General features: G+C 42.9%; 58 protein-coding genes, 7 tRNA genes and 5 pseudogenes. 56 read left to right on the forward strand and 14 right to left on the reverse strand.

Translation table 11 applies throughout. The annotated features are described in order from the left end of the window. The 3 genes and pseudogenes from gsiB to SB724_RS17305 all read left to right on the forward strand — a co-directional run. A pseudogene (gene gsiB, locus SB724_RS17295) lies at positions 1-201 on the forward strand (glucose starvation-inducible protein GsiB); the annotation flags it as partial. Positions 202-341: 140 nt separating this feature from the next. After that, positions 342-683, forward strand: coding sequence for a cupin domain-containing protein (locus tag SB724_RS17300; RefSeq protein WP_014304387.1), 342 nt, complete (start codon positions 342-344; stop codon positions 681-683). Further along, positions 677-1,036: a YdbC family protein gene (locus SB724_RS17305; protein ID WP_410572106.1), complete on the forward strand. Its 360-nt coding sequence runs from the start codon at positions 677-679 to the stop codon at positions 1,034-1,036. The genes SB724_RS17300 and SB724_RS17305 overlap by 7 nt, the downstream gene beginning before the upstream one ends. A gap of 36 nt (positions 1,037-1,072) precedes the next feature. Here SB724_RS17305 and SB724_RS17310 read toward each other — a convergent pair whose 3' ends face one another. Then, positions 1,073-1,894, reverse strand: a complete 822-nt coding sequence (locus SB724_RS17310; RefSeq protein ID WP_014416954.1) for a manganese catalase — start codon at positions 1,892-1,894, stop codon at positions 1,073-1,075. A gap of 84 nt (positions 1,895-1,978) precedes the next feature. Then, the gene (locus tag SB724_RS17315; RefSeq protein WP_007609559.1) at positions 1,979-3,031 is read right to left on the reverse strand and encodes a TRAP transporter substrate-binding protein; all 1,053 of its coding nucleotides are present in this window, start codon (positions 3,029-3,031) and stop codon (positions 1,979-1,981) included. An 80-nt stretch (positions 3,032-3,111) separates the two neighbouring features. On the opposite strand from SB724_RS17315, the gene dctS reads away from it, so the two are divergent. The 8 genes from dctS (at position 3,112) to SB724_RS17355 (ending at position 11,458) form a co-directional block, all read left to right on the forward strand. After that, a complete protein-coding gene (gene dctS / locus SB724_RS17320; RefSeq protein WP_410572108.1) occupies positions 3,112-4,734 on the forward strand; it encodes a two-component system sensor histidine kinase DctS in 1,623 nt (540 codons plus the stop codon). Then, complete coding sequence (dctR, locus tag SB724_RS17325) at positions 4,709-5,380, forward strand: two-component system response regulator DctR (RefSeq protein WP_003156219.1); 672 nt, start codon at positions 4,709-4,711, stop codon at positions 5,378-5,380. Before dctS ends, dctR begins: the two co-directional genes overlap by 26 nt. A gap of 108 nt (positions 5,381-5,488) precedes the next feature. Beyond that, complete coding sequence (dctP, locus tag SB724_RS17330) at positions 5,489-6,745, forward strand: C4-dicarboxylate transporter DctP (protein ID WP_032872974.1); 1,257 nt, start codon at positions 5,489-5,491, stop codon at positions 6,743-6,745. Between the two features lie 185 nt (positions 6,746-6,930). After that, positions 6,931-7,980 carry an AI-2E family transporter gene (locus SB724_RS17335; protein ID WP_007410215.1) on the forward strand — a complete coding sequence of 350 codons (1,050 nt, stop codon included), beginning with the start codon at positions 6,931-6,933 and terminating at the stop codon, positions 7,978-7,980. Between the two features lie 101 nt (positions 7,981-8,081). Then, positions 8,082-9,008 (forward strand): ABC transporter ATP-binding protein, encoded by a 927-nt coding sequence (locus SB724_RS17340; RefSeq protein WP_410572110.1) that lies wholly within the window; start codon positions 8,082-8,084, stop codon positions 9,006-9,008. Then, on the forward strand, positions 9,001-9,768 hold the full coding sequence (locus SB724_RS17345; protein ID WP_410572112.1) for an ABC transporter permease: 768 nt from the start codon (positions 9,001-9,003) through the stop codon (positions 9,766-9,768). The genes SB724_RS17340 and SB724_RS17345 overlap by 8 nt, the downstream gene beginning before the upstream one ends. Before the next feature lie 94 nt (positions 9,769-9,862). Then, positions 9,863-10,198 carry a hypothetical protein gene (locus tag SB724_RS17350; RefSeq protein WP_032872980.1) on the forward strand — a complete coding sequence of 112 codons (336 nt, stop codon included), beginning with the start codon at positions 9,863-9,865 and terminating at the stop codon, positions 10,196-10,198. 114 nt (positions 10,199-10,312) lie between these two features. After that, the gene (locus tag SB724_RS17355) at positions 10,313-11,458 is read left to right on the forward strand and encodes an acyl-CoA dehydrogenase family protein (protein WP_410572115.1); all 1,146 of its coding nucleotides are present in this window, start codon (positions 10,313-10,315) and stop codon (positions 11,456-11,458) included. A 26-nt stretch (positions 11,459-11,484) separates the two neighbouring features. Here the strand turns inward: SB724_RS17355 and fbpB are convergent, their stop codons facing one another. Then, positions 11,485-11,631, reverse strand: coding sequence for a Fur-regulated basic protein FbpB (gene fbpB / locus SB724_RS17360; RefSeq protein WP_003156206.1), 147 nt, complete (start codon positions 11,629-11,631; stop codon positions 11,485-11,487). Continuing rightward, a complete protein-coding gene (locus tag SB724_RS17365; protein ID WP_265973388.1) occupies positions 11,618-11,797 on the reverse strand; it encodes a Fur-regulated basic protein FbpA in 180 nt (59 codons plus the stop codon). Before SB724_RS17365 ends, fbpB begins: the two co-directional genes overlap by 14 nt. A 213-nt stretch (positions 11,798-12,010) precedes the next feature. On the opposite strand from SB724_RS17365, the gene SB724_RS17370 reads away from it, so the two are divergent. After that, a complete protein-coding gene (locus tag SB724_RS17370) occupies positions 12,011-12,904 on the forward strand; it encodes a cation diffusion facilitator family transporter (RefSeq protein WP_410572117.1) in 894 nt (297 codons plus the stop codon). Here the strand turns inward: SB724_RS17370 and SB724_RS17375 are convergent. After that, positions 12,901-13,218 carry a thioredoxin family protein gene (locus SB724_RS17375; protein ID WP_003156200.1) on the reverse strand — a complete coding sequence of 106 codons (318 nt, stop codon included), beginning with the start codon at positions 13,216-13,218 and terminating at the stop codon, positions 12,901-12,903. The two genes, SB724_RS17370 and SB724_RS17375, sit on opposite strands and share 4 nt — an antisense overlap. 153 nt (positions 13,219-13,371) lie before the next feature. Between SB724_RS17375 and SB724_RS17380 the strand changes: the two genes are divergently transcribed. The 5 genes from SB724_RS17380 (at position 13,372) to SB724_RS17400 (ending at position 19,772) form a co-directional block, all read left to right on the forward strand. After that, positions 13,372-14,457 (forward strand): D-alanine--D-alanine ligase, encoded by a 1,086-nt coding sequence (locus SB724_RS17380; RefSeq protein ID WP_003156199.1) that lies wholly within the window; start codon positions 13,372-13,374, stop codon positions 14,455-14,457. A gap of 77 nt (positions 14,458-14,534) precedes the next feature. Continuing rightward, a complete protein-coding gene (locus tag SB724_RS17385; RefSeq protein WP_410572120.1) occupies positions 14,535-15,905 on the forward strand; it encodes a UDP-N-acetylmuramoyl-tripeptide--D-alanyl-D-alanine ligase in 1,371 nt (456 codons plus the stop codon). 330 nt (positions 15,906-16,235) lie between these two features. Further along, positions 16,236-17,720 (forward strand): degradosome RNA helicase CshA, encoded by a 1,485-nt coding sequence (cshA, locus tag SB724_RS17390; protein ID WP_410564713.1) that lies wholly within the window; start codon positions 16,236-16,238, stop codon positions 17,718-17,720. Between the two features lie 116 nt (positions 17,721-17,836). Next, positions 17,837-18,316 carry a PH domain-containing protein gene (locus SB724_RS17395; protein WP_007410226.1) on the forward strand — a complete coding sequence of 160 codons (480 nt, stop codon included), beginning with the start codon at positions 17,837-17,839 and terminating at the stop codon, positions 18,314-18,316. Then, positions 18,306-19,772: a PH domain-containing protein gene (locus SB724_RS17400; protein ID WP_410572122.1), complete on the forward strand. Its 1,467-nt coding sequence runs from the start codon at positions 18,306-18,308 to the stop codon at positions 19,770-19,772. Before SB724_RS17395 ends, SB724_RS17400 begins: the two co-directional genes overlap by 11 nt. Here SB724_RS17400 and SB724_RS17405 read toward each other — a convergent pair. Beyond that, positions 19,769-20,368 carry a rhomboid family intramembrane serine protease gene (locus tag SB724_RS17405; RefSeq protein WP_003156193.1) on the reverse strand — a complete coding sequence of 200 codons (600 nt, stop codon included), beginning with the start codon at positions 20,366-20,368 and terminating at the stop codon, positions 19,769-19,771. The two genes, SB724_RS17400 and SB724_RS17405, sit on opposite strands and share 4 nt — an antisense overlap. A gap of 92 nt (positions 20,369-20,460) precedes the next feature. Here SB724_RS17405 and acpS point away from each other — a divergent pair, with 92 nt between their 5' ends. The 14 genes from acpS to SB724_RS17475 all read left to right on the forward strand — a co-directional run bounded on the left by acpS (position 20,461) and on the right by SB724_RS17475 (position 31,233). Beyond that, positions 20,461-20,826 (forward strand): holo-ACP synthase, encoded by a 366-nt coding sequence (acpS, locus tag SB724_RS17410; protein ID WP_410572125.1) that lies wholly within the window; start codon positions 20,461-20,463, stop codon positions 20,824-20,826. A 164-nt stretch (positions 20,827-20,990) separates the two neighbouring features. Next, complete coding sequence (locus tag SB724_RS17415; RefSeq protein WP_007410230.1) at positions 20,991-21,998, forward strand: LolA family protein; 1,008 nt, start codon at positions 20,991-20,993, stop codon at positions 21,996-21,998. Positions 21,999-22,114: 116 nt separating this feature from the next. Continuing rightward, positions 22,115-23,284: an alanine racemase gene (gene alr, locus SB724_RS17420; protein ID WP_045206846.1), complete on the forward strand. Its 1,170-nt coding sequence runs from the start codon at positions 22,115-22,117 to the stop codon at positions 23,282-23,284. 119 nt (positions 23,285-23,403) lie between these two features. After that, positions 23,404-23,685, forward strand: a complete 282-nt coding sequence (gene endB, locus SB724_RS17425; RefSeq protein ID WP_003156188.1) for a type II toxin-antitoxin system antitoxin EndoAI — start codon at positions 23,404-23,406, stop codon at positions 23,683-23,685. A 5-nt stretch (positions 23,686-23,690) separates the two neighbouring features. Further along, entirely contained in the window at positions 23,691-24,041 is a 351-nt protein-coding gene (ndoA, locus tag SB724_RS17430) for a type II toxin-antitoxin system endoribonuclease NdoA (protein WP_003156187.1), read from the forward strand. Positions 24,042-24,158: 117 nt separating this feature from the next. Next, on the forward strand, positions 24,159-24,980 hold the full coding sequence (locus SB724_RS17435) for an STAS domain-containing protein (protein ID WP_003156182.1): 822 nt from the start codon (positions 24,159-24,161) through the stop codon (positions 24,978-24,980). A 4-nt stretch (positions 24,981-24,984) separates the two neighbouring features. After that, the gene (rsbS, locus tag SB724_RS17440; protein ID WP_007609584.1) at positions 24,985-25,350 is read left to right on the forward strand and encodes an RsbT antagonist protein RsbS; all 366 of its coding nucleotides are present in this window, start codon (positions 24,985-24,987) and stop codon (positions 25,348-25,350) included. 2 nt (positions 25,351-25,352) lie between these two features. Further along, positions 25,353-25,754 (forward strand): anti-sigma regulatory factor, encoded by a 402-nt coding sequence (locus tag SB724_RS17445; protein ID WP_003156178.1) that lies wholly within the window; start codon positions 25,353-25,355, stop codon positions 25,752-25,754. An 11-nt stretch (positions 25,755-25,765) separates the two neighbouring features. Next, positions 25,766-26,773 (forward strand): PP2C family protein-serine/threonine phosphatase, encoded by a 1,008-nt coding sequence (locus SB724_RS17450; protein WP_007609589.1) that lies wholly within the window; start codon positions 25,766-25,768, stop codon positions 26,771-26,773. A 63-nt stretch (positions 26,774-26,836) separates the two neighbouring features. After that, positions 26,837-27,166 (forward strand): anti-sigma factor antagonist RsbV, encoded by a 330-nt coding sequence (rsbV, locus tag SB724_RS17455; RefSeq protein WP_003156176.1) that lies wholly within the window; start codon positions 26,837-26,839, stop codon positions 27,164-27,166. Next, positions 27,163-27,645: an anti-sigma B factor RsbW gene (rsbW, locus tag SB724_RS17460; protein WP_007609591.1), complete on the forward strand. Its 483-nt coding sequence runs from the start codon at positions 27,163-27,165 to the stop codon at positions 27,643-27,645. Before rsbV ends, rsbW begins: the two co-directional genes overlap by 4 nt. Beyond that, positions 27,611-28,399: an RNA polymerase sigma factor SigB gene (gene sigB / locus SB724_RS17465; RefSeq protein ID WP_003156171.1), complete on the forward strand. Its 789-nt coding sequence runs from the start codon at positions 27,611-27,613 to the stop codon at positions 28,397-28,399. Before rsbW ends, sigB begins: the two co-directional genes overlap by 35 nt. Further along, the gene (gene rsbX, locus SB724_RS17470) at positions 28,399-29,001 is read left to right on the forward strand and encodes a phosphoserine phosphatase RsbX (protein ID WP_095061574.1); all 603 of its coding nucleotides are present in this window, start codon (positions 28,399-28,401) and stop codon (positions 28,999-29,001) included. Before sigB ends, rsbX begins: the two co-directional genes overlap by 1 nt. Before the next feature lie 72 nt (positions 29,002-29,073). Further along, positions 29,074-31,233 (forward strand): Tex family protein, encoded by a 2,160-nt coding sequence (locus SB724_RS17475; RefSeq protein WP_410572128.1) that lies wholly within the window; start codon positions 29,074-29,076, stop codon positions 31,231-31,233. A 9-nt stretch (positions 31,234-31,242) separates the two neighbouring features. Here SB724_RS17475 and cmpA read toward each other — a convergent pair whose 3' ends face one another. Continuing rightward, positions 31,243-31,356 carry a cortex morphogenetic protein CmpA gene (gene cmpA, locus SB724_RS17480; protein WP_003156164.1) on the reverse strand — a complete coding sequence of 38 codons (114 nt, stop codon included), beginning with the start codon at positions 31,354-31,356 and terminating at the stop codon, positions 31,243-31,245. 99 nt (positions 31,357-31,455) lie between these two features. On the opposite strand from cmpA, the gene SB724_RS17485 reads away from it, so the two are divergent. The 8 genes from SB724_RS17485 to SB724_RS17520 all read left to right on the forward strand — a co-directional run bounded on the left by SB724_RS17485 (position 31,456) and on the right by SB724_RS17520 (position 32,740). Next, positions 31,456-31,905 (forward strand): SprT family protein, encoded by a 450-nt coding sequence (locus SB724_RS17485; protein WP_202735240.1) that lies wholly within the window; start codon positions 31,456-31,458, stop codon positions 31,903-31,905. A 135-nt stretch (positions 31,906-32,040) separates the two neighbouring features. Continuing rightward, positions 32,041-32,115, forward strand: a tRNA-Asn gene (locus SB724_RS17490). Positions 32,116-32,118: 3 nt separating this feature from the next. Further along, positions 32,119-32,209: transfer RNA gene (locus tag SB724_RS17495), tRNA-Ser, on the forward strand. Positions 32,210-32,228: 19 nt separating this feature from the next. Beyond that, positions 32,229-32,303, forward strand: a tRNA-Glu gene (locus SB724_RS17500). An 11-nt stretch (positions 32,304-32,314) separates the two neighbouring features. Next, a tRNA-Gln gene (locus SB724_RS17505) sits at positions 32,315-32,389 on the forward strand. Between the two features lie 33 nt (positions 32,390-32,422). Then, positions 32,423-32,498 (forward strand) — tRNA-Lys (locus tag SB724_RS17510). 8 nt (positions 32,499-32,506) lie between these two features. Next, a tRNA-Leu gene (locus SB724_RS17515) sits at positions 32,507-32,588 on the forward strand. Positions 32,589-32,656: 68 nt separating this feature from the next. Next, positions 32,657-32,740 (forward strand) — tRNA-Leu (locus SB724_RS17520). Between the two features lie 85 nt (positions 32,741-32,825). Here SB724_RS17520 and SB724_RS17525 read toward each other — a convergent pair. Further along, positions 32,826-33,713, reverse strand: a pseudogene (locus SB724_RS17525) (tyrosine-type recombinase/integrase); the annotation flags it as partial. On the opposite strand from SB724_RS17525, the pseudogene SB724_RS17530 reads away from it, so the two are divergent. Then, positions 33,705-34,340, forward strand: a pseudogene (locus tag SB724_RS17530) (tetratricopeptide repeat protein); the annotation flags it as partial. The pseudogenes SB724_RS17525 and SB724_RS17530 overlap by 9 nt on opposite strands. Before the next feature lie 325 nt (positions 34,341-34,665). Here SB724_RS17530 and SB724_RS17535 read toward each other — a convergent pair. Both SB724_RS17535 and SB724_RS17540 read right to left on the reverse strand, forming a co-directional pair. Next, a complete protein-coding gene (locus tag SB724_RS17535) occupies positions 34,666-35,430 on the reverse strand; it encodes a sulfite exporter TauE/SafE family protein (protein ID WP_410572131.1) in 765 nt (254 codons plus the stop codon). 440 nt (positions 35,431-35,870) lie between these two features. Further along, positions 35,871-36,518 carry an SDR family oxidoreductase gene (locus SB724_RS17540; protein WP_410572133.1) on the reverse strand — a complete coding sequence of 216 codons (648 nt, stop codon included), beginning with the start codon at positions 36,516-36,518 and terminating at the stop codon, positions 35,871-35,873. 211 nt (positions 36,519-36,729) lie between these two features. On the opposite strand from SB724_RS17540, the gene SB724_RS17545 reads away from it, so the two are divergent. The 4 genes from SB724_RS17545 (at position 36,730) to SB724_RS17560 (ending at position 39,529) form a co-directional block, all read left to right on the forward strand. Then, positions 36,730-37,149 (forward strand): MarR family winged helix-turn-helix transcriptional regulator, encoded by a 420-nt coding sequence (locus tag SB724_RS17545; RefSeq protein ID WP_101670025.1) that lies wholly within the window; start codon positions 36,730-36,732, stop codon positions 37,147-37,149. A gap of 151 nt (positions 37,150-37,300) precedes the next feature. Beyond that, positions 37,301-38,329, forward strand: a complete 1,029-nt coding sequence (locus tag SB724_RS17550; protein WP_410572135.1) for an NADH:flavin oxidoreductase/NADH oxidase — start codon at positions 37,301-37,303, stop codon at positions 38,327-38,329. Positions 38,330-38,364: 35 nt separating this feature from the next. Next, complete coding sequence (locus SB724_RS17555; RefSeq protein WP_101670027.1) at positions 38,365-38,736, forward strand: nuclear transport factor 2 family protein; 372 nt, start codon at positions 38,365-38,367, stop codon at positions 38,734-38,736. Positions 38,737-38,785: 49 nt separating this feature from the next. Next, entirely contained in the window at positions 38,786-39,529 is a 744-nt protein-coding gene (locus SB724_RS17560; RefSeq protein ID WP_410572138.1) for an SDR family oxidoreductase, read from the forward strand. 739 nt (positions 39,530-40,268) lie between these two features. Here SB724_RS17560 and SB724_RS17565 read toward each other — a convergent pair. Beyond that, positions 40,269-41,279 (reverse strand): ketoacyl-ACP synthase III, encoded by a 1,011-nt coding sequence (locus SB724_RS17565; RefSeq protein WP_410572140.1) that lies wholly within the window; start codon positions 41,277-41,279, stop codon positions 40,269-40,271. Positions 41,280-41,793: 514 nt separating this feature from the next. On the opposite strand from SB724_RS17565, the gene SB724_RS17570 reads away from it, so the two are divergent. From SB724_RS17570 to SB724_RS17600, 7 genes and pseudogenes are all read left to right on the forward strand, one after another. Then, a complete protein-coding gene (locus SB724_RS17570; protein WP_410572142.1) occupies positions 41,794-46,893 on the forward strand; it encodes an isopeptide-forming domain-containing fimbrial protein in 5,100 nt (1,699 codons plus the stop codon). A gap of 6 nt (positions 46,894-46,899) precedes the next feature. Beyond that, positions 46,900-47,472, forward strand: coding sequence for a class D sortase (locus SB724_RS17575; RefSeq protein WP_410572144.1), 573 nt, complete (start codon positions 46,900-46,902; stop codon positions 47,470-47,472). Positions 47,473-48,323: 851 nt separating this feature from the next. Next, positions 48,324-48,690 (forward strand): annotated as a pseudogene (locus SB724_RS17580) (BCCT family transporter); the annotation flags it as partial. 38 nt (positions 48,691-48,728) lie between these two features. Continuing rightward, positions 48,729-50,132: an MFS transporter gene (locus SB724_RS17585; protein ID WP_020955367.1), complete on the forward strand. Its 1,404-nt coding sequence runs from the start codon at positions 48,729-48,731 to the stop codon at positions 50,130-50,132. Positions 50,133-50,469: 337 nt separating this feature from the next. Further along, on the forward strand, positions 50,470-50,784 hold the full coding sequence (locus SB724_RS17590) for a MarR family winged helix-turn-helix transcriptional regulator (protein WP_072588824.1): 315 nt from the start codon (positions 50,470-50,472) through the stop codon (positions 50,782-50,784). A 72-nt stretch (positions 50,785-50,856) separates the two neighbouring features. Continuing rightward, positions 50,857-51,289: pseudogene (locus SB724_RS17595) on the forward strand (cystatin-like fold lipoprotein); the annotation flags it as partial. A 125-nt stretch (positions 51,290-51,414) separates the two neighbouring features. Then, positions 51,415-51,840 carry a MaoC family dehydratase gene (locus tag SB724_RS17600; RefSeq protein ID WP_007609622.1) on the forward strand — a complete coding sequence of 142 codons (426 nt, stop codon included), beginning with the start codon at positions 51,415-51,417 and terminating at the stop codon, positions 51,838-51,840. Positions 51,841-52,102: 262 nt separating this feature from the next. Here SB724_RS17600 and SB724_RS17605 read toward each other — a convergent pair whose 3' ends face one another. The 3 genes from SB724_RS17605 to SB724_RS17615 form a co-directional block, all read right to left on the reverse strand. After that, entirely contained in the window at positions 52,103-52,444 is a 342-nt protein-coding gene (locus SB724_RS17605) for an MmcQ/YjbR family DNA-binding protein (protein ID WP_012116882.1), read from the reverse strand. A gap of 54 nt (positions 52,445-52,498) precedes the next feature. Then, entirely contained in the window at positions 52,499-52,693 is a 195-nt protein-coding gene (locus tag SB724_RS17610; RefSeq protein ID WP_045555027.1) for an AAA family ATPase, read from the reverse strand. A 116-nt stretch (positions 52,694-52,809) separates the two neighbouring features. After that, positions 52,810-53,253 (reverse strand): Rrf2 family transcriptional regulator, encoded by a 444-nt coding sequence (locus SB724_RS17615; protein WP_410572146.1) that lies wholly within the window; start codon positions 53,251-53,253, stop codon positions 52,810-52,812. A 197-nt stretch (positions 53,254-53,450) separates the two neighbouring features. On the opposite strand from SB724_RS17615, the gene SB724_RS17620 reads away from it, so the two are divergent. From SB724_RS17620 to SB724_RS17640, 5 genes are all read left to right on the forward strand, one after another. Beyond that, positions 53,451-54,089: an NAD(P)-dependent oxidoreductase gene (locus SB724_RS17620; protein WP_249685186.1), complete on the forward strand. Its 639-nt coding sequence runs from the start codon at positions 53,451-53,453 to the stop codon at positions 54,087-54,089. Between the two features lie 62 nt (positions 54,090-54,151). After that, positions 54,152-54,412, forward strand: coding sequence for a hypothetical protein (locus tag SB724_RS17625; protein ID WP_410572149.1), 261 nt, complete (start codon positions 54,152-54,154; stop codon positions 54,410-54,412). Positions 54,413-54,946: 534 nt separating this feature from the next. Continuing rightward, positions 54,947-55,522: a TetR/AcrR family transcriptional regulator gene (locus SB724_RS17630; RefSeq protein ID WP_101670033.1), complete on the forward strand. Its 576-nt coding sequence runs from the start codon at positions 54,947-54,949 to the stop codon at positions 55,520-55,522. 58 nt (positions 55,523-55,580) lie between these two features. Then, positions 55,581-56,330, forward strand: coding sequence for an SDR family NAD(P)-dependent oxidoreductase (locus SB724_RS17635; RefSeq protein WP_410572151.1), 750 nt, complete (start codon positions 55,581-55,583; stop codon positions 56,328-56,330). 261 nt (positions 56,331-56,591) lie between these two features. Beyond that, positions 56,592-57,605, forward strand: coding sequence for an NADP-dependent oxidoreductase (locus SB724_RS17640; RefSeq protein WP_410564743.1), 1,014 nt, complete (start codon positions 56,592-56,594; stop codon positions 57,603-57,605). Positions 57,606-57,671: the final 66 nt, after the last annotated feature.

Raw genomic sequence — 57,671 nt, forward strand, 5'->3', positions numbered from 1 at the left:
AAAGGCGGAGAAGCCACAAGCAAAAATCACGACAAAGAATTCTATCAGGAAATCGGTGAAAAAGGCGGAGAAGCCACAAGCAAAAATCACGACAAAGAATTCTATCAGGAAATCGGTGAAAAAGGCGGAGAAGCCACTAGTAAAAATCATGACAAAGATTTTTATAAGGAAATCGGCCAAAAAGGCGGAAACAGACGAAGCAGCTAATAAAAGCATAAAAGGCAGACAATCTGCAGATCAAAAGCGATCCGGCGCATCAGCTGGATCGCTTTTTATTTTGGGAAAATCTTGATCTGAGCCGCCTTTGCGATACAATAAAATGAAAAAGGGGTTTTTCACTCGTGTCTGACATGCTGAATTTGCTCGCTATCGCCAATAAAGTCAAAGAAAAACACGATAATTTTTCAATCGCGGAGATCAATGACCACTGTGTGCGCCTCGCAGTGTTTACGGGAGAATATGACTGGCACCATCACCCTGACTCAGATGAATGGTTCATCGTTCTGGAAGGTGAGCTGCTGATCGATTTTAAGGACAAAGAAACCGCAGTGCTCAAAGCAAATGACAGCCTGCTCATCCCGAAAGGCACGATTCACCGCACCCGCTCTTACGTCAGAACCGTGAATCTTTGTGTTGAGCATACGCATGCGAAAACAGTCATCACAGAGGAACGGTCATGCTGATCAAAAAGATCGTATGTGAAACAGACGCTGTAAACGCTGAAGCATTTGCGCAAGCACAGTCAAGGTGGGGAGCATTATCATGTGTAAATGGATTCGTCAAACAGGCCGGCGGCTGGCGGAAAAACGCAGACGGCCTGTTCATCGCAGAGATCATCAGCGTTTGGGAGAACAGACAGGCCTATGATGATTTTATGGAGAACGAACATGACCGCATATACGAAGAAATCGAGCAGAAGGCTGCGATTCTTTCAATAGAAGTGATGCTGTACGAAGAGGATGAACCTTTCATTCATGAGCTGTTACATCACCCGGACATCCGGTACGAACCGGACTGGACGGTTCTGAAGGCATAATGAAAGCCCAAAACAGTTTGTTTTGGGCTTGTGTCTTTACTCGCGGCCGGGAAGCGTGTTGTGGACATACGGCGGGACGGGATCCAGCTTAGCTATTTCGCCGTGCGCCTTTGGTTCCTTTTCGTATTCGAATGGTTCTCCGTCCGGCGCTGTTTCCTTCAGCCAATTTTGTTCAGCGCTTTCTGCTCCATCTGAGAAATGAATAAGCTTATGGGAGAATGACTGTTTTTCCAGCGCCTTCGGGAATGTGGAAGGAACGATCGGACCTTCCTGTTCTTCTAATTCTTTAATGGCCGCAAGCCATTGGTTTTGATGCATGGTATCGCGGGCCAATAAAAAGCTGAGCATATCTTTCACGCCTTTATCATCGGTCATTTCATACAGGCGTGCGACTTGAAGCCTTCCTTGTGATTCGGCGTTCAGATTGGCGCGGAAGTCTGCCAGAAGGTTTCCGCTTGCGACGATATAGCCTGCGCTCCACGGAACGCCCGTGCTGCTCTCCGGCATTGCGCCGAGTCCTGAGACAATTGCATGATGCGGATTCATCCCGCCTAAAATGGACCCGATGACCGGATCATCAGCCGCTTTTTCCTGCTCTGCCAGCGGGGCGTCTTCTAACAGTCTCGCAATCATCGTCGCGATCATTTCGACATGGCCGATTTCTTCCGTCGCGGTATCCATCAGAAGATCCTTATATTTTTCATTGCCCCGTGTATTCCATCCTTGGAACAAATATTGCATGGCGACGGATATCTCCCCGTATTGTCCCCCTAAAATTTCCTGCATCTTTTTTGCGAACAGCGGGTCAGGACGATCCGGTTTAGCCGGATGCTGCAGTTTTTTCGTATGTGTAAACATGTCTCCATCTCCTTTTTTTGCTCTGTCCCTATTTACTTCCCCGGCGGGAAAAGGGATGAAACGGAGATGGGCGTATTGGTCCTGCTAAGGCTCGCGGCGCAAGGATAACAAATCCTGCACAAGCCCGCGGCCGATCACCTGTTCATATTGTCCGTAAATCGGGTCGAGGCGTTTCATCCATGTGTTCTTTTCCGCTTTGCTCAGCACATGAATATGAATGGATGAATTCTTCTTTATCTCTTCAAGCTGGTCTTTATTCATTTTCTCGGCGGAGGCTTCGTTCCATTCCGTCGTTTCTCTCATCGCCTCCGTTAAGATGGCTCTCGTTTTTTCTGTCTGCGAATTCCAGAAATGCTCGTCGGTCATCACGGCATAACCGAGGTACCCGTGATTGCTGATTGTCAAATAATCTTGAACATTATAAAATTTTTTAGAATAGATATTTGAAATCGTATTTTCTTCTCCGTCTACAAGATTGCTTTCCAAGAGCTGAAACGTGGAATTAAAGGAATCCTGCCGCGGGTGCGCGCCGAGCAGACGGTATTGGTCTTCGATCACGCTGCTCGGCATGATCCTGAGCGCCTGTCCTTTCAAATCGTCCGGAGTGAAGATCGGTCCTTTATTTGACGTAAGCTGCTTAAATCCGTTCGTCCAGTACGCCAGTCCTTTCAAATGATGCTTTTCTAATGAAGTGAACAGGCGTGTGCCGATTTTGCCGTTGAGGCCTTCTTGCACGGCTTTATAGTTTGTAAACGCGTACGGCAGATCCAAAACACCCCATTCGGGAGACAGTGATCCGAGCTTTGAGGTGGAGGGAGCGATGAATTGCACGTCCCCGTTTTGGAGGGCGTTTATTTCTTCATTATCTGAATAGAGGCTCCCGTTTGGAAACACCTCTACTTTAATGGTGCCGCCGGACTTTTGATAGACAAGGTCGGCAAACTTATTCGCCGCCCGCCCTTTAGGCGTGTTTTCAGCAACGACATGGCTGAATTTGAAAACGATTTGATCTTTCAGGCCTTCCTGTTCGTCATCATAATACGGTTCTTCCGTTGAGAAATGATCATGAAAGCCGATGAATAAAGCGGTTCCGATACCGAGTACCATCAGGCTGAGACAAGTCAGCAAGCTTTTCATCGAAAACCCCCTCCGCCATTTTCTATAACAAGCATAATCGGGCGGGCCGTTTTCGTAAAGAGACGGAAAGGAAGAGGCCAATGACGAAAAAAAAGCTCACCATCCGCTGGAAAATCACCATACTTTCGTATATCGTCGTGCTTTTTACCTTTTTGATCGTCGGCATCGTGCTGATCGGCAATATTCAGCATACAGAGGAGCGCGAGCTGAAAAAACGGCTGATGAATACCGCGCGGACGGTATCTGAGATGACCGATGTCAAACGCGCCCTCGAGCAGAAAAAACAAAGGGATGACGTGCGCCATGCGGTCGAAGAAATAAGGATCATCAATGAAGCGGACTACATCGTCGTCATGGATATGGATCATATCCGCTATTCGCATCCCGTCAGCACAATGATCGGAAAGCGTTCAAGGGGTGAGGACGAAGCCGCGGCGTTCGCCGAGCACATTTATTTTTCCGAAGCAAAGGGAGAGATCGGCACCGCCGTCCGCGCTTTTTATCCCATCAAAGACCGGGATTTGAATCAGATCGGCGTCGTTCTGGCCGGTAAAACGCTGCCCGGATTCGGTGAAATTCTTCTTCAGCTGAAACATGAAATACTGTTTATCGTTCTGCTGGCGCTCGGGTTCGGACTGGCCGGCTCCTTTTTACTGGCCCGCCACATCAAAAAACAAATGTTTTGGCTGGAGCCCCATGAGATCGTGAGAATGTATGAGGAACGGACCGCTACGTTTCATTCAATGAATGAGGGCGTCATCGCGATCGATAACCAGCATCACATCACCATTTTTAATGAAAAAGCGAAGCAGATATTCAATGTCAGACAAGAGACCGATGGCAGGCTGATCTGGGACGTGTTAAAAGATTCGCGCCTCCCTGAGATCGTCGAGCGGAACCGAGCCGTATATAATGAAGAAATCCAAGTCAGCGGAAAGGTGATCATGAGCAGCAGAATTCCGATCGTCATGAAAAAGAAGGTCATCGGAGCCGTCGCCATTTTTCAGGACAGGACGGAAGCGGCGAAAATGGCGGAAGAACTGACCGGCGTGAAAAATTTTGTCGATGCGCTCAGAGTTCAAAATCATGAACATATGAACAAGCTTCACACCATCGCGGGACTGATTCAGCTCGGAAAATCAGAAAAAGCGCTCCAGCTTGCTTTTAAGGAATCATCAGAACAAGAAAGCGTCACCGATTTTCTTCATCAGGCCATTCAGAATGACGCTGCGGCGGGGCTGTTGTTAAGCAAAATCAAAAGAGGAAAAGAGCTTGGCATCTCTGTGAAAATTGATGAAAACAGCAGTTTCTCGGCATTTCCGGAGCATGTCGACCAGCATGACATCGTCGTCCTGCTCGGCAATTTAATTGAAAATGCGTTCGGCGCATTCGAAACAGCGGACACGGAGGACAAACATATTGACATCAGTATCGAGCAAAATGATGAGGTGCTTGCTATATTAATAGAAGACAACGGAAGCGGGATTTCCGATCAGCACATCCCGCGCCTTTATGACAAAGGGTTTACCGTCAATAAAACGGGAGGAACGGGATACGGCTTGTACCTCGTCAAACAAATCGTCGACAAAGGGATGGGCGTTATTGAAGTCGACACACGGCAGGGACAGGGAACGGCATTTTCTATTTTATTTCCGATGAAGGGGGAGGAATCATTCGATGGACATCAAGGTGCTGCTTATTGAAGATGATCCGATGGTGCAGGAGGTGAATAAAGAATTTATCACCGGTGTTTCAGGGTTCAGCGTCATCGCCACGGCCGCCGACGGAGACGAGGGAATCAGGCTTATAAAAGATCTGCGGCCCGGGCTCGTGGTATTAGACGTATACATGCCGAAAAAAGACGGAATTAAAACGCTCCAGGAAATCAGAAAACAAAAGCTCGAAGTGGACGTCATCATCGTCTCGGCCGCAAAAGACAAAGAAACAATCCAGCTTATGCTGCAGAACGGTGCGGCCGACTATATTTTGAAGCCGTTTAAGCTGGAGCGGATGAGACAGGCGCTCGAAAACTATAAACAATATAAACGGAAAATTGAAGAGCATGACACCATGTCGCAGGAGCAGCTTGACATGCTGCTTAAAATTCCGCAAAATCCGTCCAGGGATCTGCCGAAGGGGTTAAATCATTTTACGATGAATGAAATTTTGACCTATATGAAACAGCAGACGGAGCCGCTTTCAGCTGAAGAAGCCGCCAAAGCGCTCGGGATCGCCAGGGTGACAGCGCGGCGTTATCTTGATTTTCTTGAGAAAGACGGCCAGATTAAGCTCGACATTCAATACGGGGGAGTGGGCCGGCCGGTTAACCGCTACAAATTTGTCCGCTAGCCGAGACCAAAAAGACCAAAATGTCCGTTATGATCATAAGCTTCCCCTCTTTGTATGAAAACGCTATCATTCTCGTATAGACGCAGCGAGAGGCAAGGGGGAGTAGGGATGAAAATTTTCAAAAATCTTACGGTGCAGGTCATCACGGCGGTGATCATCGGCGTCATTGTCGGACTCGTATGGCCTGAGGCCGGGAAGCAGATGAAGCCGCTCGGCGATACATTTATCAATGCGGTAAAAATGATTATCGCACCGATCATATTCCTGACGATCGTGCTCGGCATCGCCAAGATGGGAGACATGAAAAAAGTCGGCAAAGTCGGGGGAAAAGCATTTATTTATTTTGAAGTCGTGACCACCATCGCCCTTATTATCGGACTTCTGGTCGTCAATATCATGAAACCCGGTGAGGGCCTTGATTACAGCAAGCTTGAAAAAGGGGATGTCTCTCAGTACACCCAAAACGGGGGACAGGGGATTGACTGGATTGAGTTTATCACTCACATCGTTCCGTCAAATATGGTTGACGCTTTCGCAAAAGGCGACATTCTTCAGGTCTTATTCTTTTCTGTTTTATTCGGTGTCGGCCTGGCGGCGCTCGGTGAAAGAGGCAAAAGCATTATTGATTTCTTTGATAAACTGTCGCACGTTTTTTTCAAAATCATCGGCTACATCATGCGCGCGGCGCCGATCGGCGCATTCGGGGCCATGGCCTATACGATCGGGCACTTCGGCCTTGATTCCATCAAGCCGCTGGCGAGTCTGATGCTGTCTGTATACGTTACGATGTTCCTGTTTGTATTTGTCGCTTTGAATATCATTTGCAAACTATTCGGTTTCAGCTTGTGGAACTATCTCCGTTTTATTAAAGATGAACTGCTCATTGTTCTCGGCACAAGCTCTTCTGAGTCCGTCCTTCCGCGGATGATGGATAAAATGGAGCGTTACGGCTGTTCCAAATCGGTTGTCGGCCTTGTCATTCCGACGGGATATTCTTTTAACCTTGACGGCACCTCGATTTATCTTTCAATGGCGACGGTTTTTCTGGCGCAGGTGTTCGGCGTTGACCTTACCATCGGCCAGCAGGTTACGATCATTCTCGTGCTGATGCTGACATCAAAAGGCGCGGCGGGCGTAACCGGAAGCGGATTTATCGTACTCGCCTCCACTTTATCGGCGCTTCAGGTTATCCCGCTGGAGGGACTGGCGCTGCTCCTCGGCGTCGACCGCTTTATGAGTGAAGGAAGGGCGATCGTCAACCTGATCGGAAACGGAATCGCCACCATCATCGTAGCCAAGAGCGAAAATGAGTTTGACGAAACGAAAAGCACACAGGCCGTAAAAGAAATGAAAACGGCGGTATAAAAGGAAAGGAACGGCATGCATCGGGCATGCCGTTCTTTTTTTCGGCCTCCATGAGTAAAAAAGATAAATTTGTTTAAATTTATTAGGAGGTGGACAAAGACCTTAGCGTCATTTTGTTATATAATTTACAATTAGAGAGTGAAAGATGAAATCTAAGGGCTTTTTGTCCTAGCAGGAGTGTATAAATGGCGGCTATTTTTAAATTTTTTCAGCATCCGGGTGTCAGACGTTTTTCCGTTTTTCTTGTTTTGACTGGGGTGTTAGTTGTATTCCGAAGTATGATTAATTTGATTTTGCTTACGTTTATTTTTACTTTTCTGATGGATCGGCTGGAGACTGTCATCCGGCACGTGTTGAACCATTTTTTCCGGATCAGCCAGAGGGTGGTCATCACCGTTTTATATATTGCGCTGGCTGTCGGGGCGACTGTCGGAGGCTTTGTCTTTTACCCGATTGTTGCCAAGCAGATTGAACAGCTGATTAAGCAGATCAAGCACATCGCGTATCATCCCGATGTCATTCCGTTTTATGATGAGATATCGAGCGTGTTCGGCGATATCAATATCGGTTCCTATGTAAAAGAAGGTTTTAATGTACTGTATACATACTTGGCCGATATCAGCACTTTCGGTTTGCAGGTCGTGATGTCACTGATTCTCAGCATGTTTTTCCTGTTCGAGAAAAAGCGGCTCACGGAGTTTATGAAAAAATTTCAGCACAGCAAGCTGTCTGTTTTTTACTACGAACTTGCTTATTTCGGCAGCAAGTTTGCGAGAACATTCGGCAAAGTGCTTGAAGCCCAATTTATTATCGCGCTGGTGAACTGTATCCTCACCTTGATCGCATTGGCGATTCTGCATTTTCCGCAGCTGTTCGGCCTGTCAATCATGGTCTTTTTCCTCGGGCTCATTCCCGTGGCGGGTGTGGTGATTTCGCTCATTCCGCTCAGCATCATCGCGTATACGACGGGCGGCGCAGCGTATGTCATCTACATCGTGCTGGTCATTTTCGTCATCCATGCGATTGAGACGTACTTCCTTAATCCGAAACTGATGTCAGCGAAAACGGAACTGCCGATCTTTTTTACCTTTACAGTTCTGATTTTCTCGGAACATTTCTTCGGTATCTGGGGCTTGATTATCGGAATTCCGATTTTTGTGTTCCTGCTTGATATTCTGGATGTCGTCAATAATGAAGAGAAGGAAAAAAACGGACCGGTCCCGGATAAGACATAACGTCGGCTCCGGCTCTTCACGAATATATGACTAATGTTATAATGCAGACAGTGCCTATGTACGGGCACTGTTTATTTTTTGTGAAAAAGGAGGAAGGCTGTATGACTGAGCCGATTTTACATATTGAAGGCCTTGACAAAACAATAGGCAAAAAGCACATTTTAAAAAACATCAGCATGGATGTCAGGCAGGGCGAGATCATCGGTTTGCTCGGTCCGAACGGGTCGGGAAAAACCACACTTATCCGAATCATCGTCGGTCTTTTAAAGAAAAACAGCGGCACGATTACAATTAACGGCTTTCAGCACGATGCTGATTTCGAAAAAGCGCTTGAATCCGTCGGAGCGATCGTGGAAAATCCTGAATTCTACCCGTACCTGACGGGGTGGGAAAATCTGAAGCACTTTGCCAACATGCACAAAAACATCAAAGAGGACAGGCTTCAGGAAGTCATCGAGCGTGTCGGGCTCACCAACGCCGTTCATGACAAAGTTAAAACGTATTCCCTTGGTATGCGTCAGCGTCTCGGGATTGCGCAGGCCATTCTTCACCGTCCGAATCTGCTCATTTTAGATGAACCGACAAACGGGCTTGATCCCGGCGGAATGAAGGATTTCCGCGATCACTTAAAGGAACTCGCGGAGCTTGAAGGGACGAGCATCCTTTTTGCGACGCATTTATTGCGTGAAGTGGAGGACCTTTGCGACCGTGTCATCATCATTCAAAAAGGTGAGATCAAAACAGAGGTTGTTCTGCGCGGCGCTGAGGAAAAAGAAGAAAAAGCCGTCCTCGACATTCAGCCGGCTGACGAAGCATTCGAATGGCTGTCCCAACAGCAATTTGCTCCGGAGAAAAACGGCGGGGGCATTACCGTCACCGTAGCGAAGAAGGACATCCCGGCATTAAACCATGCGCTCGTCGGACAAGACTTTCTCGTGTATTCCATCATGCCGTATGCGGAATCGCTGGAGGATGAATTCATGAAAGTGACGACGGCGCTTCAAGAGGAGGGGGAGACGAATGTTTAAATTGACAGCGAATGAGCATATGAAGCTCTTTAACCGAAAAGTCTCATTAGTGGCGCTGATTCTGATGGCCGTTCTCCAATTTATTATGGCGCTTGTCATTAAACGGCTTGTCATCAGTTCCGGAACGGATGAGAATTTTATCGGCTATATGGCGTACGCGCCCGGGCTGAATATTCTGCTTGAGGCGTTAACAATCGTGATCGCGGCAACGATCATTTCCGCTGAATTTGATAAGAAAACGATCAAATTTCTGTTAATCCGCCCGGTAAAGCGGGAGCGGATTTTTGTATCTAAACTCATTACCGTATTTTTGGTCAGCTTGTACCTGTATGCGGCGTACTATATTCTGTCTCTGCTGTTCGGCATGGCTTTCTTCGGCGTGGCGGTGACATCTGAATCAGGGACGCTTCTTATGAACACCCTGAAAGTAATCGGCACGAACTGGGTCGAGGCGTTTGCGATGGCATGTTTTGGCTTGTTGTGTTCTTCTGTATTCCGAAACAGCGCAACGGCCGTCATTTTGTCATTTATCGTGCTGTACGGCGCAAAATCACTCGTGACGATTATGTCGCTCTTCCAAAACAAATGGGGAAGTTTTCTGCTGTTCGCAAATACTGACTTGACGCAATATATGAGCGGGGCGAAACCGCTGTTTGCGGGAATGACGCCGTTATTTTCCGCAGGCATTATCATTATCCATATCGTATTCTTCTTAGCCGTCGCTTGGTGGAGCTTTTGCAAACGCGATGTTCGGGTATAAAGTAAAGGAATGACATTTTTGTGAAAAAGATCACGATAAATCAATAATTTATGCTATTTTGATTTATAATAAAGGTAATGACGGAGGTGCTCACTTGAGAAATTTTATTACCGCATTACCGATTGTGTTATTGCTTGGTTTTTCCTTTGTGTCATTCATGTTCCAATTCGAACATCTTGTTTATTTCAGACTTGCGCTGGGATTGTTTTCTACAGTGGGGCTGTTTCTCTTATATAAATTGAAGACGGGATTCCGTTATTTCATCATCTACCTGTATGCAAGCTGGATCGTGCTTGCGGCGGTTACCGCGTTTGAAGAGCCGATTTTTTCAAGCTTTTTCTTTGGCGGGCTTGTGATGACGATGGGTTATCTCACATATATGCTGATTTATCTCGGGCTCAAGCAGGACCGCGGCCCGGAAGCAGTCTGAACGCGCTATTCCATGGAATAGCGTGTTTTTTTATACAGCCTCACAGTTGCGAAACGAGACTTGAATCTCTATAATACTTATTAACTTTATCGGAATTATAATGGGGGGATTCCAGTGTCTTTATGGATACAGAATGAACGGCAGAGGGAATGGATGGAAAAAATCGGCCTGCTTGCAGACGAATTTCAAACAACAGCCGCGCTTGATGATGAGGCGGGCCGTTTTCCCGTGGAGAAAATTCAAAGACTGCGCGACGCAGGATATACGGCATTAACGGTACCTGAGGCATTCGGCGGTGCAGGCATTTCCGTTTATGATATGGTGCTGTTTCAGGAACGGCTGGCGCGGGGAGACGCGGCCGTTGCTCTCGGAATCGGCTGGCATTTATCCGTCATGGGTGAGCTCGGAGAAGGAAACAGCTGGGATGAAGATGTCTTTTCATTTATCACAGAAGAGGTGAAAAAGGGAGCTGTCCTGAACAGGGCAGCGACGGAACGGCAGACCGGCAGTCCGACGAGGGGAGGAAGACCCGGCACCTCCGCTGTCAAAAAAGACGGAAAATGGGTGCTGAACGGCCGAAAAACCTTTACAACCCTTTCGTTGACGTTAGATTATATGCTTGTGACGGCATGGATTGAAGAAAAACAAACGACCGGTGTTTTTCTCATTCATAAAGATCAGGCAGGCGTCTCGGTCGAAGAAACATGGGATATGATTGCCATGAAGGCGACCGGAAGCCATGATCTCCTTTTAGATCATGTCACGCTCAGTGACGAGCGGCTTGTGGAGCTTATCAGCGGGCCGAGGGCGGCGAAAGTGAATGGCTGGCTGCTTCACATTCCCGCTGCTTATCTGGGTATCGCTCAAGCGGCAAGGGACTATGCCGTCCGGTTTGCATCCGAATATTCGCCGAACAGCCTGAACGGACCGATTAAAGACGTGCCGGCCGTTCAGCAGCGTGTCGGGGAAATGGAGCTTGAATTGTTAAAAGCGAGACAGTTTCTCTTCACGGCGACGCAAATGTATGATGACCCGAAACGCCGCCCTTTCATCAAAAGCGAGCTCGGCGCCGCAAAACATATTGTGACAAATGCCGTCCTTTCTGTTGTTGATAAAGCAATGAGAATCACCGGCGCAAAAAGCCTAGAGCGAAACAATCCGCTCCAGCGGTATTATCGGGATGCCCGGGCCGGCCTTCACAATCCGCCGATGGACGATGCGGTCATCGGCAAATTAGCGGCGGAAGCCTTTGAGCAATAAAAAAAAGAGCCTGAAAAAGGCTCTTTTTATGTATGGCTGTTGTGCCGGAGCAGTTTTTGATGCTTGCGGTCAATTCTGTCATAGATCACATTCATCAGCTTTTGATTATTCATAATGGCCGCCTTGTTTTCTTTTATCAGCTGTTCGTATGTTTTTATTTTACGTTTCGCCATGAACCCGCACCTTCCTAACATATTTGTATTCGCTTTCTAATTCTCCGAGCGATAATTCATATAAATGCCGTTCCGACTTTTTGTATATTCCGTTATTGATCAGCAAATGGATCAGATGTTTTTTTCGTCCTTCAACTGATGATCTGAGCTGAGGAGAAGACCTCATGATTACCCTCCTAATCAAATGATATTGAGAATCATTATCAGTTAATGAAAGTATACAATGGGCATATTCATATGTAAAGGAAAAATACCGCCAATTTTTCGACAAAAAGTTTCCCGGGGAATAATGCTGTCGAATATTGCATTTGCTCAGATCAAAGCTGCTATTTTTCCGCTTTTCCATCCATACTATGAATGAGAATGGAGGAGTCCTTACATGAATGATCAAACGGCAAACTTAAAACGGGGTGAGAAAGGCGCGATTCTTAATATCGCCGCGTACCTCATCCTTGCCGCCGTCAAACTGGTGATCGGTCTTATTTATCATTCCGAAGCGCTCCGAGCGGACGGTTTAAATAATGCCACGGATATTGTCGCATCACTGGCTGTGCTGATCGGGCTCCGGATTTCCCAGCGCCCCGCGGACAGTGATCATGCTTACGGACATTATCGGGCTGAAACAATTTCTTCATTAATTGCGTCTTTTATTATGATGGCGGTCGGTATTGAAGTGCTGATCGGAGGAGCAAAGGCGATTGTCAGCGGAACGGAGGCCGAGCCGAGCTTCATTGCGGCATGGACGGCGCTCGGAAGCGCGATTGTAATGTACGGCATGTATGTATATAACAGCCGTCTTGCGAATCGGGTTAAAAGTTCTGCGCTTCATGCGGCGGCGAAAGACAGCCGTTCTGACGCCTATGTCAGTATTGGGGCGTTTATAGGCGTTTTAACGGCCCGGCTTCATCTGCTGTGGATTGATCCGGTCATTGCTTTTCTGATCGGAATCATCATCTGTAAGACGGCATGGGACATCTTCAAAGATGCTTCCCACTCATTGACGGACGGGTTTGATCTGAAAGATTTGGAGCCGTATAAACACACGGTGAAAGAAATAAAAGAGGTCAGCAGGCTGAAGGATGTGAAAGCAAGGTATTTGGGGAGCACGGTTCATGTGGAAATGGTCATTACGGTAGATCCGGGACTGTCTGTGAAAGAAGGCCATGAAGCAGCCGATGCAGTCGAGTATGCAATAAAACATGAACATGATGTGACTCATGTCCATGTTCATGTAGAGCCTGAAGTCATAAACAAAGATCGTGAAACGAATTAAATATGCTGTGATAAAAACTCTGTGACTTCTTCGGGCGTTTTTGCGTTTGCGCTGTGAAGATGCGCTTTCTTTTCACCGTTTTTAAAGATCAGAAGGCTCGGTATGCCCATTACCTGATATTTGTCGGCAAGCTCAGGGAGCTCGTCTCTGTTCAGCTCATACCAATCATTTTGATTATATTCTTCCAAAATATCGCCGATGAACATATTCATGCGCGTGCAGTCAGGGCACCAGTCAGCGAAAAATTTCACGATGATTTCCTTGTCGGATTGAATAAGTTCATTAAATTGTTCTGTTGTACTGATTTTTTTCATATGACACATCTCCTTTTCCATGCCATTTTAATATAAAATAAAAAGGAATTACATACAAATGCTTTCATATTCAGAATGCCCAAAAATAATTAGATCATTTTCTGAGGAAAGTGATAAGATAGTAAAGATGAATTGTTGTGGGGGGAATATCCATTGAAAACAAGTCTAGGATTGGTGTACGGCGGAAAGTCAGCCGAACACAATGTATCGCTGCAGACAGCATTAGCTGTAACAAAAGCGCTTAATACTGAGAAGTTTGATATACATCCGATTTACATCACTGAAAAAGGAGAATGGCAAAGAGGCCCGCTGCTGACTGAGCCGGTTTCCAACGTGAAAATGCTTCAGCTGGAACAAAACGGTGAAAGTTTCGCTCTATCAGCATTGAACCGGGAAATGTTTCCTGAAGCGTCGCCTGACGAAAAGGCGCCGATCGATGTCGTATTTCCGCTTCTGCACGGACCGAACGGTGAAGACGGCACCATTCAGGGTCTGCTGGAATTGCTGAACGTTCCTTATGTCGGCAACGGGGTGCTTGCATCATCAGCCGGCATGGATAAAGTCATCATGAAGCATTTGTTCGCTCAAGCGGGGCTTCCGCAGGCGAAGTACGCCGCTTTCTTAAAAAAGGACTGGAAACAGACGCCGGACAGCTGCTTACAGCAGGTTGAAGAGGAGCTGGGATATCCGTGCTTCGTCAAACCGGCGAACCTCGGATCAAGCGTCGGAATCAGCAAATGCCGAAATCGCGAAGAGCTTGAAAAAGCCTTCGAACTGGCTTTTGAGTATGATCGGAAAATTGTGGTGGAAGAAGGAATCGCCGGAAGAGAAATCGAAATCGGCGTACTCGGAAATGACGAACCGAAATGCTCCGCCGTCGGTGAAATCGCGCCGAAAACCGACTTTTACGATTACAAGGCGAAATATGAAGACGGCGACACGGATTTAATGATTCCCGCGCAAGTGACGGATGAACAATATGCGGAAATCAGCGAGATGGCGATTAAAGCCTTCAAAGCGATTGACGGATCAGGCCTTGTCCGCGCCGATTTCTTCCTGACCAATGACGGTCAAGTGCTCATTAACGAAGTGAACACAATGCCGGGCTTTACGCCATTCAGCATGTTCCCGCTGCTTTGGAAAGAAGCAGGCGTAGATTACAGTGATCTGATCGAACAGCTGGTTGAGCTGGCAAAAGAACGCCATGCCGAAAAACAGCTGATTAAACATACATTTTAATGAAGACGGACACTGCCTAAAAGGGGCAGTGTCTTTTCCCGTAACAGACAACATTTTCAGAAAGCGAGGTGCCACCTTTGATAAAGCGAACTGTAAAGCGAATCGCAGACATGGTCAAAGGCACACTGACAAATCCCGTATTTGAACAAACAATGATTGAGGGCGCCGCAACCGATACGCGGACTTTGGAAAAAAATCAGCTGTTCATTCCTTTAAAAGGCGAGCATTTTAACGGCCACACCTTTGTGCCGCAAGCATTCGAAAAAGGCGTTTCCGCGGTGTTGTGGGACCGCTCTGAACCGAATCCGCCGGAAGAGCGTGCTGTCATCCTGGTCGATGACACGCTGGAGGCGCTGCAAACATTGGCAAAAGCTTATTTGGAAGAGCTCGGCACACGGGTTATCGGGGTGACCGGGAGCAACGGAAAAACGACAACGAAAGACATGCTGCACGCCGTTCTCGGCACGCAGTACCGCGTTCACAAAACCGCCGGCAATTTCAACAATCATATCGGCCTGCCGCTGACTGTGCTTGCCATGCCTGAAGATACAGAAATCGCCGTTTTAGAAATGGGAATGAGCGCGAGGGGCGAAATTGATTTTCTGAGCCGTCTTGCTGAACCGGAAGCTGCCGTCATTACCAATATCGGCGAATCCCACATGCAGGATTTAGGCTCAAGAGAAGGAATTGCGGAGGCGAAACTTGAAATTATAAACGGACTTCGGGAAGACGGCGTTCTGTTTTATTTCGGGGATGAGCCGCTGCTCCGCCAAAAGGCGTACACTTGCCGGACAACGACATACGGCGCAGGCGCGGACAATGATCTCTGCCTGAAAGAAATAAAACAGGCGGAAGAAGGCACGTACTTTAATATCGACGGGATCGACCGTTCTTTCTTTATTCCCGTTCTCGGCAGACATAATGTGATGAATGCCATGGCCGCATACGCCGCCGGCACCTATTTCGGCATTACGCCGGAAAATGCCGCTCTGGGACTGAGCCGCCTGAAGGTGACAGGGATGAGATTGGAACTGGTCAAAACGGACAACGGCATCTCGATCGTAAACGACGCATATAATGCGAGCCCGACGTCAATGAAAGCGGCGGTCGAATTAATTGAAACGATGAAAGGCTATCGGAAGAAAATGCTCGTGCTCGGTGATATGCTTGAACTTGGTGATGAAGAAAAAGCATTCCACGAAGAATGCGGAGCTGCGGTCAATCCGGCGGAAATCGACCATGTATTTACTTACGGCACACTCGGCGCATTCATCGCTGACGGAGCGCGCCGGCATTTTGAAGAAGGGCGCGTCAGCCATTATCTTGACAAAAAAGAACTGCTTCACGCCATACAGGAAATGGCCGCTTCCGGCGATCTCCTTCTGTTTAAAGCATCGAGAGGTATGAAGCTCGAAGAAATCGTTAAAGATTTATTAGAGAAGAACTGAAAAAATACTGATCAGCATCATAAAAATATACAAAAATGAAGAAACTAATTCAGGGTGAAATAATTCTGTCTGTATGAAAAAGAAAGACCGCCGGCTGGGAAATCCCGTCCGGCGCGGGGTCCGGCCTCGTTCGCGGGAAGAATCCGGTCAGGCCGCTTCCGGCCGCCTGACCATCTCGCCTTATTGAAAAACACATAGTGTAATGGTAAGATTAAACGTAAAGTAATTCGGGCTTTGTATACGTATGATCCTGTCCTTTGGATGAAAGGGCGGTTTTTAGTGGTAAATCACGACATTACTGAAACAGCAATCAGAAGGAGTTTGAATAATTTGACTATAACGTTTCAAGATTTCCAATTAAGTTCTGATCTCATGAAATCAATCAATCGTATGGGATTTGAAGAAGCAACACCGATCCAGGCACAAACGATTCCGCTCGGACTTTTAAATAAAGATGTCATCGGACAAGCGCAAACAGGTACAGGTAAAACAGCTGCGTTCGGTATACCCCTTGTTGAAAAAATGAACCCCGAGTCTCCTAATATTCAAGCAATCGTAATCGCGCCAACCCGTGAATTAGCCATTCAAGTATCTGAAGAGTTATATAAAATCGGACAAGATAAGCGTGCGAAAGTACTGCCTATTTACGGCGGCCAGGATATCGGACGTCAGATCCGCGCATTGAAGAAAAACCCGCATATCATCGTAGGTACGCCGGGGCGTCTTCTTGACCATATCAACCGCCGCACGATCCGTTTAAACAACGTGAACACGGTTGTCATGGATGAGGCTGATGAAATGCTGAACATGGGATTCATTGATGACATTGAATCCATTCTCTCAAACGTGCCGAGCGACCACCAAACGCTCTTATTCTCAGCAACAATGCCTGCGCCGATCAAACGGATCGCAGAGCGTTTCATGACTGAGCCGGAACACGTAAAAGTAAAAGCGAAAGAAATGACTGTGTCCAACATTCAGCAGTTCTACTTGGAAGTGCAGGAGCGCAAAAAATTCGATACGCTGACTCGTCTTCTTGACATTCAGTCTCCGGAACTTGCGATCGTATTCGGACGTACGAAACGCCGTGTCGATGAGCTTGCTGAAGCCCTGAACCTTCGCGGATATGCGGCCGAAGGAATTCACGGCGACTTAACGCAGGCGAAACGTATGGTTGCGCTTCGTAAATTTAAAGAAGGTGCGATCGAAGTGCTTGTAGCGACTGACGTTGCCGCCCGCGGACTTGATATCTCAGGCGTTACCCACGTTTATAACTTTGACGTGCCTCAAGATCCTGAAAGCTACGTTCACCGTATCGGAAGAACGGGCCGTGCAGGAAAAACGGGTATGGCGATGACGTTTATCACACCGCGTGAGAAAAACATGCTTCGCGCGATCGAACAAACGACAAAACGCAAAATGGACCGCATGAAAGAGCCGACGCTTGACGAAGCATTAGAAGGTCAGCAGCAGATGACGGTTGACCGTCTGCGCACGGCGATCAGCGAAAACAACCTGAACTTCTACATGACGGCAGCTGCGGAATTGTTAGAAGATCATGATGCAGTGACAGTTGTGGCTGCAGCCATTAAAATGGCGACAAAAGAGCCGGACAGCACGCCTGTACGCCTCACTGATGAAGCGCCGATGGTCAGCAAACGCTATAAAAACCAGCGTACTTCTAAGCGCAGAGACGGCCAAGGCGGCGGCTACCGCGGCGGCAAAGGGAAAACCAACAACCGTTCTTCCTACGATAAAAAACGCTCAAGCGACCGCCGTTCTTCAGGTGACAGACGCCAGAAAAAATCATACTAAAACACAGGAAGCGGACCCTTTTACGGGGTCCGCTTTTTTTTGATATGCCGGAAAGTGAATCTTTTTTGCAAATCAGCCGTATTTGTATGTATGATAAAAAATGGGAGGTAGGTATGTTGAGAGCACAGCCAAAAAATCGAATCAGTCCAAGCGGCTTAAAAGTCTGGCGTCTTCAGGAAATCATCCTGTCCGCCTTCTGTCTTCTGGCCGTTATAGCAGCAGCTGTTTTAAGCCATTTCTTCCATTGGCCGTATTGGATCACCGGAGTCCTCGGCATCATTTGGATCTTCGGTTCAGTGATATCCGTCTATGCCATACCGAAAATCAGGCACAGGATCTGGCGCTATGAAGTCCATGAAAATGAAATTGATATTCAATCCGGCATTTTTATTGTCAAACGGGTCATTGTGCCGATGGTGAGGGTGCAGCACGTAGATACTTCACAAGGCCCGCTCCTCAGAAGGTACCGTCTGGCCTCAGTCAAAATCTCCACGGCGGCAACCGTTCATTCCATTCCGGCGCTTGATATGGAGGAAGCTGACCGGCTGAGGGATTCCATTTCCCGTCTGGCAAGGGTGACGGAAGATGATGTCTGAGCCGAAACGTCTGCACCCGGCGGCCGTGATTTTGAACTTATTCCATATTATTATCGAAACCATTAAAAACATTATTCTGCCATTTTTTCTCGTCTATATTGTTAATTCCAACCACTTCATCCGCTTTTACGGAGGCATTGCGCTCGCCGTCCTGCTTATCTGGCTGATTACGGCAAGTGTGATCGAGTGGAGAAAATTTACATACCGGATTGAGGACGGAGAATTCAGAATTGAAGAAGGCTTGTTTTTTACGAAAAAGAGATACATCTCCATTGACCGGATTCAATCAATGAATACGAGTGCCGGCATCATTCAGCAGCTTTTTAAGCTTGTTAAGCTTCAAATCGAAACGGCCGGCGACGGGAAAAACGCCGAGGCCGTCTTATCCGCCATTACTGTGGAAGAGGCGGAACGGATCAGAGCGGCTGTTTTTCAGCAAAAAGCGGAGCAAGAAGAACGAGGGGAGACCGAAGCAGAGCAGGAGCCGATGCGCAGGGAAGATGTGCAATCCGTTTACCGCCTGTCTGTGGGTGAGCTGCTTATGGCCGCCTCAACATCCGGGGGAATCGGTGTCATCATCTCAGCGGTATTCGCCCTCTTTTCTCAGATTGATGAAGTACTTCCGATGGACTGGCTCTATGACAGGTTTTCTTTTCTCAAGCATGCGAGCATCGGTATATACGCCGTGATCATTTTCATAGGATTGTTCATCGCCTGGCTGTTAAGCATCGCCGGTATGATGATCAAGCATGCCAACTTTAAGATAGAAAAAAAAGAACACGAATTGGTCATTACCAGAGGAATTATTGAAAAACATCAAGTGACGATCCCGCTCCGTAAAATCCAAGCCATTAAAATGAAAGAAAATGTGATCAGGCAATTATTCGGATACGCGACGGTTGCGATTGTCAGCGCCGGCAGTGCGGGGAATGAGAAAGAAGGAGCACAGACGATTCTGTTTCCGATCATCCGCAAATCAAAGCTCGGAGTGATGCTGAACGGTTTCACACCGGATTACGTGCTGGAAGAAAACCGGAATCATTTGCCGAAAAGGGCGCTGCGCCGGTATTTATTCCGATCCATAATCTTCTCGGTTTTCGTGATCATCCCGCTTTGTATTCTGTTTAAACCGTGGGGATATGCATCGCTCCTTGTGCTTCCCGTCGAAATAGTGCTTGGATATGCCTCGTTTAGGACAGCGTCATGGTGCATCAACGGCGGCAGGCTTCAGATCACCACGAGGCTTATCGGGAAGACGACCACGATTATGCTGAGAAGAAGAATGCAGATGTTTGAAGTCAGCCGCTCCTTTCTGCAAAAAAGAAGGCGGCTCGCATCTGTGGCTACCGCAGTGAAATCAGCTCACCACATGGAGCATGTCATGCTGAAGGATGTCAGCGAGGAAGATGCCGAACGCATCGGGCGCTGGTATTCATATGAAAAAGCGGACGGTTAATACCGCCGCTTTTTTTGCTGCACGCATAAAAAGGAAAGCAAAAATCCGCCTGCCAGTCCGAACAAATGCGCCATAATGTTAATATTAGAGTTGATAAACGTCGACAGCACCGCGATGATAAGCAGGGTCATAATCATTTTCGACTGATCCCGGCCGATCAGCTCCTTGCGGAAAACAGTCAAAAACACATACACGCCGAAAAGTCCGAAGATCGCGCCGGATGCGCCGACATGCACATAATCAAGCGGTTCGGCAAGATACGTGCCGATATTGCCGATGATGCCCGATGCGATGTACACAATCAGAAAACGGACTTTTCCGAGCATCTGCTCAAGCGGGGGCGCGAATAAAAAGAGAGACATGGAGTTAAACAAAAGGTGAGTGAAATTCGCGTGTAAAAACATCGGTGTCACCAGCCGCCACCATTCTCCCGAGGAAACGCCGTAATTATAGCCGGTCACAGCATCTGACCACATCATGACGGAATGAAGCGGCATACTGAAAAACAGCCACAAGAACGCCTGCAGCGCCAAGATACAGCTGACGGCCGGATAACGTCTGATAAAAGTCTGGAAATTTTCCGTTCGTATAAACATCGCAAGCCCCTTTGCATCTGATTTGTTACATATATAGTAACACGTTTATGACATAAACCGTTTTTTAGTACGGACTTTTAGGAGGAATTCACATGATTTTCGGAATCGGAATCGACATCGTTGAACTGCACAGAATTGAAAACATGCTCAGCCGGCAGGCGAGGTTTCCGCAAAGAATATTGACGGAGGCTGAATACGCCCGTTTTACATTGCTGTCGGGCAAAAGGAAAATTGAATTTCTCGCGGGAAGATTTGCGGCAAAAGAAGCTTTTTCGAAAGCATACGGCACAGGTATCGGCAAAGAGCTCAGCTTTCAGGATATTGAAACCGGTAACGACACGGCGGGAAAGCCTGTGCTGGCCTGCGCCAAGCTTGACGGCGCGGCGGTTCACGTCTCCATTACCCATACAAAAGAATACGCCGCGGCACAGGTCGTGATTGAAAGGTTGTCACGCTAGTCTGCATATTAGCCGGAACCCCTTCATATATTTGATAGTGCATTAAGGGAGACAAGTTGTTTGAGGCTTTTATGGTACGCGTCCGTCCGTTCAGGGCGTACCGTTAAAGTCAAACAAGCGATTTCTTCCCTTTACATCAATTGAGAAGAAGGGGTTGAAAAAAGGTGAGAAAAAGCTTTGTTTTGCTTTTAACGGGACTGCTTGCCGTCCTTATTCTTTCGGCCTGCGGCCAAAAATCACAGGAAGATATCGTGAACGGTTTAGATAAGAAGGCGAAAGAATACACCTCGTACAAAGCGAAAGCCAAAATGACCATCGAAACGGGGAGTGATCCGCAAGTATACAATGTGGAAATCTGGCATAAAAAACCTTCCCTGTACCGGGTCTATTTGGAAAATCCGAAAAAAGACCAAAACCAAGTCATCTTACGGAACGCCAACGGAGTCTTTGTCCTCACGCCGTCTCTAAATAAGAGCTTCCGTTTCCAAAGCGACTGGCCGAATAACAGCAGCCAAGTATATTTGTTTGAGTCACTTGTAAAGGACGTGCAGCATGACAAAGACGCCGTCTATTCCGCCAAAGATAAAAAGTACACGTTTGAAACAAAAACAAACTATCAGCACAACAAAATGCTGCCGACTCAGGAAATCACTTTCAACAAAAAGGACATGAGCCCATCGCTCGTCAAAGTCATGGATACAGACCGGAAAGTGATGGTAAAAGTCGAATTCAAAAGCTTTGAATTCAACAAGCCGTTTGATAAAGACTCTTTTGACGAGAAGAAAAATATGACGCTTTCCCAGATGGACGTCGCCACAAGCGCCAAGCCGTCTGATTCATTTGCGGTCAAAACACCGCTTCAAGTGCCGGCCGGCGTCAAAAAGCTTGAAGAGAAAGATATTTCAACGGCGGACGGCAAACGGATCGTCATGACTTACGGCGGAGAAAAATCATTCACCCTTATTCAAGAAAAAGCCCATATCGCAAAAGCCGCCTCTGCCGTCACGCTGAAAGGCGAACCGGTTAATCTCGGCTTCACGGTGGCCGCATTATCTGATACGTCTTTAACGTGGACATATGACGGAGTGGATTATCTTCTGTCATCACAGGATCTGACAAAAGATGAAATGGTGGCCGCCGCCAAAAGCATGCAGGGACAGTCGTCAAAATAACGTCAAAAAAGAGGCCGCCGCTGTCGGTCTCTTTTTTGATTCCATTTCACTTTGCAGAATAATTTTAGTATGATAATAACAATATGAATTGAAAATAATGCTAGGAAGTGTATCGAATGAACACAGCATCCTTTTACAGAGAAACGTGGGCGGAAATCAACCTGTCCGCGATTAAAGAAAATGTCACGCATATGAAAAAACACATCGGGCAAAACGTCCATCTCATGGCGGTTGTAAAGGCGAACGCTTACGGCCACGGAGATTTGGAAGTTGGGAAAGCCGCGCTTGAAGCGGGTGCCTCTTGTCTTGCCGTAGCCATACTGGATGAAGCGATTTCATTGAGAAAACGGGGCATTACAGCGCCGATTCTCGTTCTTGGCGCCGTGCCGCCCGAATATGTACAAGCAGCTGCCGAGTATGACGTAACACTCACGGGGTATTCTGTTGAATGGCTTCAGGAAGCTGCGCGCCACCTCGGAAGTGAAACAGTGCCGTTTCATCTGAAAGTCGACACCGGCATGAACAGACTCGGAGTCAAAACGGAGGAAGAAATCCAAAGCGTGTTAAAAATCCTCAGCCAAAATCCCGGTTTAGTCTGTAAAGGCGTATTCACCCACTTTGCTACCGCGGATGAGAAAAACAGAGATTATTTCCTCTTCCAGTTTGACCGCTTTAAAAAATTGATCGCTCCGCTCCCTTTAAAAGAATTGATGGTGCACTGCGCGAACAGCGCTGCCGGACTTCGTCTTAAAAAAGGCTTCTTTAACGCGGTTCGTTTCGGCATCAGTATGTACGGGCTTCGTCCTTCTGCTGACATCCAAAGCGAAATTCCGTTTCATTTAAAACCGGCTTTTGCGCTGCACTCTGTTTTATCCCATGTGAAAAAGATCCGCAAAGGGGAAAGCGTCAGCTACGGCGCAACATATACGGCAGAGAAGGATCAATGGATCGGAACGGTCCCCATCGGCTATGCGGACGGGTGGCTCCGCAAGCTGAGCGGCACGTCTGTGCTGATCGGAGGCAAACGGATGAACATCGCGGGAAGAATCTGCATGGATCAATTGATGGTCGAATTAGATCAATCTTATCCGCCGGGCACCAAAGTCACCCTGATCGGCGGCCAGAAGGAAGAAACGATCACGATGGATGAAATCGCAGGGCGGCTTGGGACGATTAATTACGAGGTCCCTTGTACCATTAGTTCCCGCGTTCCCCGTATGTTTTTGGAAAATGAGAGTATAATGGAAGTAAGAAATCCTTTACTGCAAGATAATACAAACAAGTAGCCGTCATCCGGAAAAAGAGAATTTATAAAACAGCTTTGCTTGACGTTTGAATAATGGTATCATTATGTCTGGATGGATGTATTGGTCGTATCCGTAAGTTTGGTGGAGGTGTATGTTTTTTGTCTGAATCCAGCGCAAGAACCGAAATGAAAATCAGCTTGCCTGAAAACTTAGTAGCTGAATTGGATGGTGTAGCGATGCGGGAGAAACGAAGCAGAAACGAACTGATATCACAAGCAGTGAGAGCGTATGTCAGCGAACGGACAACTCGCCATAACCGTGATTTGATGAGACGCGGGTATATGGAAATGGCGAAAATCAACTTGAATATCTCTTCTGAGGCTCACTATGCTGAGTGCGAAGCAGAAACGACCGTTGAGCGCTTAGTCAGCGGAGGATAATCATTTTGATTGTAAAGCGCGGCGATGTTTATTTTGCTGATTTATCTCCTGTTGTTGGCTCAGAGCAAGGCGGCGTACGCCCGGTTTTAGTGATCCAAAATGATATCGGAAATCGCTTTAGCCCGACTGCTATTGTTGCAGCCATAACAGCCCAAATACAGAAAGCGAAATTACCAACCCACGTCGAAATTGATGCAAAACGCTACGGTTTTGAAAGAGATTCCGTTATTTTGCTGGAGCAAATTCGGACGATTGACAAGCAAAGATTAACGGATAAAATAACTCATCTGGATGATGAAATGATGGATAAGGTTGATGAAGCCTTGCAAATCAGTTTGGCACTCATTGATTTTTAGTCATATTTTGGTTGCTCATATAGAGCAACTTTTTTTGTTTTCGAAAAACATAAGCGCTATAATAAAGAGATAATCAAACAAAATTTGTTGTTTTGTGTCGGGAGGTCAGTGAAACCCATGTCGAATCAGAAAGTGTATCAGTTCATCATTGATCAGCATGATGAACTGCTTGATACTTGGACAGCCAAACTAAAAGAAGTAGGCAATCAGGAAGACTATCAGCTTACGAATCACATATGTGAAAATATTTGTAAAGATTATATAGACATTCTTTTATTATCGACTAAAAATGACGAGGCTACGGAAGAGCAGATCAGTGAACTCGCACTGCGCGCCGTTCAGCTCGGCCTGTCACTGAAACTTCTTTCAGCCACCCTGTCAGAGTTTTGGAAACTGCTTTACGAAACGATGGTCGACCTTAATATGGCCGATCAGGACAGAGCAGATTTGATTTTGGAAATAGACAGCTTTTTCAATCCGATCAACACGGAAATCTTAAATCAGTATTCTATCTCCTGGGAAAAAACGGTTACTTTGCAAAAAATCGCGCTTCAGGAATTGTCGGCTCCGCTGATCCCGGTATTTGAGCATGTAACGGTCATGCCGCTTGTCGGGACGATTGATACGGAGCGCGCAAAGCACATTATGGAAAATCTGTTAAACGGCGTCGTGAAGCACCGTTCACAGGTTGTATTAATTGATATCACGGGCGTGCCGGTCGTTGATACGATGGTGGCGCACCATATTATCCAGGCATCGGAAGCGGTGCGGCTTGTCGGCGCGAAATGCCTGCTCGTCGGAATCCGTCCGGAAATCGCGCAGACGATCGTTAATCTGGGAATTGATTTGTCGCAGGTTATTACGAAGAATACCCTTCAAAAAGGAATTCAAACAGCGCTTGAAATGACAAATCGAAAAATCGTTTCATTGGGGGAATAACATTGTGAGACATCCAAAAATCCCGATCCTGAAACTGTATAACTGCTTATTGGTATCCATCCAATGGGAACTTGACGACCAGACAGCTTTGCATTTTCAAGAAGATCTGCTGAACAAAATCTATGAAACCGGCGCAAACGGGGTCGTCATTGACCTGACATCCGTTGACATGATCGATTCATTTATCGCGAAAGTGCTCGGCGATGTCATCACCATGTCTAAATTGATGGGCGCAAATGTCGTATTGACGGGAATTCAGCCGGCTGTGGCGGTCACATTGATTGAACTCGGAATCTCACTTGAGGAAATCGAAACAGCGCTCGATTTAGAGCAAGGGCTTGAGACATTGAAGCGGGAATTGGGGGAATAGCGATGAACGACCAATCCTGTGTGAAAATCATGACAGAATGGGATATCGTAGCCGCCAGACAGCTTGGCCGCAACGTTGCGAAGGAATTAGGCTTCGGCACGGTGGACCAGGCCAGAATCACGACGGCTATCTCAGAATTGGCCAGAAACATTTACTTATATGCAGGCAAGGGCCAGGTCAGCATAGAACAAGTAAACGACAGAGGGAAAAAAGGCCTTAAAATTATAGCAGAAGACAAAGGACCCGGAATCCCCGACATCCGTAAAGTGATGGAAGACGGCTTTTCAACGTCAGGCGGACTGGGAGCGGGCCTTCCGGGCGTCAAAAGGCTGATGGACGAATTCAGCCTGCAATCTGTTGCAGAGGAAGGAACAGAGATTCAAGCCGTGAAATGGCTTCGGTAGGAGGTTAGAACGTGGATTTCAGGGAGGTTATAGAGCAGCGGTATCATCAGCTGCTTAGCCGATATATAGCCGAATTAACAGAAACATCTTTATATCAAGCCCAAAAATTCAGCCGAAAAACGATTGAACATCAGGTTCCTCCGGAGGAGATCATCAGCATCCACCGAAAAGTAGTAAAGGAACTGTATCCGGATCTGCCGGAAGATGTTTTTCATTCGCTGGATTTTTTAATAGAAGTCATGATTGGCTACGGGATGGCTTATCAGGAACATCAAAGTCTGAGAGATATCCAGCAGGAGCTTCGTTCAGAAATTGAAATTGCCGCAAATGTTCAGCAGACGCTGCTTGGCACAAAAATTCCTGAAGAAGAAGACCTGGATATCGGGGCAATCAGCGTCCCCGCCAAACAGATGAGCGGGGACTATTATCACTTTGTCAAAGACAAGGAATCGATTAACATCGCGATAGCCGATGTCATCGGAAAAGGAATACCCGCCGCATTGTGCATGTCGATGATCAAGTATGCCATGGACTCTCTTCCGGAGACCGGCATTCACCCCTCCCAAGTGCTGAAAAATCTTAACCGCGTTGTAGAACAGAACGTGGACTCAAGCATGTTTATCACCATGTTTTACGCAAACTACAATACGAAAAATCACCAATTTACATATGCCTCTGCGGGGCATGAACCGGGCTTCTACTACTCTGAAAAAGAAAAAAAGTTTTATGATCTGGAGGCAAAAGGATTGGTGCTGGGAATTTCTCAGGATTTTGATTACAGCCAATATGAACAGCACATGGACGAAGGAGACATGATCGTTCTTTTTTCTGACGGCGTCACCGAATGCCGTACCGAAAACGGTTTCTTAGAACGCAGCGACATTCAGCGCATGCTGGAAGAACATATGGACTGCTCCGCGCAGGATATGGTCAAAAATATTTACGACAGCCTGCTGAGACTCCAGGACTTTCAGCTTCATGACGATTTTACGTTAATTGTTTTGAAAAGAAAGGTTTAAAAAAACAGCAGCACGGGTAAAAAGCCATTAGCACGAGTAAGGATAACTTTCAGAGGTGATACGATGAATTTAACGGTAGATATGAAGGAGAATCTTTCAGATATACAAATCAATATCGCTGGAGAAATCGATGTATACTCAGCTCCGGTGGTTCGTGAAAAGCTGATGCCCCTGGCAAACGAGGGGAAGGACATGAGAATCTGCTTAAAAGATGTAAATTATATGGACAGTACGGGTTTAGGCGTTTTTGTAGGCGTGTTTAAAACGGTGAGCAAGGAAGGCGGCTCTCTGAAGCTTGAGAATCTTTCCGACCGGCTCGTCCGTCTGTTTGAAATTACGGGGCTTAAGGACATCATCGACATTTCGGCAAAGTCAGAAGGTGGCGTGCAATGAGTACATCAGTTGATTATATAGAGATGAAAATTCCGGCCGAACCGGAATATGTAGGAATCGTCAGGCTTACGTTATCAGGGGTCGCAAGCAGAATGGGCTATACTTATGATGACATTGAAGATTTAAAAATCGCTGTCAGCGAAGCTTGTACAAACGCTGTCCAGCATGCATACAACGATGAAAATAAGGGAGAAGTATCCGTGCGGTTCGGTGTGTTTGAGGATCGGCTGGAGGTCATTGTCGCCGATCAGGGAGACAGCTTTGATTTTGATCAGAAGCAGCAGGATCTCGGGCCGTACACACCTTCGCACACAGTCGATCAATTGTCAGAAGGAGGGCTCGGTCTGTATTTAATGGAAACGCTCATGGATGAAGTCAAAGTTCAAAGCAACTCTGGCGTAACCGTGGCGATGACAAAGTATTTAAATGGGGAGCGAGTTGATCATGGCACAACCATCAAAAACTACGAAACTAACTAAAGATGAAGTTGATCGGCTCATACGCGACTTTCAAACACATGATAATAAAGAAGCCCAGGAAACACTCGTCGAGGTGTATACCAATCTCGTCGAAATGCTGGCAAAGAAATATTCAAAAGGAAAAAGCTTTCATGAAGATCTCCGCCAGGTCGGGATGATCGGACTTCTCGGAGCCATTAAACGGTATGATCCCGAGGTCGGCAAATCCTTTGAAGCATTTGCGATTCCGACCATCATCGGCGAGATCAAACGCTTCCTCAGAGATAAAACATGGAGCGTACACGTCCCGAGACGGATTAAAGAACTCGGGCCGCGCATTAAAATGGCGGTGGATCAGCTGACGACAGAGACGCAGCGGTCGCCGAAAGTCGAAGAAATCGCAGCCTTTCTCGATGTGTCAGAAGAGGAAGTGCTTGAAACGATGGAGATGGGAAAAAGCTATCAGGCGCTGTCTGTCGATCACAGCATCGAAGCGGATGCGGACGGAAGCACCGTCACGATTTTAGATATCGTCGGGTCGCAGGAGGAAGGATACGAACGCGTCAACCAGCAGATGATGATCAAAAGCGTGCTTCATGTGCTGTCCGACCGCGAAAAACAGATTATCGATCTAACATTTGTGCAAAATAAAAGCCAAAAAGAAACAGGGGACATTCTCGGAATATCTCAAATGCACGTCTCGCGCCTGCAGCGGAAAGCGGTGAAAAAACTGAGAGAGGCCTTGATTGGAGATCCCTCCATGGAGCTAATGTAATGATTCAGGTTGAAGAAAATGAACATGTTCAAACTCTTGTATACCAATTAAATAAAGAAGGCAAGTCCATATGCGGCGACAGCTTTTTTATGAAGGCGAATGAAGAAGAATTAGTTTGCGCGGTAGCGGACGGTCTCGGCAGCGGATCTCTTGCCAACGAATCCTCGTCAGCCATTAAAGACATCGTGGAAACGTATGCGGATGAGGATGTGGAAAGCATCATTGAGCGCTGCAATCAAGCGATGAAAAACAAAAGAGGGGCGACTGCCTCCATCTTAAAAATCAATTTCATCAAAAGGGAATTGACATACTGCTCGATCGGCAATGTCCGTTTCTTCCTGCACTCCCCATCAGGCGAAGTCTTTCATCCGCTGCCGATTTCGGGTTACCTCTCAGGCAAACCGCAAAGATACAAAACGTATACGTCATCATACGATAAAGGGGCGAGGTTCATCATCTACACGGATGGGCTTGAGGTTCCGCATATCCGCACCTGCTTAAAGCAGGGACACTCAATAGAAGATATATCAAAATCACTTCATCCGTACACAACATCCAGACGTGATGATTTGACCTATATTCTAGGGCAGCTTTTATCGTAAGGCTGCTTTTTTTATGTTCCGCCGTTTTTTGATACACTAGAGAAAGAATGAAGAGATGGAGGCTTTTGTGATATGGAAACGTTAGCCCTTTTGAAAAAACAAATTGCTGAAGAAACAGCGTTATCCCAAAAACATGTCGAAAGTGTCATCCGCCTGCTGGAAGACGGCAATACCGTCCCGTTTATTGCGCGGTACCGAAAAGAGCAGACCGGCTCAATGGACGAGGTGCAGATTCAGGCAATCTCCGAGCGGTGGCAATACATACAAAACCTGACGCAGCGGAAAGAAGAAGTCATCAGATTGATCTCTGAGCAGGACAAGCTGACGGAAGGGCTGAAGCAAAAAATCGAACAAGCGGTCAAGCTTCAGGAAGTCGAGGATTTATACCGTCCCTTCAAACAAAAACGGAAAACAAAAGCCACCGTCGCCAAAAGCAAAGGCCTTGAACCGCTTGCGGACTATATACTTTCTCTCCCGAAAGAAAACCGCCTTCACGACATCGCTGATCAATATATCAGTGCAGAAAAAGAAGTCGCTTCAAGAGAGGAAGCCATCGAAGGCGCGAAGCACATCATAGCCGAACAAATCTCGGATGATCCTCATTTCAGAAAGTGGATTCGCCAGGAAACGTATAAAAAAGGAATTCTCACTTCCGCAACAGGCAAGTCAGCCGCAGATGACGAGAAAAACGTCTATGAAATGTACTACGAGTACGAAGAGCCGATCCAAAAGGTCGTTCCTCACAGAGTGCTTGCGATGAACCGCGGTGAAAAAGAAGGCATTTTAAAGATTGCGATCGAACCGCCCGCCGATCAGATAAAAGCTTATTTAGAAAAGCAAATCATCAAACACCGTGAAACGCCTGTGAAAGAAACGCTGAAAGAAGCCATTGAGGACGGGTACAAACGCCTGATCCAGCCGGCTATTGAGCGCGATATCCGCAAAGAGCTGTCAGAAAAAGCAGACGCGCAGGCGATTCATATTTTCGCTGAAAACCTGCGTAAGCTCCTGCTGCAGCCGCCGATGAAGGGGAAAGTTGTGCTCGGCGTCGATCCGGCCTTCCGTACGGGGTGCAAACTGGCAGTTGTTGATGAGACGGGAAAAGTGTTGAAAATCGACGTCATTTACCCGCACGCTCCTGTAAAAAAGACAGCGGAAGCCCGAAAAAAAATCAAAGAATTGCTGGACCGGTACGAAGTCGAGGTTGTGGCGATCGGAAACGGCACGGCATCACGGGAGACAGAGCAATTCGTCGTTGATGTGCTGAAAGAAACAGAGCGGGACATTTATTATGTCATCGTCAATGAGGCCGGAGCAAGCGTGTATTCCGCGTCAGAAATCGCCCGTGAAGAATTTCCGGATTTTCAGGTCGAAGAGCGCAGCGCCGTCTCCATCGCGCGGAGGTTGCAGGACCCGCTGGCCGAGCTTGTAAAAATTGATCCTAAATCCGTCGGCGTCGGGCAATACCAGCATGATGTCAGCCAAAAGCATTTAAATGAATCACTCCGTTTTGTCGTAGAGACCGTCGTCAACCAAGTCGGGGTGAATGTCAATACAGCATCAGCCGCGCTGCTTCAATATGTAGCCGGGTTATCCAAAACCGTTGCCGGTAATATCGTTAAAAAAAGGGAAGAGCTCGGAAAATTTACAAATCGCAAAGAGCTGAAAGAAATCCCGCGTCTCGGCGCAAAAACATATGAACAGTGCATCGGCTTTTTGAGAGTGCCCGGGGGACCGGAGCCGCTCGACCGCACCGGGATACACCCGGAAAGCTATAAAGAGACAAAGGCGCTGCTCAAAAAACTGCAGCTCACTGCGGATCAGATCGGAAGCGCGGACGTAAAAGAGAAAATAAGCGCATTGCCGCTGTCTGAAACGGCTGAAGAGCTTGGTATAGGGGAATTTACACTTGCGGATATTTGCGGGCAGCTGACAAGGCCGGAGCGAGATCCTCGTGACGAAGTGCCGAAGCCTTTGCTGAAAAAAGACGTTCTGCAGCTTGAGGATTTAAAGGAAGGAATGGAATTGCAGGGCACCGTCCGCAACGTTGTAGATTTCGGCGCTTTCGTCGATATCGGCGTCAAACAGGACGGGCTTGTGCACATTTCAAAACTGAGCAATCAATACGTCAAACATCCTCTCGACGTCGTATCGGTCGGAGACATCGTCACCGTATGGGTCGAAGGGGTGGACGTGCAAAAAGGCAGAGTGTCGCTGTCTATGGTAAAATAAAAGCACTGCTTACGAGCAGTGTTTTTTTCTGTAGAAATACCAGCACTGGTTCAGCAGTTTGATTTGGTAATTGTCCTTTTCTAAAAACGCTTTTTGCATTTGTTTCATCAGCCAATTCGGCATGGCTCATTCCTCCTCAGCTTTTAGTTAGAGGTCGGTTTTAACACATTGTATGCGAACGGTGAATTGTCCCGTTCAATGTTTTTAAAGCGGGGTGCACATATGGATAACGAACAACTTCAAAAGCTGACGGAAGACATCTCTGCACAGGATTTCGGAAAACCGTTCCGTCATCGGGCCTTTTTCAATGACCGGCTGAAAACGACAGGCGGTCGGTACATGCTGTCTTCCCATAACATCGAATTAAACCGAAAATATCTTCTCGAACACGGGCAGAGCGAGCTGGAAGGAATCATTAAACACGAGCTGTGCCATTACCACCTTCACCTTGAAGGAAAAGGGTACAAGCACAGAGACAAGGACTTCAGAGAACTGCTTCAGAAAGTCGGAGCGCCGAGATTCTGCACGCCGCTGCAAACCAAAAAGACACAAAAGAAAACATATATGTATAGATGCGCGGCCTGCGGCCAACAGTATATAAAGAAGCGGGCAATGAACCCGGAAAGATATGCCTGCGGAAAATGCAGAGGGAAAATCAAAAGAATTTTTTAAAAAGGCTTGACTCACTTTAATGTTCTATGTTAAATTATAAAAGTCGTTGAGAGACAACGACACTTTCTTAAAAAAATAAATGTTGCTTCTTGACACAATATGTCGCATCATTTATAATGAAGAAAGTCTGATTATTCCACAGTAGCTCAGTGGTAGAGCTATCGGCTGTTAACCGATCGGTCGCAGGTTCGAATCCTGCCTGTGGAGCCATATGGAGAAGTACTCAAGTGGCTGAAGAGGCGCCCCTGCTAAGGGTGTAGGTCGCGTAAGCGGCGCGAGGGTTCAAATCCCTCCTTCTCCGCCAGATAAGTTCTCAACCAGACGGCCCGTTGGTCAAGCGGTTAAGACACCGCCCTTTCACGGCGGTAACACGGGTTCGAATCCCGTACGGGTCACCATTTACCTTCGTTGGGCTATAGCCAAGCGGTAAGGCAACGGACTTTGACTCCGTCATGCGTTGGTTCGAATCCAGCTAGCCCAGCCATTTTATTTAAAAATTTTGAATCACTTTTAGAGCGAGCCATTAGCTCAGTTGGTAGAGCATCTGACTTTTAATCAGAGGGTCGAAGGTTCGAGTCCTTCATGGCTCACCACTTGTCACGCGGGTGTGGCGGAATTGGCAGACGCGCTAGACTTAGGATCTAGTGTCTTACGACGTGGGGGTTCGAGTCCCTTCACCCGCACTTTCTTTTCGAAGTGCTGATCATCATCACTAGCTTATATGCTTAGTGGAAAGACAGCTTCATAGCACGCGGTCGTGGCGGAATGGCAGACGCGCTAGGTTGAGGGCCTAGTGGGTGAATAACCCGTGGAGGTTCAAGTCCTCTCGGCCGCATCAATGATACCAAGGGTTTTGACTCCCTTGGTATTTTTTATTTCTTTTAAAAAAATGTGTTTTGTGACCAAAAGTGTCCACTAACTTATAGTAAGTCGTCTAATTTGTTAGCCATTTCTTTCTGTTTGTTAGGATATAAATGGCCATATACGTCAATCGTTGTTTTCACTGAAGCGTGACCTAGACGTTCTTTTATTGTGATGTAGTCTTCACCTTGATTTATTAAAAGAGCAACATGTGAGTGTCGAAAATCATGTAATCTGATTGGCTCTAGGTCGGTGTCTCTGCAAAAATATTTTATCTTTCGGCTGAAAATATCCTTTGATGATGGTGTATCCTTATATTGAAATACATAAGTGTTTTCTGAATGAGGAATCATCAATGATTTGAATAATTCTTTTTGGTGTCGTTTCCAATGTTCTAATAGATGTAATAATTTTTGGTTTATACTTATACGCCGGAAGCCATTCCTTGTTTTTGGTTTAGTAACAATAAATTCACCTTTTATAAGAGTGGCTGACTTTCGAATATCCAGTTCCATTATGTAGGGGTCTATATCGTTCCATTGCAAAGCTAACATTTCGCCGCATCTTAATCCTGTCAGGTAAGCTGTTGTATAAAATGTTTTAAATAATAGTTGATCGTCAGGAATGAAACTGATAAATTTTTTGAATTCTTCAGGTCTCCAAAACTTCATTTTTTTATGGTTTAGAGGTAATCTCTTAACTTTGCCACAAGGGTTTTCTTTTATCACATCTTCATTTATTGCTTTTTCAAATAATTGGCTCAATGTAGCTAAAAGGTTATTTACTGACTTGTTACTCAATTTTTTTTCAATAAGATGTTTTCTGAATTCAATGATCTCATTGTGTGTAATTCTTTTAATATCTGCATGTTCAAAATAATCTCGTATATGTTTGTTGATTGTGTATAACTGTACACTATGATAACCCGGTTTACTTGAGTCCAGACATTACGATGTCAATTTATTGTAGCAGGTAATTTAATTGATTCTTTGGAGTTTGAAATGGCTTTACAGCAATTTTTAAAGGCTTTAGATATTGCTGAGGATATAAAAATTCATCATTTGATTGGTATGTCTCACATGAATATTGGAATTTGTTATGAGGAATTAAAGGATTACGATAATGCTGCTAATCATCTGGACTTATCAATTAAGATTTTTGAAAAATCTGAACAAAGTTTTTTAACGAAAGCTTTATTTGCTATGGCTCATGTTGAGGCGAAAAGAAAAAATTTTAATGTTGCTCAGGAGTATTACTTGCAGGGTAAAGAGGTAGCTGAAAAGAATAAGGATAAGGAATACATAGCAAAGTTTAAAATTTTGGAAGGACTTTATTTTTCTAATGGTGAATATCATTTAATTAATGAAGCATTTTCTTATCTTACAGACAGAAAAATGTTTGCTGACGTTGAAAATTTTGCAACCGAAATTGGGCATTATTTTCATCATCGGGGGAATTTAGAGCTATCAAATGAGTATTATCGTATTAGTATTGAGGCGAGACGAAAAATAAAGAAAGGAGAGATTATAAATGAAGATCAGCCGAATTCTATTGACAGTAATGGTGTTAAGTAGCATCTTAGCATTTACTCACTTTTCAGATACAGACAATGCTTCAAATGGTGGTTTCAATATTGCAGCAGACCGAGTTGGTGCATAAAGAGGTAGGGGGATTAGAACCCTTCCTCTTTTATTTGAACGAAATACTGAAATAGTGTCCTTACTTCAACCATATTGAAGGATTTAGAGGTTGCTTGCTTTGTCGTAAATTATTCAGTACGCAAATGAAAGGTCTATGGCGTATTTTTCAAAATAAGTGCAATTAGAAGACCTTGTATTAAAAAAAGGGGCGTTGCCTTTTTGAAAGAGAAAGCCTCTTTTATTGAGTAACGAGAGACTTTCAATGAATATAATCATACACATTTTTAACTAACAGCAAGCAGGTTACCACAATGAATAAAGTACGCACATAACTACTACCTCTTCTAATTGCAAACTTTGAGCCACAAACTGCGCCAGCAATTTGTGCAAGTCCCATTAGCAAACCATATGTATAGTTGACTTGCCCTAGGTACATAAACATCAGCAAGCCAGCAATATTACTGCCGAAATTCAAAAACTTTGCATTGCCTGCTGCTTTTAAAAAATCAAATCCGATCATTAAGAAAGCAAACATTAGTAATGAACCTGTTCCTGGTCCGAGAAATCCATCGTAAAAACCGATTGCAAAAATTAAAAGGATAAAAATAATAAAATGGCGGACAGATAGTTTTTTATAGGTTGAGATACTTCCCCAATCCTTTTTAAGGATGGTATAAACTGCGACAGCTGCCAGCATAACCAGCATTAAAGGTTTAAGCAATTCGGGGTCCATTAAATGGACTGTCCATGCCCCGGCCATAGAACCGATGAAAACGAGTGGGAATAACTTGGAAATGGATTTGAAGTCAATCTTTCCAGAACGGTAAAACATAAATGTACTTGTTAATGATCCTATTGTTCCAGCTAATTTGTTTGTAGCAACAGCCTGAGCTGGGGTCAATCCTAAGAATAACAATGTAGGTAATGCGATTAATCCGCCTCCTCCTACAACAGAATCAATAAACGCAGCAAAAAAACCAAAACAAATGACAAGCAGCACTGTGTAAATGTTAATGTCCTCCATAACTTTTCCTCCTTAGAAAGTTTGAAATGGTTTTAAGCATATCCTTATTTCTGCTTTTTCTGTCTTACGGACTTTCAGAATTTAGCCTATCTTACGATTATCAGAATTGGTAAACTATACAAGAGAATCGTAAACCGTGATGATTTCTTCAAAACAAGCTTTTGTTACCTTTAGCTTGTTAGCAAAATCCCTGCTTGTTATTAGACAATTCACCCACAATGGATAGCATCTCGAAAAAAGTGATTTCTGTTCAGTTGTAAGATAATATAGCGTTTCTAAAGAACAGGTAGTTTTCATAACAAAATCCCCTTGAAAGTTTATATTAAGCCAACCAAGGTTGGAATTAGTGTATAGTATTAAAAGAATTTGAGATAATCATTTATTTATATCATCAGAAAAAGAGAGCCTAGCATAAGGCCCTTTTTCCCAAGTATTTTAAATCATTTGTACAATGATTCTATGGGGGTGTCTCCTTCTAAAAGCGTTACGATTTTTCTGTATGCTCTCTCGTTTCCAATTGATGCTTCTATAACGCGTGCCACATCTTCTCGGGATATACGAGAGGTCTCTGAACCAGCAGGGTCAGTGGTTATCTTTCCAGTTCCTCTTTCGTCAGAAAGAACACCTGGTCGTAAGATGGTGTAGTTCAGATTACTTTCTTTAAGAATTCTATCAGCATAATGTTTCGCAATAAAGTAAGGTTTCATACTCTCTGGTTTCCAATAATCCCGCCGGTCTGAATCAATGCTGCTGACCATAATGAATTGCTTTACGGCATTTTTTTCAGCTGCCTCAACAGCCTTTGCTGCTCCATCTAAATCGATCATAAGTGTTTTATCTGGACCTGTATGTCCGCCAGATCCTGCTGTGAAGACAACAACATCAATCCCTTTGATGGCTTCGGTTATTGTTTCTATATCGTCTTCTAAATTTAGGTGAATTGGTTGAACAACTTTATCCTCAAAGTAAGAAAATTGCTCTTCTTTCCTTAATCCGACGGCTACATCATGTTCCTTTTTTTCGTTCAAGACATTGACTAGATTTTTACCAACTTTCCCATTCGCTCCAATAATGAATACCTTGCTCAAATTAATCCCTCATTTCAAAAAAATTTAGCATAACTTCCCAAGAAGAACTTGAAGTTAGATTTTCCTTCTTTTGTTTCCAATATCCCATGTAAATACAAATGTATCAAATTATATGCTTGCTGCATACATATAATTAATGATTTGAGTAAAAAGTCTGCTTGTCATATACTTAAAAAAGAATATACTTGAGCGACTGGTGGGAAGTTAAGTTATGAATACAAATGAGTTCATGGATCAGTGGTTATCGCTGGATACTATACAAAATACAATAAAAAAGGAATTGGAAAGCATATTACAGGCTGAATTCAGCCTTTCGATTAAAGAGTTCTATGTTCTTTATTATCTTTCTAAGTCACCGGACAAAAGCCTTAGGCTGCAACAGTTGCAGGAAAAGATAGGTTTAAGCCAAAGTGCTCTTTCCAGACTGGTGGGGAACATGGAGGCCAACAGTTGTGGTGCCTTAGAGAAACATATTTGTTCAGATGATCGCAGGGGCACCTATACCAGATTGACGGAACTGGGGGAAAATAAACTTCAGAAAAGCCTTCAGGTTTTCCATGAGATCTTACAAAAGCATTTAAAAACGCATAACTTGGATACAATAGTGAAAGAGCTAATAAATGAACTATAAACAGCTTTATCTGTCAAAGGGCTTGAAATTTTAAAAGCTCTTTGATTTGACTTTTTAACGATTTAGAGATAAATTGTATGCATGATGCATGCATATTTTATTTTATATGTATGACACATACATTTATTTTAAGAAGAAAGGATGTTTAAACATGCAAGATCTATTTAGTACTTTTAAAATTAAGAATTTGGAGCTGAAGAACCGCGTTGTCATGTCTCCGATGTGTATGTACTCTGTCGACAAGAAAGACGGTGTTGCAACTGATTGGCATTATTTGCACTACGTAAGCCGTGCAGTTGGTGGAACTGGGTTTATCATGATTGAAATGACTGATGTAGAACCTGATGGAAGAATTTCCGACTATGACTTAGGTTTGTGGTCCGATGAACAAATCCCGGCACTTGCAAGAATTGTCGAAGCTATTCATAAGCATGGAGCTAAAGTGGGGATCCAGATTGCGCATGCTGGTCGTAAAGCTGAAGATGCAGATGTACCGGTTGCACCTTCCGCAATCCCTTTTGATGAGAAATCTAAAACACCAAGAGCGCTTTCAACCGAAGAAGTGAAAGGAATGGTAGAAAAATTTCGTTTAGCGGTAAGACGTGCAATCAAAGCTGGTTTTGATACGATCGAAATCCATGGGGCGCATGGCTATTTGATTCATCAGTTCCATTCTCCACTTACAAACAAAAGAGATGATGAATATGGTAAAGACTTGACTAAATTTGGTCGAGAAATCATCCAGGCTGCTAAAGAAGAAATGCCTGCCGAAATGCCATTACTAATGCGTATCTCTGCAAAAGAATATGTTGAGGGCGGATATGGCATAGAAGAAAGCATCGAATTCGCTAAAGCCTATCAAGAAGCAGGAGTGGATATGTTTGATATCTCTTCTGGTGGTGAAGGACAGATTGCTGCTTGGGGACGACCAGGAACACACGCAGCTTACCAAGCTCCACTTGCAAGAAGAATCAAAAAAGCGTTACAAGTTCCAGTAATCGCTGTAGGAAGACTCGATGATTCAAAATTAGCTAATGCGATCATCGGTAATGAAGAAGCAGATCTTATCGCTGTTGGCCGAGGTATGCTAAGAAATCCTTACTGGACTCTTGAAGCTGCTAAGCAATTGAGAAAAGAGACATCTGTACCAAAACAGTATACTGACGGTTTCCGTTTTTAATTCATTCCAATCTATAACATAAGGAGGAATAGAAAATGAGTAAAACACCAATCAAGGATTATAACCAAATAGTTGAGGTGATCGGCAAGTATGTAGAAGGACTTGTGACTGGAAAGAAAGAAGTTATGCAGCCAGCTTTCCACGAAGATGCGACAATGTATGGATATAATTCTAATGGTTTTCTCGGAGGCACCATTAAGAATTTATGGGATTTTGTTGATGAAGCAGGCGCCGCGCCAGATCTCAAGTCAAGAATCGACATTTTAGATGTAGAAGGCACAATTGCCACAGCTCGTATTAGCCTAGAAAACGATGCTTACGGAGAGTCCTACACAGACTATCATCAGTTGCTTAAAGTTAATGGAGAATGGAAAGTGATTGGTAAGGTATTTCATTTACACGGATAAACGGGTTTGTGAAAATAAGGAATCACGTACAAAAAGGAGTTTTTTTGTCATGTCATATATTGAAGATAAGGTTGTTGTCATTACAGGTGCATCAAGCGGAATAGGTGAGGTAACAGCAAGCTATCTTGCTGAACATGGTGCAAAGGTTGTATTGGCTGCAAGAAGTGAAAATAAGCTTCAGCAGATTGTAAATCGTATTTCAAGTAATAACGGGATTGCTGTATACAAAGCAACGGACGCTACCAATAAAGAAGACGTCCAAGCCTTAATCGACTATGCTATTGAAAAATTCGATAGAGTTGACACGCTAATCAACTGCGCTGGTCTCATGTTGTTTTCCATGTGGGACAATGCGCATGTAGATGAGTGGGAAAAAATGATTGACTTAAACCTGAAAGGTACTCTGTACGGTATTGCAGCAGTACTGCCGCATATGAAACAGCAAGGAAAAGGACAAATCATAAATGTTGGATCTATTGCAGGACATGCAGTAGGAAAGGGGCATGGTGTCTATAGCGCAACAAAGTTTGCTGTGAAGGCAATAACTGAAAGCTTGCGCAAAGAGGTATCTGTTAAGTATAACATACAGGCATCCATGGTTTCCCCTGGTGTTATAGCTACTAATTGGCAGGATACTGTCACAGACAGCGACGTGAAAGGTGTATTGAATAACCTGGATGAAGTAGCTATTGATGTAGACCATGTCGCGAAGACAATTGCTTTTGTTGTCGATCAGCCTTCTGATGTATTGATAAATGATGTATTTGTTACACCTACTGCTCAACAGTGGTAAGCTCTATAAACCCGTTTAAACATATCTTTTTGAGTTTAAACGGGTTTCTTTATAGTTGGGAATATCATTTGTTTTTCTTTTTTTAGACGTATTAAGCCCCTTTAGGAATACCCATGAAGAGACACGAGTGACATATGTATAACTACACAATATTCAGTGGATTACTGTCTCGAAAACAGTGCCCATTTTGTGCCCAAAATGAAAGATGAAAATGAGTGTAATGAATGACATCAAATACTTGAAATAATAGGATTTTGTAACTGATAATATGTTTTCACTAGGTTGAGGGCCCAGCGGGTGAATAACCCGTGGAGGTTCAAGTCCTCTCGGCCGGTCCCAATGATACCAAGGGTTTTGACACCTTTGGTATTTTTTGTTTATGCGGAAAATATGGCCTTTAAAAAGGACTTACTCACCAAAAATCACCAGTTACTTAAGGTAGTGTATTTTCATTAACTTATTTACCAAGTAATCATAATACTAAGATCAAAATTGCTGCAGATAGGGCAGGGGCATAGGTCACTCAAATAATTAAAAAAGCTTAATCTTTTTTTGGATTAAGCTTTTGATAAAAAAACGATACGAAAAGAAGGAAAGCGAAATACTCACTATTAGAGAATGGCATAGATTCATGAAAAAATCTAAACTAACATAGAAAAATTCGAAAAGCATCAGAAAGAAACAAGTTATCACTTTTTAAAGCATGCAATTATATTTCTTAATCAAGGTATGTGTTGAATTAGTATTTCATTAATATAGCACAAGCAGTATACCCAGCACCAATCGACCAAAATATAATATAATCTCCTCGTTGAACTTTTCCGCTTTCCACTGCTTTTTGTAAAGCGATAAAAGGACTGCTCGTCCCAGTGTATCCGTATTCGTCACCAATCACAAACAACTTATCAGGATCTTCTTCTATTGGCTGCAACATATTATTGACAGCATCAAAAGACACTTGGGTGCAGAAATATTGTTTTATATCTTTAGTCGTTAAACCATGTTTGTCCAGCAAACTTGTAATTTGAGTCGTTCCGTAATCAAATACTCTTCCGCAGCTTAAATTGCTTGCCCATACAAACAGCTTTTCCTCTTTAGGAATATTTTCATTTAAAATGTTTGACATACCACATGCAGGGAAGACCAATTCTTTATAGTAATGCGAATCTGTATTATAAGAGGAGTCCAAAACGCCCAGCCCTTCTGCATTTACTTTTTCAAGAATGATCGCACAAGAAGCATCTCCAAAATTGCCATAAGAAAACGGGTCGTGTTTTTCAGCATAGTGGAACATTCTCTCTGATCCAACAATTAAGGCATATTTTGAATCTGGATTGCCAAGTAAGGCTTTAGAAACCTGATCTAATGAAACAACCATCCCTACACAAGCGGAGTTTGCGTCATAAACCACTGCTTCTCGTTTACCATGGATCTCATTATGAACAATGAGTGAATTAGGAGGAAATAAATATTCAGGAGTTCCAGAGGAAAATACAAGAAGATCAATATCTTCTCCAGATAAGTTTGCCTTTGCCAAAGCTGCTTTTGAGGCTTCTATGGCCATAGATAATGTAGTCTCTCCATCCTCAGTGATATATCGATCTTTTTTACCGATTTTTTTCAAGAAGTTTTCTACTTCTTGTTCATCTTGCCCAATAGAAGTAAAATGCTTTAGCATTTCTTTATTGGTTACTTTTCTTTTGGGATGGTACATTGCTAATTCTTTGATGACTACACTTTGAACGGTCATTTAGAATAATCTCCTTAGTTGTGTGATTTGTCTAACTTTTTAAAGTATTATAATGTATGCTTTTAGAAAAAGTAAATAAACTTCGTGAAAATGTTGACTGAATATTTTGAGGGACTCGAATAACAAAGAAGATACCAAACTATATTGGTATCTTCTTTGTTTTTGCATCAGAGTCAAATCATTTTATATTGATGCTGCTGATCAATGGTTTGTTCTTCTCGCCTCCTATTTTTTGCAATCGAGATTTGAATAAATCACTTATATCTAGAAAATTAAACAAATTCACACAAAAAAGGACAAAATACTCTTTACAAATTAATACAGATAATTGATGTTTTTTGTAATCAACCCTTATTTTATGACGAATATATGAATATTTTGTCACATTGTAAAAGATTTATTTGTTATATATATTTAATTCGAGAGGAGGTCATATAAAGTACAAATATTCCGATTTGCACGAATTTATCAGGAGGTAGGTTCATAAAAAATTAAATAATGGGAGTGGAAGTCTATGAGGAAGGGCTTTGTGCCTAAAACTTACATACTGCATCTTAGGAAAACCCTAATGATGTTTGCAGTTTTGTTATTGATTGCCGGCAACGTGTTGACCGTTTTGCCAAGTCATATTCATGCTGAAGATAATACAGAGGTAGCTCAAAGTGCATATACTACTTGTCCTGCCCCAGTCGCGTTGATTAATGGTAGCTTTGAGCAGGGTGCTGCAAGAGGATCAGCATTTAATGATTCTGGTCTCTATTATCTCGAATCCGAGGTGCCTGGCTGGAAAACGACTGATGATTCTTCTGGCCAGAAGGCAATCGAAATATGGAATTATAAAGACAACATTCCTTCAACCGTAAAGAATTGGCCTGCACCGCCAGATGGCAATCGATGGGCGGAATTAAACGCTTTTGAGAATGGCATGTTGTATCAAGACGTGAAAACAACGCCAGGACAAACGATTTATTGGCGCTTATCCCATATGGGGCGGCAAGGTGTTGACACAATGCAGGTTCGCATAGGGGCAGCTACTAATAATCCGTACGATACCGTTGTTCAAAAACAATTTTCTGATGGAAAAACTGCATGGGGAACTCATACAGGTTCTTATACTGTTCCAGCAGGCCAAACGACAACGCGATTCGGTTTTGAAGCTGTAAGTACAGCGGCTGGAAACATAGGAGCCGGCAACTTTCTGGATGACATTTTTCTTGGAACAGAACCATGCGTAACTGCAAATAAGTCAGTTTCACCACAGGGAGAAGTGCACGCCGGGGATGAGCTTACATACGCTGTTCAAATCAAGAACGAAGGCGGAGATATTGCATCAGACGCGAGTTTCACCGATCTCATACCAGAGGGAACGAAATATGTCTCTGGATCGTTAAAATTGATCAACGGTTCGACCACAAAAAATCTAACTGATACATCTGACGGTGATGAAGGCCAGTTTGACGGCAGCAAGGTAAACGTTAAGTTGGGGAATTTGCCTAATACGACGAATCTGCCTAATGGAGTCACTGTTCAATTTAAAGTGAAAACGCTGTCGGATTATTCCGTTAAGGAAATTCACAACAAGGCACAAATTAATTACGGCAGTTTGTTGACAAATAAAGAGAAAAATACTGAATCAAATGAAGTGACCACACCGATCACTTTTAACGAACCTAAGCTTGAATCAAAGAAAACTTCATCCATTCAACAAAAAGCGAATGGCAACACGGATGCGGATCATCCGGAGGTCGGAGATACGCTTCAATACACGATTCAGACCCGAAATACCTCCGGAGACAGTATTGTGAAAAATCTGACTATTTCGGATGCGATTCCGGAAGGATTAGAGTATGTGCCCGGAACATTGAAAGTAGACGGTGCAGCGGCAAGCGATGCACAAGACGGTGATAAAGGCTATTACGCCGGAGGCAAAGCGGAGGGCCAATTTGGCAATATATCTGACACTGGATGGCATACCATGACATTCCAAGCGAAGGTGAAGTCCGGCCAATCAGGCAAGGATATTGTGAACACGGCAAGCGTGACGGGAGACAATATCAATGATCCGGATAAGCCGAACAACGAGGTCAAAGTATATCCGAGAAATCCGGAGCTTGAGTCAGAGAAAACGGCGTCTATTCAGGAAAAAGCTGAAGGAAATAAAGATGCAGACCACCCTGAAGTCGGAGACAAGCTTCAGTACACGATTCAGACCCGTAATATTTCTGAAGATAGTATTGTGAAAAATCTGTCTATTTCAGATGCGATCCCTGCAGGTCTTGAATATGTGCCGGGTACATTGAAAGTAGATGGTACAGCTGTAACTGACGCACAGGGCGATGATGAAGGCGATTATGCAGATGGCAAAGTAAACGGCCAATTCGGCGATATCACTGATATGGAATGGCATAATGTTTCATTTGAAGTGAAAGTGCAGCCTGGCCAAGCAGGGAAAGATATTGTCAACACTGCAACCGTAGGTGGCGATAATGTAGACAATCCTAATAAGCCGAATAATGAAGTCAAGGTATATCCGCGTAATCCTGTGTTAGAGTCTGAAAAAACAGCGGAGAACCTCGATTCGAACAAGGATAAATTTGAAGTGGGCGACACAGTTGTCTACACCATCAAGACACGGAATAAAATTACTGAAAGCACAGTAGAAGACCTGTCCATTTCAGATGAACTTCCAGCCGGTCTCACCTATGTTGAAGGCAGCTTAAAAGCAAGCAATGGCGGGGAAGCGGCAATGAAAGACGGTAAGGTTACTGCGAACTTTGGCGACGTCACGGATACTGAGTGGCGAACTGTGACATTTCAAGCGAAAATTGAGTCCGGCTATATAGGCAAAACAATTAAAAATGTGGCAGAGGTTGACGGCGGAAATATCGATGATCCTGATAAACCGGGAACAGATATCAAAGTTGACCCGAAGGATCCTAAGCTTGAGTCGAAGAAAACAGCCTCCATTCAGGAAAAAGCTGAAGGAAACAAAGATGCGGACCATCCAGAAGTGGGCGACACGCTTCTTTACACAATCCAGACACGAAACACGATTGAAGACAGCCTTGTGAAAAATCTTATCATCTCAGACGCAGTTCCAGAAGGATTGGAATATGTATCAGGGACAATGAAAGTGGACGGCGCTGCCGTAACAGACAGCAAAGATGATGACCAAGGTCAATATGCAGATGGCAAATTGGCAGGGCAGTTTGGCGATGTTACTGACACGAAATGGCATAACGTGACATTTGAAGTGAAAGTCAAAGCCGGACAAGCAGGTAAAGACATTGTCAACACGGCGAACATCAGCGGTGACAATGTCAGTGATCCTGACAAGCCAAGTCATGAAGTGAAAGTATATCCGCGAGATCCTGTTTTAGAATCGGAAAAAACGGCAAAGAATCTCGACACAGACAAAAAGAAATACGAAGCAGGCGACACGGTTGTTTACACGATTAAGACCCGAAACACAGTATCCGACGGTAAAGTAGAAAATCTGGTGATTTCAGATGAACTTCCAGCCGGCCTTACTTTTATCGAAGGCAGCTTGAAAGCGAGCGACGGCGGAAAAGCAACAATCCAGGACGGCAAAATCACAGCTGATTTTGGTGACGTCACTGATACTGAGTGGCGGACTGTAACATTCCAAGCGAAAATCGAGTCCGGATATGCGGAAAAAACAATTAAAAACATTGCCACCGTTGACGGCGGCAACATTGACAAACCGGATAAACCAGGAACAGACATCAAAGTGGATCTGAAGGATCCAAAATTAGAATCAAAGAAAACAGCCTCTCTTAAGAAAAAAGCTGAAGGAAATAAGGATGCTGATCACCCAGAAGTGGGCGACACGCTCCTTTACACGATCCAAACCCGAAACACAATTGAAGACAGCCTTGTTAAAAATCTTGTCATCTCAGATTCTCTTCCGGAAGGCTTAGAATATGTTTCAGGAACATTGAAAGTAGATGGTACAGCGGTAAGTGATGATCAAGATGATGATCATGGATATTATGCCGACGGCAAAGCGTCAGGCGACATTGGTAATGTGACTGATACGAAGTGGCACTCTGTGACATTCGAAGTAAAAGTGAAGTCCGGCCAAGCGGGCCAAGATATCGTCAACATTGCAAATGTCAGCAGTGATAATATCAAGACTCCTGACAAGCCAAGCCATGAAGTGAAGGTATATCCGCGAGATCCTGTTTTAGAATCCGAAAAAACAGCGAAGAATCTCGACACAGATAAAAAGAAATACGAAGTGGGCGATACGGTTGTTTATACAATTAAGGCCCGGAATACAGTATCCGACAGTAAAATAGAAAATCTGGTGATTTCAGATGAACTTCCGGCCGGCTTGTCATATGTTGAAGGCAGCTTGAAAGCGAGCAACGGCGGAGAAGTATCAATCAAGGACGGCAAAATCACAGCTAACTTTGGTGACGTAACTGACACCGAGTGGCGGACTGTGACCTTCCAAGCGAAAATCAAGTCCGGATATGCGGATAAAACGATTAAAAACGTGGCAGCCGTTGACGGCGGCAATATCGACACACCAGATACACCGGGAACAGATATCAAAGTGGATCTGAAGGATCCAAAATTAGAATCAAAGAAAATAGCCTCTCTTAAGGAAAAAGCTGATGGAAATAAAGATGCGGATCATCCGGAATCTGGCGACACGCTTCTTTACACAATCAAAACCCGAAACACAATTGAAGACAGCCTTGTCAAAAATCTTGTCATCTCGGATTCTCTTCCGGAAGGAATAGAATATGTGCCGGGTACATTAAAAGTGGATGGTACAGCGGCAAGTGATGACCAAGATGATGATCATGGATATTATGCCGATGGCAAAGCGTCAGGTGAGTTTGGCAATGTGACCGATACGAAATGGCACTCTGTAACATTTGAAGCAAAAGTGAAGTCCGGCCAAGCAGGTAAAGATATCGTCAACACTGCAAACATCAGCAGTGACAACATCAAGACCCCTGACAAGCCAAGCCATGAAGTGAAGGTATATCCGCGAAATCCTGTTTTAGAATCTGAAAAAACAGTGAAGAACTTGGATTCAGATAAGGAAAAGTATGAAGCAGGGGATACGGTAGTATACACCATTAAAACCCGAAATACAGTATCCGACGGTAAAGTAGAAAATCTGGTGATTTCAGATGATCTTCCAGCTGGATTGAAATATGTCAAAGGCAGCTTGAAAGCGAGCAACGGCGGAAAAGCAACAATCAAGGATGGCAAGATTACTGCTAACTTTGGTGATATCACTGACACTGAGTGGCGGACTGTGACATTCCAAGCGAAAATTGAGTCGGGATATGCAGGCAAAACCATTATAAACGTGGCGACTGTAAATGGCAGCAGTATTGATAATCCTGATAAGCCAAAAGCAGAGATGAATGTTGTATCGAAAGGTTCTGATAAACCAAATGAACCTGCTAAGCCAAGCAAACCAACACCAGAAAAAACAGGTGGAAAGATAAATACAGGAAAAGAACTTCCAAATACAGCAACAAATACGTATAATCTGATCCTTGTTGGTTTAGTATTGGTAGCAGCCGGAACCGCATTTTGGTACTTTAGAAGAAAAAGAAATGCCTGATGTCATGTGAAAAAATATCTTCCTATATGTATCATTATTGCCGGACTCGTTGTTACAGGTTACGGAGTCTGGAAAGTGATGGACATCAGTCATAAGACAGAACAAACTTTAGATAAGGCTAAGCTTGCCCTAAAGAGCCCTTCTGGAAAAAGTGCAGGCTCAAAAAAAGAAGATTTTAAGCCTAAGTTCGGTGAGGCGGTCGGCATTCTGGAGATTCCAAAAATCAACGCAGAGCTTCCGATTGTAGAGGGAACGGATGCGGATGATTTGGAAAAAGGAGTCGGTCACTACAAAGGCAGTTACTACCCAGATGAAAACGGGCAAATTGTGTTGTCAGGTCATCGGGATACCGTCTTCCGCCGAACGGGAGAACTGAAAAAAGGTGATCAATTAAAAGTTAAGCTGCCATATGGAAGTTTTTCATATGAAATAGTCAAAACAAAAATCGTAGACCAAAAAGACAAGTCTATTATTACACTGCAGCATAACAAAGAGGAGCTCATTCTCACCACTTGTTATCCCTTTTCATATATCGGCAATGCACCGAAACGGTATATTATTTATGGAAAGCGGATTTAAGAAAATGCAGAATATCAAAGAGTTAGGCTGACGAAATTTTCGTCAGCCTTTTTATAATAAGACAGAAAAATTCTAATCAATGTTTAATCTTAAATCTTCGCCTTAACTGATTGGTTTAAGCAGGGTTATTAATAAGTAATGATATGGTCACTTTTTAAAAAGAACGCTACTCCATTTTTATTCCTCAATATGAATAAATCAATATAAAACCTCATAATCAAAATAAATAAACACTGTTGTATATAGATTTTGTAACAGAAAACACAGTTTCACTTTATTTGTTTCTTTATTTCCAGCTGGATTTAAAAAATAATTTTGTTAGGTGTCATGCAATAAATTCTATTGTCGGTGATTGGCCTGTTTAAATGCATCCATTATTTCATACCCGGTGCTACTTATTTCTGTTGTAGTCTGTATACTGATTAATAGGTAAAGAAAGTCGAAAAGGTATACGAAATTCTTCATACAAATTAAAGTTTTGAATGAAAGAGCGGGATTACTCCTGCTCTTTTTCTTTCTAATTGGGCTGGATTAAACGCAGACGGTTATTCCTTGGGAAAAACAAAAAAATTTCTTCTATCCATTGACTAGCTGGGCTTTAGCCGGGTTTCTATCACCCTGTTGAGCTTGTCAGATTTTAAAAAGATATGGTACGTTTATAGTGTTTTGTTTCACCTGATTGTGGGGTAATAAAGATAGAATCAGTAAATAATTCTTAGGAACGACATCAATCTTATAATAAACATATTGGAAGACGTAATGGAAGAACTAAAATAAAGGTATAGGATACTTTGAAGAAATAAAAGTTTTTTTTCGATTGTGATAATATTCACAATAGAGCTGTATGAAGGGGAATCATTTCTCCAAATAGTCTGCAGAAAATACCAACCACAGCCCAAGGATATATCACTAACCGCTTTGCCTGGTATTATCTGTTGGATGTTTCTCTTTTTGTTGCTTTTTGTATTATTTTTAGTCCAATCGGCAAAAATAAATTAAGGAAACCAGCGAAAAAACTGAATTTCATCCTTCTTTCCTGGTTTACAATGTTATTTGGCGCTGATATGGATATTAGTCTAGTCTTTTAAGGTACAGTTGAACCAATCATCCACTATGCCGTTAGCTCTCCATCAGGTGAAACAGAAACCCCCAGACTTTTAGAGAAGCATTACGCTATACATTCTGGGACTGCATGCTTGGACCGTTTATACGCTTGTATAATGTGGATTTGATAATTAAGGAGTCGATATTATTAAATGAAGTTTAACAAGAAAAAAATTAACGTTGTAGACATTCAAAAAGCGAAGAAAAGCGTGTTTGCTACAGGGATAGGAAACGCGATGGAATGGTTTGATTTTGCTTTATATTCTTATTTGGCAGTTATTATTAGTAAAAACTTTTTCAGTCCAGTTCAAAACGATGAATTAAAGTTAATATTTACTTTTGCTACATTTGCAATTGCCTTCTTACTTAGACCGGTAGGCGGAATTATTTTTGGTAAAATGGGTGATAAATTTGGTCGGAAAATAGTATTAACAATTACTATTTTAATGATGGCTTTATCTACTTTAATAATTGGTGTGCTTCCTACCTATGATCAGATTGGTGTATGGGCCCCTATATTATTACTCTTAGCTCGTATTCTGCAAGGTTTTTCTGTGGGTGGAGAGTACGCTGGTGCAATGGTATATATCGCAGAATCTTCTCCAGATAATAAGCGTATAAGGTTAGGCAGCGGTTTAGAAATCGGCACATTATCTGGTTATATAGTAGCTTCTGTTTTAGTTACAGTACTTTTCTGGACTTTATCTGATGTTCAAATGAATAGTTGGGGATGGAGAATTCCTTTCTTCTTAAGTATTCCAATAGGATTATTTGGTTTATATTTGAGAAGTCATTTAGATGAATCACCAATCTTTGAAAATGACATCTCTGAAAACCAAGAACAACAACCAGGTTTATTAGAAGTCATTAAAACATATAAAAAAGATATCTTTTTATGTATCGTATTTGTGGCATTTTTCAATATAACCAATTACCTATTGTTAGGTTATATGCCTTCTTATTTAGATGAGAATCTTGGTATAAGTGATAATATAAGTACACCGGTTACAGCAATTGTATTGATTATTATGGTACCGTTCGCTTTAACTTTTGGTAAATTGGGAGATAAATTAGGAAATAAAAAAGTTATAACAATTGGATTAGTATTAGGAATTGTATTTTCGATTATCTCTTTTCAATTTCTTAATATGGGGAATATAACATTCTTATTTATAGGACTTTTAATGTTAGGTATTGTATTATCTGTATACGAAGGTACTATGCCAGGATCTTTACCTACGTTGTTCCATACTGACATTAGATATCGTACATTATCCTGGACATTCAACTTATCAGTTTCTATTTTTGGTGGAACAACACCTTTAGTTGCTTCTTGGTTAACCCATGTGACAAGAAACAATTTGGCGCCGGGTTTCTATTTATTAGCAGTTAGTTTAATTGGCTTAATAGTTGTGTTAACCTTATTTAAAGATACTTCAGGTAAATCTTTAAAAGGTTCTTACCCAACAGTTGCTTCTAAAGCTGAGTTTCAAGAAGCTGTTGAAAATCCAAAAGATTCACTGTGGTGGAAAATGGAACAAACAGAAAAGGAATGAAAAAAACATCCATTTAATTGACCGGCTACTCGAAATACAGACTCAGAATAAGCTGGGATTATCCGAGCAGCAATGACTGCAGCTCTTATATTCTGGAGGGCTTACTGCTTTGCAAAAGCAGCGTTGCTATTCTCGATCGTCATTATTTTATTGGTTGTGTCCTAATAATAAAACATTGACGCAAGAACGAAGAGAAATTAAAAGGTCCGAGCAATACAGCAAAATAAGAAGCAAGAAGCTTTGTTATGCCAGTTCTTCTCCCGAAGGAGAGCTGGCTTTTTATTTTCTATATGGGGTCCAAAGCAGAAAACGAGAACTTGTACGCTAATCACAGTATTTGGTTCTTCTTGTTTTATGGGAGAAGGAAAAAATATCTGTTAAAGGTTTAGGCGAAGAATTATATCTAGACTCCGGAACATTAACTCCAGTTTTAAAACGACTTGAGGAGCGAGGTCTTATTATAAGAGAGCGTTCAAAAGAGGATGAACGAAGTGTAATTATTACGTTAACAACTGAAGGGAATGAGTTTAAAGAAAAAGTCACAATGATTCCTAATGCAGTATTTGATAAAACCGGTTGTAATGAAGAAGAAATTAAAAGTTATAACAAGGAAATTCGTAATTTACTTAACATGCTGACAACTGAGCAATAGTTTTATGAATATAGATGGCGGGCCTAGCGGGTGAATAACCCATGGAGGTTCAAGTCCTCTCGGGCCGCATTAATGATACCAAGGGTTTTGACACCCTTGGTATTTTTTGTTTATAGAAATTTATCTGTTACTGTTTATAGTAGGTCGTATGATTTGTCAGTCACCTTCATTCTTCAGCTGACTGCGTGCGGCGGTAGTAAATATGATAATGATTAATGAAGTGATGAAGCAGGAGAAGAAAGTCAGAAAAGAAATGCGAGCAGAATCAGATGAGCACAAAAGAGATAACGCCATAATTCGTGTATATGATGACGGGAAATATATTCAACTTGCGTTTTATCAGCCAGAAGAAAGTTCTCGTAGGCTGACTGCTTATTCTTATTATGAGAAGCTTGGAGATTCTTATGAGGAAATGGCACATATGCCGGGTGATGGTCATGGCGACCGCCTTGGTCTTTATAAGAAAACACCTGATTATAAAGAGGTTAAAGGCAAGGAAACAAAAACAATGTGCTTGTTCATTCCTGATAGGGGAACAATTGTTTTACCGTTAAGTTGTTGTGTGAGAGCCAGTATGTTAAAATGCTACGTAGATTTAATAATAAAGTTTAGATTCAAGGAGATTTATTTATGAAATTGGATGAATTCACCATCGGGCAGGTTTTTCAAACTAAATCTTTTGAATTAACAAAAGAGAATATAATGAATTTTGCAGAAGTGTATGACCCACAATACATGCATTTAAATGAAGAAAAAGCAAAAATGGGCAGATTTAATGGAATTATTGCTTCTGGAATACAAACGTTATCTATTACTTTTAAGCTTTGGATTGAAGAAGGGCGTCATGAAGACGATATTATTGCTGGGACAGGAATGAATAATATAAAATTCCTAGCACCCGTTTACCCTAATGATAAACTGCACACTATTGTTAAGGTTATTGATAAAAAACCAAATAAAAGCCAGACGGGGATACTTACTGTATTGTTATCTACCTATAATCAGAAAGAGGAAAAAGTGTTTGAAGGTGAGTTATCAGTATTAATTAAACGCTAAATGACCTTTGTGGCATATCATCGTCACCTTTCATTTTTTATAGGTGTCTGGATGAATTGAGCAATCATCTTAATTAATTGAGTGGACTTTGAGTCTGCTCTTTTTTATTTGTTCAACCTATGTCAAGAAACAAAGGACTAACAATAACGAAAAAATCATCTCGTAAATACGAATTTAAACATTGTTGCCTTGAGGTTTTTGCATATTCCTCTGTATCATTGCATCGGATGAATATCTATAATGAGCATTCTATCCTTCGATGTTATGTTTCCTTTTTACTTTTTGGTTTTGTCAGTTCAAAGCTGTACTTTACCATGTCATGGATTTGGTGCTCTGGGAGTCCCTCATCTAAGGTAAGAGTATTCCAATGCTCCTTGTTCATATGGTATCCGGGCTTGATTTCTTCAAACAGACCACGTAGAAAATCAGCCCTTTCAGGTTCGCATTTAAGGTTGACACATAAGTGTTCGTCGCGAGTGAAGATAAGTGCAAATATTTTCTTATTCCCTTTGTGACGAATTGCAGTCCAACCATCTCCGAAAGGATGGTCTTCATAAGAGTTTGGAAAGGTTAGGCAGTAATCTTTTATTCCATCATAATTCATTATCAATTCACCCCATACCTCATTATTTTTATATACAGAACATATTCGTTTAAACTAAGATTTGCGGTTTCTTTTATACCAATCCGAGATTTCCTCAAGTCTTTGTTTGAACTTAGCTTCTGAACCTTGAGTTGTTGGATAGTAATACTCACGCCCTATTAAAGAATCTGGCATCGTCTGCATTGTCGTTAATTTTTCCTCTGTATCATGAGCATATTTATATCCCTTACCGTAATCTAAATCTTTCATCAAAAGGAGCAGACTTTATGTCTGTTCTTTTTCATAAAAAAGCCACTTTTTTAATCAAAAAATCAATATCAATTCGGGGCTGGATTCAATATGATAAAAGATTTTCTGTGAATCATTTAACAATTATTGATCAATTTTTCTTTTTCAATAATATCCTTTACCACATCCTCAATTGTTATATGCCTAAGAGCTTTTTCCAAGGCAGATTGGGCGATTTCAAATATTGGACCAATTGTACTTTGAATGTTCCGGCCTACAGGACATTGAGGATTGGGATTTTCATGTATACTAAACAATTCTTTATCTTGAACAACATTAACTGCTCTATAAACATCAAGTAAGGTGATTTCAGTTAGATCCTTCGCTAATTCAGCTCCTGCAATACCTGGCCGAACATTTACTAAACCTGCTTTTTTCAGCATCCCCATAATTTTTCTTATGAAGGGGGGATTTGTATTTACACTTCCAGCTAAAAATTCAGAAGTGCTAATTCCGTCTTCATTTATTTCAATAAGAGCCAATATATGAATTCCTACAGCAAAACGGCTGCTAATAGACATGATTTCTTCACCATCCTAATTACTTTACACTCTTTATAGTACACTTGTAACTGATTGTATTACAAGTTCTTTTACTCTAATATGCTCAATTAACAAGATGATAAAAGTATTGACAAATAAATAAGGTGTAACTAAAATTATTACATGTAATCAATATGGTTACATTTAAAATTTTGAATGATTAGGAGGAATTTAAATTGAAAATTGGAATCATTGGTGCAACCGGAAAAGCTGGAAGTCTTATCTTGAAAGAAGCGGTAAGCAGGGGACATGAAGTAACTGCAATTGTAAGAGATGCTGCAAAACTTAAAGAGGAAAAGATTTCAATCATTGAAAAAAATATAATTGATCTTACATCGGATGATCTAAAAAAGTTAGATGTAATAGTTAATGCCTTCGGTGCTCCATTAGGAGAAGAACAGGCACATGTAGATGCTGGCCGGGCATTAATTAGGGCATTAAAAGGAACGGGTACAAGAGCTGTAATTGTAGGTGGAGCAGGGAGTCTTTATGTAGACGAAAATAAAACTGTCAGTGTAATGGATACACCTGATTTCCCGGAGATTTTTATTCCAACAGCTAAAGGGCAAGGTCGTAACTTGCAAGAACTAAAGGAAACTTCTGATATTAACTGGACATTTATCAGTCCTTCAGCGGTATTTGACCCAGACGGGAAAAGAACTGGATTTTATCAGTCAGGAAAAGATCATCTTCTTGTGAATTCGAAAGGCGAAAGTTATATCAGCTATGCAGACTATGCAATTGCAGCATTGGATGAAATTGAAAATCCAAAACATATAAATGAACGCTTTACAGTTGTTGGAGAAGCTGAATAAGTGATTGAGTAGAAACAAAGGGTACCATTAGTGTCATCGCTAATGGTATCTTCCTTCTAAGAATGTACGGAGACATTGAAAATTTTGCAATCAGAGTAGCTGATTATTTTTATGAAAAAGGGGATTTATCACGTTCCAATGAATATTATCGACTGAGATTAAAGCGAGACGAAAAAATAAAAAAAGGGAGATTATTAATGAAAATCAGCCGGACTTTGTTTACAGTCATTTTATTGGGCAGCATCGCAGGAGTGGTTTTAACAAATGATGCCCCTGTTATCAAAGCTCCTTTTCACGTTGCTGATGATAGAGTAGGTGCTTAGTGAGTTGGACCAAAAAAATATGTATAAAAAGCTCTGACTAGCAACCTTTTGGATTAGTTAGAGCTTTTTTATTTGACTGTGTTACCCAGTGTAATCCTCCGTATTGTTTAATACACTTTAGTTTGAAAATCCGGGAAACTCTTCTACAGTTCCTATTTCGTGTCCAAAGTGTGAATATTCCAGCGGGGAACTTTACTGAAATGAGGGGTATTTTCGAAAACACACCAGTATGCTCTATGACCTGCCGTCAATGACATTAAAGAAATGATTTGATGAAAAATAAAAAGGAGCGATATTCGTTAAAATTCAGGTAGTAGCCATACATAGACATATAAAACACATGATTTAATTCTAAATTCTTTACCGATCGTTCTAAAATCTGATATACTCGAAACATGTTAGATCTAACTGTTTTGCTACTCAAATGAGAATGATCGTTCTTTAATTATTTAAGAATGAGGGAGGGATGAATGCATCAATGATTCTCAGGCCTTTCTCAGAATAAAGAGGTAATACATTCTAAGGTGGGATTACATGGCTAGAAATAAAGAATTTGATGAAAAAAAAGCATTAAGAAAAGCAATGGATCTTTTCTGGGAACAGGGTTATGAAAAAACATCCATGCAAGACTTGGTGGACCATATGGGCATTCACCGCAGAAGTATTTATGATACATTTGGCGACAAACATACTTTATTTATGCGAGCCTTAAGTCAGTATGTAGAAATAATAGAAGGCCGAATGAAGAATGAAGTGAAAACAGAATTAACGGTTAAGCAGGCTATACGAAAATTATTTGAAATGGTTATATATCCAAAACAAAATCAGCCAAAAGGGTGTTTAGCTGTTAATGCAGCTGTTGAATTATCCCTAATAGATGAAGAAGTTGCTAAGAAAATTACAGAGATTTTTATAAATGCGGAATCCTTATTATTTGATCTGCTCAAACATGGTCAAGAAAAAGGGGAAATTCCTAAACACTATGACATTAAAGGGCTTTCTCAATTCATTCATAATTCACTCGTAGGGGTGCGAGTGTTAGCAAAAACGACAAATGATAAGGAAAAATTAGAAAACATTATTAATTTGACTTTGTCGACACTAGACTGAATCTATTTTGTTATATGGATTAACTAATTAGAAAATTTGTTTTCGAGGAGAGAATAATATGAAGTACACAGTTATTACAGGAGCAAGCTCAGGTATAGGATATAAAACTGCCCTAGCGTTTGCTGCTCGCGGCAAAAACTTAATTATTGTAGCTAGAAGATTGGATAAATTAGAAGAACTTAAATCAACCATTCAGAATCTAAATCCTGATTTAGATGTTATTATTCGTACAAGTGACCTATCTGTCACAGATCAGGCATATACACTGTATAACAGTTTAAAGGAGTATCAAATTGAGACTTGGATTAATAATGCCGGGCTTGGTGAATCTTCTTCTGTCACGGATCAGAATTTAGATAAAGTGGAAACCATGCTACGAGTAAACGTAGAATCCTTAACGATTCTTTCTACACTATTTGTACGTGATTATACGGATGTAGAGGGAACTCAGTTAATTAACGTATCATCAGCACTCGGATATGCAATTGCTGTTGGCAGTATTACTTATTCTGCATCTAAATACTTTGTTAGTGCATTTACAGAAGGGCTTGCAAAAGAACTGGAACGCAAAGGTGCGAAAATGAAGGTGAAAGTTTTAGCACCAGCAATCACGGAAACAGAATTCATGAAAACTGCATCTGATACGAAAGAATATGATTACAAAGCAAATATCCCGATGTACCACACAGTTGAGCAAGTGGCGAGTTTTATGATGGAGCTTTATGACAGTAATCAAGTAGTAGGAGTTGTAGACGGAAACTATGAATTTCAATTAAGAGATCAAATCTATCCGATTCTAGAGATGTAATATTTCAAGTTATTAAACCTATATAACGATGCTCTATATTAATAACACTAGGAAGATGAGAAACATTTATTCACAGTATCGGTTGTATAAAATTTAATTATTTGAGAATGATCGTTCTGAAAATAACTACTGTTTAGGTGCAGGGTTAATCATAAAATTGGAAGTCAGACTTCGCTAAAAGTAAGATTCCCCTCCACCTAAACGATTATATAAAAGGTAAAAACCCAATAAATATAATATGACAGAGGTGCTGATAAAAAAATGAAAACACTCATGAAAGCAGCTCAGATCACCAAGTACTCAAAAGATCTCTATGCCCAAATCAATGACATTCCAATTCCAGAAATCGATGACAACGAAGTCTTGGTAAAGGTCAAAGCTGCGGCGGTCAATCCGCTCGAAATGTTAATCATTACAGGCAGCGTCAAACTGATTCAAGATTATGAATTCCCATTAACGCTTGGCAATGAATTGACAGGAGTTATCGAAAAAGTCGGAAAAAATGTGGCGGAATTTCACGTAGGAGATGCCATCTATACACGTCTCCCCCTCGAAAAAATTGGTGCTTTTGCGGAATATGCCGCAATTGATGCTGCCGCAATTGCACCCATGCCAAAAAGTTTGTCTTACGTGGAAGCCGCTGCTGCACCACTGGCTGGACTCACAGCGTATCAAGGTCTGCATGAAGAACTTGAGGCACAGTCAGGTAAATCTGTCTTCATTCCAGGTGGATCAGGCAGCTTTGGTCAGATGGCTGTACCAATCGCAAAGGCAATGGGCCTAAATGTCATTGTTAGCGGCAGCTCAGAAGCGCGCGAACGCATTTTGGAAATGGGCGCAGATCAATATTTGGATTATTCAACAGAAAACTATGTTGACTTGTTGTCAAATGTGGATTACGTGATTGATACACTGGGACCTAAAGAATTTGACAGTGAATTGAGTATCATCAAACCGGGCGGAAGATTGCTCTCTCTCCGTACAGGACCAAATAAACGTTTCGGAAAAGACCGAAATTTCCCATCGTGGAAACAAATTCTATTTTCCCTTGCTGGTGCAAATTATGACCGCAAAGCCAAGAAACAAAACGTGGAATACCATTTTATCTTCGTTCGTTCTGACGGCGCACAACTTAAAGAGATTACAAAAATCATTGAAGAAAACAACATTATTCCAGCAATTCATCCAACACTATTTCCCATAGACAACGTAAATGAAGCGCTCGAACTAGTCGCAAATGGACGGCCAAAAGGGAAAGTGATTATTCAATTTTAAGGGGAATACGAAGAAAGCAGTCAAAAAGTTGAGATCAATTATGCAAAGGATTTTGAAAGGCAATAA

Origin of the sequence: Bacillus sp. SIMBA_031, from assembly GCF_046535225.1 — a bacterium.
GTDB classification, from domain to species: domain Bacteria; phylum Bacillota; class Bacilli; order Bacillales; family Bacillaceae; genus Bacillus; species Bacillus velezensis.

What these genes read in the sequence shown, in the direction of transcription:
- SB724_RS17535 (WP_410572131.1), bottom strand. Translation starts at nt 35,430, where the DNA reads ATGGAGGACATTAACATTTACACAGTGCTGCTTGTCATTTGTTTTGGT.
- SB724_RS17340 (WP_410572110.1), top strand. Translation starts at nt 8,082, where the DNA reads ATGACTGAGCCGATTTTACATATTGAAGGCCTTGACAAAACAATAGGC.
- SB724_RS17625 (WP_410572149.1), top strand. Translation starts at nt 54,152, where the DNA reads ATGTACGGAGACATTGAAAATTTTGCAATCAGAGTAGCTGATTATTTT.
- SB724_RS17560 (WP_410572138.1), top strand. Translation starts at nt 38,786, where the DNA reads ATGTCATATATTGAAGATAAGGTTGTTGTCATTACAGGTGCATCAAGC.
- SB724_RS17345 (WP_410572112.1), top strand. Translation starts at nt 9,001, where the DNA reads ATGTTTAAATTGACAGCGAATGAGCATATGAAGCTCTTTAACCGAAAA.
- acpS (WP_410572125.1), top strand. Translation starts at nt 20,461, where the DNA reads ATGATTTTCGGAATCGGAATCGACATCGTTGAACTGCACAGAATTGAA.
- SB724_RS17605 (WP_012116882.1), bottom strand. Translation starts at nt 52,444, where the DNA reads ATGAATTATGATGGAATAAAAGATTACTGCCTAACCTTTCCAAACTCT.
- dctR (WP_003156219.1), top strand. Translation starts at nt 4,709, where the DNA reads ATGGACATCAAGGTGCTGCTTATTGAAGATGATCCGATGGTGCAGGAG.
- SB724_RS17445 (WP_003156178.1), top strand. Translation starts at nt 25,353, where the DNA reads ATGAACGACCAATCCTGTGTGAAAATCATGACAGAATGGGATATCGTA.
- SB724_RS17475 (WP_410572128.1), top strand. Translation starts at nt 29,074, where the DNA reads ATGGAAACGTTAGCCCTTTTGAAAAAACAAATTGCTGAAGAAACAGCG.
- cmpA (WP_003156164.1), bottom strand. Translation starts at nt 31,356, where the DNA reads ATGCCGAATTGGCTGATGAAACAAATGCAAAAAGCGTTTTTAGAAAAG.
- SB724_RS17365 (WP_265973388.1), bottom strand. Translation starts at nt 11,797, where the DNA reads ATGAGGTCTTCTCCTCAGCTCAGATCATCAGTTGAAGGACGAAAAAAA.
- SB724_RS17565 (WP_410572140.1), bottom strand. Translation starts at nt 41,279, where the DNA reads ATGACCGTTCAAAGTGTAGTCATCAAAGAATTAGCAATGTACCATCCC.
- SB724_RS17310 (WP_014416954.1), bottom strand. Translation starts at nt 1,894, where the DNA reads ATGTTTACACATACGAAAAAACTGCAGCATCCGGCTAAACCGGATCGT.
- SB724_RS17315 (WP_007609559.1), bottom strand. Translation starts at nt 3,031, where the DNA reads ATGAAAAGCTTGCTGACTTGTCTCAGCCTGATGGTACTCGGTATCGGA.
- rsbX (WP_095061574.1), top strand. Translation starts at nt 28,399, where the DNA reads ATGATTCAGGTTGAAGAAAATGAACATGTTCAAACTCTTGTATACCAA.
- alr (WP_045206846.1), top strand. Translation starts at nt 22,115, where the DNA reads ATGAACACAGCATCCTTTTACAGAGAAACGTGGGCGGAAATCAACCTG.
- rsbV (WP_003156176.1), top strand. Translation starts at nt 26,837, where the DNA reads ATGAATTTAACGGTAGATATGAAGGAGAATCTTTCAGATATACAAATC.
- SB724_RS17600 (WP_007609622.1), top strand. Translation starts at nt 51,415, where the DNA reads ATGAAATTGGATGAATTCACCATCGGGCAGGTTTTTCAAACTAAATCT.
- fbpB (WP_003156206.1), bottom strand. Translation starts at nt 11,631, where the DNA reads ATGGCGAAACGTAAAATAAAAACATACGAACAGCTGATAAAAGAAAAC.
- SB724_RS17640 (WP_410564743.1), top strand. Translation starts at nt 56,592, where the DNA reads ATGAAAACACTCATGAAAGCAGCTCAGATCACCAAGTACTCAAAAGAT.
- rsbW (WP_007609591.1), top strand. Translation starts at nt 27,163, where the DNA reads ATGAGTACATCAGTTGATTATATAGAGATGAAAATTCCGGCCGAACCG.
- SB724_RS17400 (WP_410572122.1), top strand. Translation starts at nt 18,306, where the DNA reads ATGATGTCTGAGCCGAAACGTCTGCACCCGGCGGCCGTGATTTTGAAC.
- SB724_RS17435 (WP_003156182.1), top strand. Translation starts at nt 24,159, where the DNA reads ATGTCGAATCAGAAAGTGTATCAGTTCATCATTGATCAGCATGATGAA.
- SB724_RS17305 (WP_410572106.1), top strand. Translation starts at nt 677, where the DNA reads ATGCTGATCAAAAAGATCGTATGTGAAACAGACGCTGTAAACGCTGAA.
- SB724_RS17635 (WP_410572151.1), top strand. Translation starts at nt 55,581, where the DNA reads ATGAAGTACACAGTTATTACAGGAGCAAGCTCAGGTATAGGATATAAA.
- SB724_RS17550 (WP_410572135.1), top strand. Translation starts at nt 37,301, where the DNA reads ATGCAAGATCTATTTAGTACTTTTAAAATTAAGAATTTGGAGCTGAAG.
- SB724_RS17485 (WP_202735240.1), top strand. Translation starts at nt 31,456, where the DNA reads ATGGATAACGAACAACTTCAAAAGCTGACGGAAGACATCTCTGCACAG.
- SB724_RS17585 (WP_020955367.1), top strand. Translation starts at nt 48,729, where the DNA reads ATGAAGTTTAACAAGAAAAAAATTAACGTTGTAGACATTCAAAAAGCG.
- SB724_RS17615 (WP_410572146.1), bottom strand. Translation starts at nt 53,253, where the DNA reads ATGTCTATTAGCAGCCGTTTTGCTGTAGGAATTCATATATTGGCTCTT.
- SB724_RS17570 (WP_410572142.1), top strand. Translation starts at nt 41,794, where the DNA reads ATGAGGAAGGGCTTTGTGCCTAAAACTTACATACTGCATCTTAGGAAA.
- SB724_RS17630 (WP_101670033.1), top strand. Translation starts at nt 54,947, where the DNA reads ATGGCTAGAAATAAAGAATTTGATGAAAAAAAAGCATTAAGAAAAGCA.
- SB724_RS17405 (WP_003156193.1), bottom strand. Translation starts at nt 20,368, where the DNA reads ATGTTTATACGAACGGAAAATTTCCAGACTTTTATCAGACGTTATCCG.
- sigB (WP_003156171.1), top strand. Translation starts at nt 27,611, where the DNA reads ATGGCACAACCATCAAAAACTACGAAACTAACTAAAGATGAAGTTGAT.
- SB724_RS17375 (WP_003156200.1), bottom strand. Translation starts at nt 13,218, where the DNA reads ATGAAAAAAATCAGTACAACAGAACAATTTAATGAACTTATTCAATCC.
- SB724_RS17610 (WP_045555027.1), bottom strand. Translation starts at nt 52,693, where the DNA reads ATGAAAGATTTAGATTACGGTAAGGGATATAAATATGCTCATGATACA.
- SB724_RS17370 (WP_410572117.1), top strand. Translation starts at nt 12,011, where the DNA reads ATGAATGATCAAACGGCAAACTTAAAACGGGGTGAGAAAGGCGCGATT.
- dctP (WP_032872974.1), top strand. Translation starts at nt 5,489, where the DNA reads ATGAAAATTTTCAAAAATCTTACGGTGCAGGTCATCACGGCGGTGATC.
- SB724_RS17555 (WP_101670027.1), top strand. Translation starts at nt 38,365, where the DNA reads ATGAGTAAAACACCAATCAAGGATTATAACCAAATAGTTGAGGTGATC.
- SB724_RS17335 (WP_007410215.1), top strand. Translation starts at nt 6,931, where the DNA reads ATGGCGGCTATTTTTAAATTTTTTCAGCATCCGGGTGTCAGACGTTTT.
- SB724_RS17545 (WP_101670025.1), top strand. Translation starts at nt 36,730, where the DNA reads ATGAATACAAATGAGTTCATGGATCAGTGGTTATCGCTGGATACTATA.
- dctS (WP_410572108.1), top strand. Translation starts at nt 3,112, where the DNA reads ATGACGAAAAAAAAGCTCACCATCCGCTGGAAAATCACCATACTTTCG.